This is a genomic window from Clostridium tanneri (assembly GCF_033659955.1).
In the GTDB taxonomy this organism is placed as follows: Bacteria; Bacillota; Clostridia; order Clostridiales; family Clostridiaceae; genus Clostridium_AM; species Clostridium_AM tanneri.
In genome coordinates this window covers 1-57671 of sequence record NZ_JARUJP010000019.1, presented here as the reverse complement: position 1 = coordinate 57671, position 57671 = coordinate 1, and the positions used below count along the sequence as shown (strand labels likewise).

The following is a 57671-nucleotide window of genomic DNA, read 5'->3' as shown; positions in this document are numbered from 1 at the left end:
GTAAATCAACCTTGATGAATATAATAGGCTGCTTAGATACTGCCACTTCAGGAAGATATATACTAGATGGAGAAAATACAGATTGTAGTGATAATAAACTAGCTGAAATAAGAAACAGAAAGATAGGGTTTATATTTCAGAACTACAACCTTTTACCTAAACTAAATGTTGTTGAAAATGTAGAGCTTCCCTTAATTTATCAAGGATTAAGTAGTAGAGTTATTAAAGAAAAAGTCTTAGAGTCTTTAGAAAGAGTAGGCTTATCTAGTCATATAAAGCATAAGCCACCAGAGCTTTCTGGAGGGCAGAAGCAGAGAGTTGCCATTGCGAGAGCTTTAGCCACAGAACCAGAAATACTACTTGCCGATGAACCTACAGGAGCACTTGATAGTAAAACTGGAAAAGAAGTTATGGAAATGCTTAAACAGTTAAATAGAGAAGGAAACACCATTGTGCTTATAACCCATGATCATGAAATTGCACAGCAGGCTAAGCGAATAATAACTGTTAGAGATGGAAGGATTACATCAGATAAAAAGAATACTGTTTCAAAAGATGTTGCTGTTACATTTGAAAACGAGGTGAATCCAAATGAGATTTAGTAAGTTATTAAAAATGGCAATTAGCTCTGTTCTGGCAAATAAAGTGAGATCTTTTCTTACCATGTTAGGGATAATAATTGGTATAGCATCAGTTATAGTCCTGGTAGGTATGGGAGAAGGTACGAAGCAAAATATTTCTTCTCAAATTGAAAGTTTAGGAACAAATCTTATAACTGTAAACATTATGGGAAGAAGAAATGTATCAATAACTACGGAAGAATTGGAAAAACTAAAGACAAAACCAGGAATAAAAAATATGGCACCATCTATGAGTCAAAGTGTAACTGTAAGATCGGAAAATGAATCTACATCAACTACTGTGGAGGCTAGCACTCCAAGTTATTCTACAATAAGAAAATTAAATGTAAGCAGCGGCAGATTTATAAATGAAGATGATGTAGAAAGTAGATATAGAGTTGCCGTAATAGGTGTTGATACAGCTAATAAGCTTTTTAATAATACCAATGTAGTTGGGGAAAGTGTCAATATAAATGGAGCAGCTTTTTTAATAATAGGTGTACTTGAGAAACAGGGAACTTCGATGGCAGGTTCTGGAGACGACAGATTGATAATTCCAATAACTACAGCTCAAAGATTCTTTAAAAATACACAAATAAGAACCTTTTATATAGAAGCTGAAAGTAAAGATAAAGTATCACAGGCTATGGGATATTTAACTTTGTTTATGAATAATAAATTTAATAATGATACAGATTCCTATAGAGTAATGGATCAAAGCAGTCTTCTAGCAACTGCTAGCTCAGCTAGTGACAGTATGACTGGCATGCTTTCTGGAATAGCGGCTATATCTCTTTTAGTAGGAGGTATAGGAATAATGAATATAATGCTTGTATCTGTAATTGAGAGAACTAAAGAAATAGGTATAAGGAAGGCTATAGGAGCTAAGAGAAGGGTGATTTTAATGCAATTTTTATTAGAGTCAGCAGGAATAAGCAGCTTTGGTGGTATTTTAGGCGTAGCTTCAGGATATGGCGCTGCCTATATTGCAGAAAAATTCTTTTCAACTACCGTTGTTATATCTAACAAGGTAGTGCTAGGTGCTTTCATTTTCTCAGTACTCGTTGGAGTAATTTTTGGGATGTATCCAGCAGACAAGGCTTCTAAGTTAAGTCCTATAGAGGCTTTAAGATTTGAGTAATCAATTAGGCTTGAAATTATAGGTATATAACAGTAAATGCCCCTAAAGAGTGGATGTTAAAGATCTATTATCTATAGGGGACATTTTATTTTTTATCCAGTTAACTTATTTATCCTTCATATATTTCTTTAGCTTTTCCTTTGTCTCTAAATCAGCAAAACTTGCTTCAACACTATTATGGTAAATCTCTCTATAATCTTCCATGCTAATATTAAATTCTTTAGCTACTATATTAAATTCATTGGTCATATCTGTATTTGATACCGTTCTATTATCAGTGTTAACAGTTACTCTTATTCCATCCTTATGAAAATCATATATTGGATGTTCATTAAAGCCACTTACTGCTTTTGTTTGCACGTTGCTTGTTGGACACATTTCAAGTACAACTTTTTTATCTTTAACAATCTTATATGCATCAGCACAATCCTTTATAAATACACCATGTCCAATTCTTTCAGCTCTTAAAAGTTCAACTGCTTCTAATACATTTTTACCTATTCCAGTTTCACCAGCATGAATAGTTATTCTATACCCATATTGTCTAGCTAATGCTATGGGTTCCACGAAGGCTTTACAAAATCCTTCATTTTCCGAGGCACATAGGTCTATTGCAACTACTCCTTTGCCAAGAAAATTCTTACCCTTTTCTACTATATCAAAAGCTTTATCTGGAGCCATAGTTCTCATACAGCATAGTATTAAGTTTCCTTTTATATCATATTTCTCTTCCGCATCCTTAATTCCATCTAAAACACTTTCTATTATCTCTTCTACTTCTAAGCCTTTTGATGTATGAAGCAAAGGAGCAAATCTTATCTCCATATATTTAACATTTTCACGGGAGGCATCTTCTAGAAGTTCGAAAGTAATTCTTCTTAAGCTATACTTTGACTGCATTACTAAATTAGGAAGTGAAAATGCCTTTAAATAGTCATCAAGGGACTCACATTCTAATGGAGCAGTAAGTTCTTTTTTAATTACTTCAATATCAAAAGAAGGGAGATTAATGCCCTCTTTCCTTGCTATATCAATTACCGTTTCTGCCCTAAGGCTGCCGTCTAAGTGGCAGTGAAGCTCAATTTTAGGTAAGTTTATTAAATTCATATTGACCTCCTATCATACTAAGTATTATTTAAATTATAAAAAGATAAAAACAAAAAAATTCCTGACTACAAAGAAAATACAAAAAATGTACCTTCTTCGTAATCAGGAATTATTGGTTCCTGGTAGAGACCTCCAAACCATATTATTGGAGTTATACGAAATCTTTTTTTATAGTATAATAAACTTTATTTTTTATGTCAAGCAAGTAATTAAAGATAGTTTAACTTATCAGTTTAAAGCACAAGTAGTAACTGGCTTAGAATATTTTATGGAAATGTAAGTCAGTTACTTTACAACTATTTTTCAAGTATATTCTTAAGTTCCATCAAATTAGAAATTTCATAAGTAGGTTTTATTCCTGTATTATTTACAATTCTATTAGGATTAAACCAGCAGGTATCTATACCGGAATTTATTCCGCCTTGTATATCAGAGGTTAAACTATCTCCAACTATTAATACCTTACTTTTGTCAGTATGTTTTATGTTATTTAAAGTCAGTTCAAATATTTTAGGATCTGGTTTTGATATTTGAACTTCTTCAGATACTACTATATCTTGAAAGTATTTTGCTATAATAGATTTTCTTATTCTTCCGTCCTGAACATCCTTAAGACCGTTAGTAACTATAGTGAGTTTGTAATTCTTATGAAGACTTTCTACAAGCTCTATGCTATCATCATATAAAAAGGATGCCTTAGCTAAATGTTTCATATAGGACTTAGCAAACTCAATCTCATCAAAGCTAATATTTAAGCTGTCTGATAACCTTTTAAATCTTTCTACCTTTAGCTTTTTCTGAGTAATAAGGCCTTTCTCAAATTCTTTCCAAATAGCTGAATTTATATCATGATATATTTTTAAATGGTGATTTTCATCATATTCTATATCAAATTCCAGCATAGCATTTTTAAAAGCATCTCTTTCAGATTTTTTAAAATCAAATAAAGTTTCGTCTGCATCAAATATTATAATCTCGTATTTCATGGTAATTCCCCCTAGTATAGTTGATTTTTTTATTATAACATATAAAATCTTGATTCACTGAATAATTGAAAACTGTTAAGTAATCTCACATAATTTAAGATTTTGTTGTTTATATTTATTATCAGCTTTGCTATTGATTATAAGTCCTATAAAGCAAGGCATAACACATATATAAATCCTTCCTATGTTTTACATTACCTAATAGATAAGTTACCATATTGATATGAATTTCGATAGGACATATGTCCTGTTAAGGAGGATTTATGGAAAGAACTTAGTTGAGTACATAACAGATAAAAACTATATAATTTTGAACTTATCATTCAAGGAAATTGATCAATTTTTAGGAACAACTTATAGATATTTAAAAAGAATTTTTTGCGCTTCAAGTCTATAACCAGTGAATAGTTTAGGAAGAAATATTTTGGCAATTTGAAAAATTCCCAATAATATACTAAAATAAAAACAGTTACTAAAAATAATATTTATAGACTTGAAGAGGTGTCAATATGGACTATATCTATGTAAAATTACTAGGTAACTTTACTACTAGCTTAAATGGAAAAACTATTTTATTTCCATACAACAAGGTCCAAGCATTGTTTTCTTATATAGTGACAAAAAAGCAGGCTACAAGAGAAGAATTATCGGTGCTTTTATGGCCAGATATGGAGGATAATATTGCAAGGAAAAATTTGAGAAATGCAATATACAAGTTAAAAAAGTCTTTTGCTGAACATGAGGTAATAAGCTTTGTAAACAAGTCAACGATCACATTAAGCACTAGTATAATAATTGAAACTGACATGGATAACTTTATCAATAATAAAAATGAAATAAGCTTATACCCTGGAGAATTTTTAAAAGGATTTATTTTGAAAGATGCGGATAATTTTCAACAATGGGTTTATGAAACTAGAGTAGAACTAGAAGGAATATATTTAAAAAGACTTTATGAACAAATACTAATTGAGAGTAAAAATAAGAATTATGAAAAGGTAGAGAAATATTGCAAGTTATTAATAAAAGCTGATGAGTTTAATGAAGATGCATATAGACAACTAATTCAGTGCTACAAGAATCAGGGAAAAGTAAATAATGCAATAAAGGTTTACAATGAACTTACTGATATATTGAATAAAGAATTGTCCATTACTCCTGAGATAGAAACAAAAAAGGTTTTTAAAGAAGTACTAGATTTAATAAGTGAAAGACAAGCGGTAGAAAAAAGTGGAGATTTTTTTTATGGAAGACACACTGAATTAAGAATTATGGAAAGTAACTACCATAGTTTTATGGGTAATAGAGATTCCAAGTCTATTTTAATAAGAGGTGAGATGGGCATTGGAAAGACAAGTCTTAAAAATAAGTTTTTAGAACAAGTAGATAAGGATAAGGTTTATGTTCTAGAAACAAATTGTTATCAATTTGAAAATGAATATCCATTGAAGCCTTGGAGAAACGTTGTTTTCTATTTAGCAAGGATTATTCACAATAACAAAATTAAGGTTCCTTCTATTATAGAGAATGTAATAAATGAATTAATACCTGAAGCAGGTAGTGATAGCTATGCTGAAAATGTAAAACTAGAGTCTACTATAGATATGCTGAAGTATGACGTGATAGAAAATATTTTAACGGACATGCTTAAAAGAATAACAACTAGTAAAAAAATCCTAATAGTTTTTGAAGATATTCAGTGGATGGACTCTTCTAGTATGTCATTGTTAACAAGTTGTATATTACATTGTGAACAAAATAATATAATGTTTCTAATTACTTGCAGGAACGAGTTTAATCCATACATAGATAGATTTCTAGCTTCTACAAGGAAGTATGATAAAATCCAGATTGCAGAACTTTTAAGATTTAATACTTCAGAAACTGAGTGCTTCATCAATCAAGCTCTTAAGGCGCATAAATTAACTAAAGAAATGCTAAATAAAATATATATAGAAACGGAAGGAAACACATTTTTCATTACAGAGTATCTAAATATTATAAGATCAAAAAATAATATAAACATAATGACATCTCATATGAAGGATGTTTTAAAAAGCAGATTCATGGATATATCTGATAGTGAAAAAAAGATAGTGGAAATAGCGTCATTATTTCATGATGAGGTACCTATGTTTATTATCAAAGAATTACTCCAGAAGGATGAACTTCAAATCATGGAGATAATAGAGGGACTTGAAGGGAAATTTATTCTAAAGGAGACAGTTACAAATAATAATATATGTTTTAAGTTTACTCATCAAAAGTTGAGAGAGTTTCAGTACATGAGTTTATCACAGGCTAAGAAAAAGATACTTCATAATAGGGTAGGACAAATTCTCGAAAGGACACTTAAAAATAATATAGGAGACATTAACACTTGTTATAAGTTAATATATCACTTTGAAAATGCAAATAATTATACTTCTGTTCTTAAATACAAAATTAAAGTTCTGAGCACCTATCTTAATTTTAGCCATGAATTATTTCCGGTAATTTATTTTGAGAATAAGTACTGTGACAAATTATATTTTAGCGAGAGTAAAACTATAGAAAGCATAGCAGAAATTGAAAGCCTTCTAGACAAGGTAAGGAAGGAAGAAGGAGACAGTATCCAGATATTAAGGTTTGAAATATGCCTACTTCATATAAAGGGGAGATATTTAATAAGAAAAGGTGATTATGAAGAAGGTATAAAGAATATTGAAGACATGATTATTAAAGCCAGCGAAATTAATTGTAGTGAATATATTATTGAAGGATATAAACAAATGATTTTTTACTGCATTCAAACAAATAAAACAGATGAAATGATAATGTATATAAATAGAGGGTTACAAACATCAGAAGAATATAACTATAAAAAGGAAATAGGAATTTTGTTAAGATTTAAGGGCTTGTATAAAAAAATGCTGGGAGAAAACGAGGAAGCAGAAATATTATTTGAAAACTCTATTGATACATTAAGCAGTACAAGAAACACTTCTCACCAATATGCTTTAAGCATAGCTGCTTGTTACAATTACATCGGAGATATAAGAAAGAAAACGAAAAGATTCTCAGAGGCATTAAATTTTTATAATAAGGCAATTAAAATATGTGAAGAGAAAAATGTGTGGACTAGTCTTGCTTTATTTTATGCAAATGCAGGGGAAACAGCATTTTATATTAATGATTACAAAATGGCAAAAAATTATTTTGAAAATGCTCTTAATAATTATAAGCAGTTTGATTTTACTTGGGGTAGATCTATAGCAGAGGCTTTTATGGCACTAATTTTAATTAAAGAAGGAAATTTTACAGAGGGTTTGAAGTATTTAAAAAATGCAGATATAAATTCTATGACACTAAAAAATCCAAAGGAAATAGGTACCGTCTATCGAGTAAAGGCAGAGATAAAGCTTAGTATGGAAAATGATATGAACTTAAAAAGGGTATTTGAAAGAGAATTAGATGATAACATTGATGTATACCTCAGAAGGGGAATAAAGTACTTAAAAGAAGCAGGAGAAGAACACCAGATTGATATTATAGAAAGACTATAAATTAAATACCATCCTCTCGTCTACAGGAGTTTTAAAATTTTAAGATTTTAAAACTCCTGTAGACGTTTTGGAGATGTATAAGAGATACAATATAGAAAAAGACTTACTGAGGAGGAATTGAAATGGCAAAATTAGTAGAATGCGTTCCAAACTTTAGTGAAGGAAGGAACAAAGAAATAATAGAAACTATTATAGATGAGGTTAGGAGAACTGAAGGAGTAAAGCTTCTCGACTATTCATCAGATAAAGATCATAACAGAACAGTTGTCACCTTTGTTGGCTCACCAGAAGAAACAAGAGAAGCTGCCTATAAACTTATTAAAAGAGCATCAGAGCTTATAGATATGAGCAAGCATCAAGGGGCTCATCCAAGAATGGGTGCTACAGACGTAGTTCCATTTATCCCTATTAAGGACATAACTACTGAAGAATGTGTTCAAATGGCAAGGGACTTAGGAAAAAAAGTTGGAGAAGAGCTAAATATACCTGTTTATTTATATGAAGATGCTGCTTCATCACCAGAAAGACAAAATTTAGCCAATATAAGAAAAGGACAATATGAGGGATTTTTTGAAAAAATAAAAGATCCGGAATGGAAACCGGATTTTGGACCATGTGAAATGAATAGGAAAAGCGGAGCAACTGTTATAGGAGCAAGATTTCCACTAATTGCTTACAATGTAAACTTGGGCACAGATAATTTAGAAATAGCAAATGCTATCGCTAAGAAAATAAGACATATCGGTGGAGGACTAAGATACGCTAAAGCAGTAGGTGTAATGCTAACTGAAAGAAACATAGCTCAAGTTTCTATAAATCTTGTGAACTATGAGAAAACAGCTATCTATACTGCGCAGGAGATGGTGAAAATGGAAGCTAAAAGGTATGGCGTTCCAGTGGTAGGTGCAGAGGTTATTGGATTAGTACCAATGAAGGCTTTAATAGATTGTGCAGAGTACTATCTGCAAATTGAAAACTTTGATATGAACCAAGTCTTAGAAGCAAGGCTAAGTGAATAAATTCAATACATCTAAATTAGGGGGAGTTAAGATGGTTAATAATATAGATATCAGAGAGGCTATGACAATAAAGTTAGATGAAGTACTACCTGACATGCCACCCTTTGTAGAGGGAATAAGAAGAGCTCCAAATAGAGGCTTTAATTTAACTAAAGTACAAACAGAAATTGCGTTAAAAAATGCATTAAGGTATATTCCAGATAAATATCATGAAGAAATAATTCCAGAATTTTTAGAGGAGCTTACAACAAAAGGGAGAATATATGGGTATAGATTCCGACCAGAAGGAAGAATATACGGAAAACCTATAGATGAATATAAAGGTAAATGCGTAGAAGGTAAGGCTTTTCAGGTTATGATAGAGAACAATCTAGACTTTGATGTAGCACTATATCCCTACGAGTTAGTTACCTATGGTGAAACAGGAAGTGTGTGTCAAAACTGGATGCAGTATAGGCTAATAAAAAAATATTTAGAAGTCATGACTCAAGATCAGACATTGGTAATTGAATCAGGACATCCTCTTGGACTATTTAAATCTAATCCCAATGCACCTAGAGTAATAATAACTAATGCATTAATGATTGGAATGTTTGACAATCTAAAGGATTGGGAAATAGCAGAAGAGATGGGCGTAGCAAATTACGGACAAATGACAGCAGGAGGATGGATGTATATAGGACCTCAGGGGATAGTTCATGGTACTTTCAATACGCTGCTGAATGCTGGAAGAATGAAGCTGGGTATTTCTAATGATGGTGATTTAAGCGGATACATTTTTGTAAGTTCTGGTCTTGGAGGAATGAGTGGTGCTCAGCCAAAAGCTATGGAAATAGCTAAAGGTGTAGGGATAATTGCAGAAGTAGACGAATCAAGGATAAAAACAAGACTTGAGCAAGGTTGGGTTAGTAAAGCTTCCTCTGATTTAGAGGAAATATTTAAGATTGCTAAAGAATATGTAAGCAAAAAAGAGCCAATATCCATAGGATATCATGGAAATATAGTGGACCTTCTTGAGTATGCAGTTAATAACAATATAAAAATAGATTTATTATCAGATCAAACTTCCTGTCACAATGCATATGAAGGTGGATACTGCCCAAGTGAAATTACCTTTGAAGAAAGAACAAGGCTTCTAGCAGAGGATAGAGAAACTTTTAGAAAATTAGTAGATAAGACACTTAAACGTCACTTTGAAATGATAAAGACTTTAGTTGAGAGAGGGACTTATTTCTTCGACTACGGAAACTCCTTTATGAAAGCCATATATGATGCTGGCGTTAAAGAAATATCTAAAAATGGAATTGATGAAAAGGATGGATTTATTTTTCCTTCATATGTAGAAGATATAATGGGCCCTCAGCTATTTGACTATGGTTATGGACCATTTAGATGGGTATGTTTAAGTGGAAAAAGAGAAGACTTAATTAAAACTGATAGAGCTGCTATGGATTGTATAGATCCTGATAGAAGATATCAAGATAGAGATAATTACAATTGGATAAGGGATGCAGAAAAAAATAACATGGTAGTAGGAACTCAGGCTAGAATATTATATCAAGATGCTATAGGAAGAGTTACTATAGCACTTAAGTTTAATGAGATGGTTAGAAAGGGAGAGGTTGGTCCTATAATGCTAGGACGTGACCACCATGATGTTAGTGGAACAGATTCTCCATTTAGAGAGACATCTAATATTAAGGATGGAAGTAATGTAATGGCGGATATGGCTGTTCAATGCTATGCAGGAAACGCAGCTAGAGGGATGAGTTTAGTAGCCCTTCATAATGGCGGCGGTGTTGGTATAGGCAAGTCTATAAACGGAGGCTTTGGACTAGTTTTAGATGGAAGCTGTAGAATAGATGAAATAATTAAATCTGCAATGACTTGGGATGTAATGGGTGGAGTTTCAAGACGTTCTTGGGCAAGAAATGAACACTCAATAGAAACAGTAATAGAGTTTAATAAGGCGAATAAAGGCACAGATCACGTAACAATACCTTATTTAGCAGATGAGGAGTTAGTTAAAAAGTCAGTTTCTAAGTATTTTAAATAAAAAACGGGGGGATATAATAATGCTGCAACAGTTAACTTTAAAAGGCTTTGTTGATGAATTAGGTTCTAAATCTCCAGCACCAGGTGGAGGGAGTATTGCTGCCCTTTCTGCTTCGCTAGCTAGTGCACTGGCTGCTATGGTTTTTAACTTAACAATAGGAAAGAAAGAATATATGGAATATGAAGACAAACTTAGAGAAAATATTGATGAATCCTTAGAGAAAGTACAGTTCCATAAGGAGGAATTCTTAAATCTTATGGAGAGAGATACGGATGCTTTCTTATCCTTAATGGAAGCCTTTAGAATGCCTAAAAATACAGAGGAAGAGGCTAAGGCAAGAAAGGAAAAAATAAATCAAGGAAACAAGGAATCTTTAGAGATTCCCTTAGAAGTAGCAGAAAAAGCCTATAAACTTTATGATTACATTTATACTGCAGTAAAATACGGAAATAAAAATGCAGTTTCTGACGCTGGAGTTGCTGCTTCTTTAGTGCAAACAGCGGTAGAGGGAGCTATATTAAATGTAAAAATAAATATTACAGGATTAAAGGATGAAGAACGTAAAAAAGAATTAAAGGATAGATGCAATAATTTACTGAAAGAAAGTAAAAAAGTCAAAGAAGATATTATGGGGATTATAGAAGATAAATTAGCATAGCATTTCATATAACTGGGGGGAGAGAAATTATGAATGTTGTTAACTTAACGGGGAATAGTCTTACTATAGAGGATTTAATTAATGTTGCCGCTAATGGATATAGAGTATGTCTTACTGAGGAAGCTAAGGAAAGAGTTACAAAGGCAAGAGAGATAGTAGATAACATAGTGGATAACAGTAAAATAGTATACGGTATAACTACAGGCTTTGGAAAATTTTCAGATGTAACTATATCCGGTGAGCAGTGCAAAACTCTTCAGAGGAATCTAATAATGTCACATTCCTGCGGCACAGGCAGGAGTTTTCCAAAGGAAATAACTAGAGCCATAATGCTTCTAAGGGCTAACAACTTATCTAAGGGATATTCAGGAATAAGGTTAAGTACCTTGGAAACACTTATAGATATGATTAATAAAGGAGTTCATCCTGCCATACCTGAAAAAGGATCTTTAGGGGCTTCTGGTGATTTGGCACCTCTTTCACATATGGTTTTACCTATGATTGGTGAAGGAGAAGCAGAGTTTGAAGGGGTTATGATGTCGGGAAGAGAGGCTATGGAAAAGGCAGGAATATCCTTAGTAGAGCTTGTAGCTAAAGAAGGTCTGGCCTTAATAAATGGCACTCAAGTAATGACTGCAGTAGGAGCAATATCTTTATATAAAAGTATGAATCTTTTAAAACTTAGTGATATTGCTGCTGCAATGACCTTAGAAGCTTTAAGAGGAATAAGAACTGCCTTTGATCCAAGGGTTCATCAGGTAAGGCCTCATAAGGGACAAATAGATACAGCCCAAAATATGCTTAACCTAGTAGAAGGCAGCACTTTTGTAACTAATCAAGGAGAGATAAGAACACAGGATGCCTATACTTTAAGATGTGTACCTCAAGTTCATGGAGCTAGTAAAGATGCTGTAAATTATGTTAAAGAAAAGATAGAAATAGAGATGAATTCTGTTACCGATAACCCTATTGTTTTTGAAAATGGGGATGTAATATCTGGAGGAAACTTCCATGGACAGCCTGTAGCACTAAGCTTTGATTTCTTAGGAATTGCGGTAGCTGAAATTGCAAATATTTCAGAGAGAAGACTAGAGAGATTAATAAATTATCAGCTAAACGATTTACCTCCTTTCCTAGTGAAAAATGGCGGTCTTAATTCTGGCTTTATGATAACCCAATACGCAGCAGCTTCATTAGTATCAGAAAATAAGGTTCTTGCTCATCCAGCATCTGTAGATTCTATTCCATCCTCAGCTAACCAAGAGGATCATGTAAGTATGGGGACAATCGCTGCGAGAAAGAGCTTTGATATAGTAAATAATGCGACAAGAGTAGTGGCAACAGAACTTATGGCTGCATGTCAGGCCATAGATTTTAGAGATGGACTTATGTTAGGCAAGGGGACTAGTGAAGCTTATAGAATAATAAGATCAAAGGTAAGCTTTATTAAAGAAGATACGGTTATGTATAAAGAACTAGATAAATGTGAGGAGCTTCTACTGAATGGTGAACTTTTAAAGGCAGTAGAAGGAAAAGTTAAAATAGAAATTTAGCAAGATTCCACTCCATAGTCTTTATGGAGTGGGATTTATTCTCTATGAAAAGTATATGTTATTATGTATATAATATGTTATTATGTATATAATGAAAAAATGACAATACATAGGGAAAGGTTGATATAAATTGAAGGATCCAACATATAATATTGGCTCTGTTTTAAAAAGAGTGCGATTTGAAAGGGAGTTGACTTTAGAGGAGGCATCTAATCTAACTGGGGTAAGTAAGGCAATGCTAGGCCAAATCGAAAGAGGAGAGTCAAATCCTACAATATCCATATTGTGGAAGATTTCCACAGGTTTGCGTATTTCTTTTTCAGAGTTGTTAGGAAGTCAAAATAATAAATACGAAGCAATATCAATAGAGGACATAGAACCGGTATATGAATCAGATGGAAAAATGATTCTATATGATGTATTCCCTTTTGATCCAATGACGGGATTTGAATATTTTTATATTAAGTTACTTCCAGGTGCGGAGCATGTTTCTACACCACATCAAAGCTCAGTAGAAGAGTATATTGTGGTAACAAAAGGAACCTTAAAGCTTACTTTGGAGGACCAAACTTTTGAACTTGCGGCTCCATCAGCATTAAGATTTAAGCCTAGTGGCAGTCACACCTATAGTAATCCATATGATAGTGAAGTCGTATTTCAAAATGTAATTAAGTATTAGAATTTAGTCTAGAGTGATATAGGTCTACAATGTTGTTTTTTAATATAATAAATAAATCTAGTGCATCTTAATAAAGTAGGTATAGGTATCAAAGTGTTTCTATGCCTACTTTTTACACATATGACAATTATATATAGGATAAAATAGAATTTAAAGAGGTATGGATATAAATTTTTAAAATTGAGGATGTTATAACATATAATTTATGTTATAATAAAATAAAATATTAGAGTTTTACTTTAGAGTGAATATAGGTAAATAGAACTTAAAGGAAATTTATATTAAGAATAGGTTAAGTTATACTTTAGCTTTCTACAATTATGCACTCTAAAAAATTTTAACAACTTTATATGTTATAACGCACAAAATATAATATAATACAAAAAGAAAGGAGAAAATTATGGTTACAGAAAGAATTGAATCTGCAAGACAAAATTATATCAATGCAAAGCCAGCAATTTCCTATGAAAGAGCAAGAATTTGGACAGAGTCACACAAGAAAACAGAGGGGGAAGCAGTTCCAATAAGAAGAGCTAAGGCATTTAGAGATACCTGTGAGCAGATAGATGTCACTATATTTGAAGGGGAACTGATTGTTGGGGGTATTGGCGAGTTCAGAAAATGTGGTATTTTAACCCCTGAGTTTTCATGGACATGGGTAGATAGAGAAATGGATAACTTCGATAAAAGAGTTCAAGACCCATATGTTATGACAGATGAACAAAGAGATTTTGTGAGAAAAAACATATTCCCCTATTGGAAAGGAAAATCTTTAGAAGAAGCCTTTTTAGCACAATTGCCTAAGGATACTGCAAAAATTGCCGTTGATACTGGCATAGTTGATAACGATTCCAAATGGAGACAGGCTGTTGGCGAAATAACACCAGATTACCAAGATGTATTATTTAAAAAAGGCTTTGGTGGAATTATCAAAGAAGCAAAGGAGCATGTATCAAAGCTTTCGATTACTTCTGCAGAAGATATGAAAAAGAAAGATTTTTATAATTCTATTATAATCACCTCAGAAGGAATTATTACCCTTGCAAATAGATATTCTGAAAAAGCTAGAGAAATGGCTGAAACAGAAAATAATGCTGTGAGAAAAGATGAACTTTTAAAAATAGCTGAAATATGCAGTAAGGTACCAGAAAACCCTCCTACAACCTTTTATGAAGCTATCCAATTCCTTTGGTTTACTCAAATTGGAGCAATAATATCTGAGAATCCTTTGGCACTTAATGTAGGAAGATTTGACCAGTTTATGTATCCGTATTATAAAGCTGATATGGACAAAGAAATAACCACAAAGGATCAAATTCAAGAACTTATTGAGGCACTTTGGATTAAATTATCTGAATGGGTTTGGACAATATCAGCAAATACTGCTGAGTTCTTTGCAGGATACAATCAGTTTCAAAACCTTACCCTTGGTGGGAAAACAAGAGAAGGAAGAGATGGCACAAATGATCTTTCATATATGTGCTTGAAAGCTACAGAGAGAGTAAAAACTCATCAGCCAGGATTAAGCGTTAGAGTTAGCCAAGATTGTCCAAGCAGCTTTTTAGAGGAAGTTACTCACCTAGTAAGTAAAGGTACTGGATTTCCGGCAATTCATAGTGATAACGCAGGTTATCAAATGCTTATAAATGCAGGCTATGAACCAGAGGATGCTAGAGATTGGAACAATTGCGGCTGTGTAGTACCTCATTTTCGTAAAACTGGAGAATGGACTTCAGCGGTAAATATTAACTTTACTGCAGCCTTAGAATTTGCATTAAATGGAGGCAAAAGTAGGATTACTGGTGAAAAAGTAGGTCTAAATGAAAAAGACCCAGCTAGTTTTACATCTTATGAAGAAGTTGAAGAAGCCTTCTATAAACAGTTTAATAACTTAATTAAACATTCAATTACAGCTACCTTAGTAGCACAAAAGCTCCATAAGGAGATGGTTCCAAGACCATTTTTATCATCCTGCATAGAAGAGTGTATGGTAAAAGGCAAAGACTTAGTTGATACTGGTGCTAAATATAATTTAGGACCGGTGCTTACTGGAATTGGTCTTGCTGTTACATCAAACTCATTAGCTGTAATTAAGAAGCTTGTTTTTGAAGATAAGGTTACAACAATGGAAACCTTGGTAAAGGCTCTTGATGCAGATTGGGAAGGATACGAGGAATTAAGAAAACTAGCTGAATCTGCACCAAAGTATGGAAATGACATTGACTATGTAGATGATATTGCTATTAAAATGGCAAATCATTATTACAAGGAAGGACATAAGTATAAGGATATAAACGGTAACAACTTTAACACTGCTTTTATGGGGATTTCTAACTACCTTCCAACAGGAAAAGTTGTTGGAGCTACCCCTTGTGGCAGAAAAGCTAAGGAGCCTTTATCAGAAGGGGTGTCACCTTTTGCCGGTACTGATACTTCTACACCACTTGCAGCTATGCGTTCAGCAGCAAAGCTTAACCAAGATGTGCATTCTGGTGGAACATTATTAAATTTAAGATTAAATGAAGATTTAGTAAATACAAAAAGAGGTCAGAGCAACTTAGGCTCTATGATTCAATCCTTCTTTGCACTAGGTGCATTCCATGTTCAGTTTAATACAATATCCACAGAAACATTACGTAAAGCACAGGAAAAACCTGAGGATTATAAGGATTTATTAGTTAGAGTTGCAGGATACAGCACTCAATTCGTTAACTTATCAAGATCGATGCAGGATGCAATAATTGCAAGAACAGCTCACGAAAACTATTAGAATTAAAGAAAGGCACTGTTTAATTTAACTGTGCCTTTTTTAAATATAAGACTTTAAAACAGGAGGATTTATATGAACAAAGTAACTGGATATTTTATGGAACCACAAAATTTTTCTGTAAATGACGGAAATGGAATTAGAACAATAATTTTTTTAGCTGGCTGTCCTCTTAGATGTAGGTGGTGTTCTAATCCAGAAAGTCATACAAACCTTATGAAGGTTGCCCATTATGAAAAAACATGTATAAACTGTGGAAAGTGTGCACAATTATGCCCTCAGGGAGTGGGTATAAATTTAAATACTCAATGTGAACAGAAAAAATGTAAAGCTTGTGGAATTTGCATAAAAGCATGTCCGACAAACAGTAGGAAGAATTTAATTTATCATTATAGTAGTGAAGAAATAATGAAAATCATTGAAAAACAAAAAATATTTTATAGGTATTCAGGTGGCGGGGTTACCTTTTCTGGAGGAGAGGCAACTATGCAGGTAGAAATGCTTAGAGAACTTGTATATAAACTTTATGATTCAGCCATAGATTTAGCTATTGAAACTTCTGGTTACTTTAACTTCGAAGAGGTTAAGGATATATTGGAAAAGATGAATTTAATATTTGTAGATATAAAACATATGGATAACAGTAAGCATAGGTTTTATACAGGAGTTGGTAATGAAAATATATTGAAAAATATAGCTAGACTTAATGGGTTAAAAGTACCTGTAGTAGTTCGAATACCATTAATTGATGGAGTTAACTCAGACAAAGAAAACATAAGAAAAGCAGCTAAATTTGTAAAAGACAGTATGGATATGCCTAAAATTGAATTATTACCTTATCACTCCTTTGGTGATAGTAAATACGAAGCTTTAGGTTTGGAAAAACCAGCAAGACAGTTTAAAACTCCATCTAAAGAATACATGGAAGAGTTATATGGCATAATCGAAAGCCAAGGGGTTGATGTAGTTAGTTATAAGTAAACTACCATTAAAAAGTTGAGTAAAAGTAAGAATATCATACCAAGGTTTATGCAATACATGTATGGGTAATAAGGTTAATAAAAGCTGATATAACTAAAAAATAATTAAGGGACAGACTTATAGGTTTCTGTTGACATAAAGAAGACAATAGTTTATCATATAAATGAGAACGATTATCATTCTAAGTGAAATGTTAAACTATTTAAGATAAGATTTAAAATCTTCTGAAGGGAATTGGAGAATATGGTAACAGAAAATTATTCCTTAGAGTATATTACTGAAACAGAATTAGAATCAATACGTAACTTTGCAATTAAAGAATGTTTCGAAATCATCTTGGAGGAAACAGAATATTTTTTTCAGAGTAAGGAGTATCGGATAGATATTTTTGCCGAAGGAGTAGATTTTTCAAAATTGAGCCCAAAGTGTTTTCAAGAAAGATTTGTTAAAGTACTATATTCTAAAAAGGAACTTGAATGCTTTATTTTAAGAATTGAAAAAAAGATTCAGAAAGAGCTAATGAGGTTACCAATTAAGTCTGATTTCAAGTTGCATAATAACAAAGTAACGGATTTATTAAACATTGAAGATAGTTTTTTATTTATATATGAAGCGGCTAGAACTTATGGGATTAGCTGCGTAACTTCAAAAACTATTGATAAGCTATGGAAAAAAAACATTAGTAGTTTTATGCCTAAGGGATTAGGAAAGCTCACTAATAAATTTAAGGCAGGAGATTATTTTTTATCAACAATAGGGTTAACTACTGGAGAAATAAAGTGCAGCATAAGTGAAAAAGTATCAAAAAGTGCACAGGGAATTTTAATGAACAAGAAACACGAAATAATTAAATTTCTAAAAAATGAAGTTATTACACAAGTGGCTAATTCGGAAAGTATAAATCATACTATATCTTTGAAGAGAGAGATAATAAAAACTGCTTAGTGAATTTATAATATAATATTGAAGTTTCTAGTGTGGTGTTTTAACTGTAATTTGATTGTATACCTATCAAATTACAGCTAAAACACCACACTATTTTTGTATTTAAAACATTAATATATTGAGGGCAGCTGATAAGTGTATCGTTATTTGATTATATTTTTCTTTATGTAAAAAGTATGAATTATAGGAATATTACATGAGATAGAGGAGAATAATACCAGTAAAAAGGAGGTAGTAAAATGTCTGAGAACAACAATTCAAATGGAGAGATCAAAGATAACAAAGCAGGTTATGAAGATGTAAATCGTCAAGAAAATCAATTTATTCCTAATAATACATCTGTAAATCCAGGCCCGAATACGTATTATAACGAAGGACAAATGAGAAATATTCAACTAGAAAACAGAATACCAGAGGTTAACTCAAGAAATTACAGGCCAAGGGAAAACAACCAGTACAATCCAAATAATAGGCCTGGTTTCAATGATCCAACCTACCAGGCTAATTACAATCAAAATCCAAGAAATTATTATAGAGGTGATGATAGAATGAATTATCGAAACGGTTATACAAACAATTATTCAATGAATTACCCAAACAGTTATCCAGTAAATTACATGAACAATTATCCAAACGGTTATCAAAACAATTATCGAGATGGCTACCCAAATAATTATTCAACAAATTATCGAGATGGTTATGTAAATAATTATTCAATGAATTACTCAAACAATTATCCTAATAATTATCCGAGCAACTACAGGGCAGGCAATGATTATGGCGACGGATATCCATGTCCTAACTATTATGATGATTATGACTACGATGATTGTTGTGAACCAAGAAGACCTTATTATGGAGGGCCTAGACCTTATGGAAGACCAAGAGTAGGAGCATGGTGCGCCAATATGAGAGGCTATGACCCTTACTATAACTATGGAATGATGCCAAACTCTTGGTGGAATCAGCGTATGATAACAGACTTTATTAATAGACCGAAGGTTAACAATTTCTTTAGAGGCGTTGGAATTGCTACAGTTGGATTAATATTAGCTCCATCAGTTGCTAGGACCTTAAGACCCATTGTAGTTAAAGCTGTTCAAGGAGTAATGAATACCTCTGATGAGTTTAGAAACATATTTGCTGATGCTAAAGAGGATATTGAGGATATTTTTGCAGAGTCTAAATGGGAAGGAAGCAACAACGAGAGGTATGGCTTTGGTGAAAACGAAAACCATAATAAAGAATGTTAAAGGGCAACTAATGGTTTTTGAATAACTGAAGTACATAACAAACATAATAAAATATGAATGTTTTAAAGCATTATTTTAAACAAGATCCAAGACAAAGGAGAATCATGAGGATGAGTTTTTGTAGGATGGAGGTTGTAAAGTCTTTACCTGGAAGACTGCGGGTGAGAATTAAAGGACTTAAAGGCAATAGGTACTTCGCTGAAGCTATAGAAAGCACATTGAAAAGAAATGAAAAAATTTTTGTTGTCACGGCCAATCCACAAACTGGAAAGGCCCTAATTCTCTTTGATTCGAGACAGGTTTCTGTCAATAAGCTTTACCAGGAGATAGGAAGTTCCCTAGAAACTATGATTTCAAAAGTAATTTCTTCAAGAGCTGATAAGCTGCATGAAAAAGCTTTGAACAGAAAAACAAAAGAAATAAAAGTTTTTGAGCCTGAGGATTTGCCTATTGAATCACAAATATCAAAGGTAACCTTAAGTGGAGGATTATTATTAGCCCTAACGGTAAAGAGAATCTTCTTCGGAAAATCTTCTATGGCACGGTCTTCTGGAATAAATAACCTAGCTGCTTTAACTACAATAGCTACAGGATATCCAATTTTCAGAAGCGGACTAGAGAGCCTTGTAAAAAGAAGAAAGCTGAACAACGACTTTTTAATCAGTGCAGCTACTGTAGTATCACTCCTGTTAAAGGAAAGTATTACAGGGTTGGTTGTAGTGTGGCTTGTTAATTTAAGTACTTTGTTTCAAACTATGACCCTAGATAAATCACGTAAGGCAATAAAGCAAATGCTGCAAGGTAAGGACGAAATGGCATGGTTGCTATTAGACGGAACAGAAATATCTGTTCCTATAGAATCTATAGAAAAGGGTAATATTGTTATTGTTCATATAGGTGAGAAAATACCAATTGATGGTGAAGTAACTGATGGTGAAGCTGCTGTCAGCCAGGCAATTATAACAGGTGAGGCAATTCCAGTTGCTAAGAAGCAAGGTGATAAGGTTTTTGCTGGATCTATTGTTGAACAAGGAACAATAAAGATTTTGGCAGAAAAAGTAGGAAAGGAAACCTCTATAGCCAGAATTGTTCAATTAGTTGACGAAGCCAGCAAGGTAAAAGCACCTATTGAAAATATGGCAGATCGTTATTCTGAGAAAATAGTTCCTCTATCCTTAGGACTTTCATTACTAAATTATTTGGTAACTAGAGACTTTAAAAGAAGTATGACTATGCTCATTGTAGCATGTCCATGTGCAGCTGGTTTAGCTACTCCTACGGCAATTAGCGCATCCATGGGAAATGCAGCAAAAAGAGGTATTCTCATCAGGGGAGGAAACTATTTAGAGAAGGTAGGAAAAACAGATGTAGTTTTATTTGATAAAACTGGAACATTAACGGAAGGTAACCCATCTGTAGTAACAATTGAGGCTGTGCATGAAGATTATTCCGCTGATTTAGTACTACAATTAGCGGCTTCAGTAGAAAATCATACAAACCACCCGCTAGCTAAGGCTATATTAGAAAAAGCAAATGAAATCAATGCTAGTATATTGCCTACAGATACCCAGGTAGTTATTATTGGTCAGGGTGTTAAAGGAATTGTAAATAAAAGTGTTGTTATGGTCGGAAATGAACTTTTTATGAAAAATAATGGAATAAATATTAATAAAGACAGGGTAAAAGCTGATCGAATGAAGTTGCTTGGTCAAACTGTACTTTTTATAGCCTGTGAGAATGAATTAATTGGAATGATTGGTGTAAAAGATAAAGTAAGGTATGAGAGCAATAGAGCCATTAAGGGATTAAGAGAAGAAGGAATATGCAATATTGGACTGGTAACAGGGGACTGTGCTGAAACTGGGGAAATGATAAAGGAAGAACTAGGACTTGATCAGATGTGGGCTAATACTTTACCTGAGCAAAAATTAAGTATAGTGGAAAAATACCAGGGTGAGGGTAAGATTGTGACCATGGTAGGAGAGGGAATTAATGACTCACCTGCCTTAGCCAAGGCCGATATTGGCATCGCCATGGGAACTGGCGGTACTGATGTAGCTATTGAGTCTGCAGATATTGTTCTAGCTGATGACAATCCTGAGAAGATTGTTACCTTAGTCAAATTAAGCAATCACACCATGGAGGTTGTAAAACAGAATTTTATTTTCGCTGTTGGAATTAATGCCATTGGGTTAATCCTTGGTGCGGGAAAAATTATATCTCCATTGTCAGCTGCAATCTTGCATAACCTTAGCACCTTTGGTGTTGTTGTCAATTCTTCGAGGTTAATGAATTATTCTATAGATAAAAAGAGAAGGAGGAGGACAATTGGCAGAACTAAAGGATTTAGAAAATAAGATGAGAGCTCTAATTGCTCAAGGAAAAGAGTGTGTTGATTTAAGTTTTGAACTAATTCACAGGGAACCAGAAACAAAAAAAGTAATATTAAAGCACTGGGAAAATTTTCTACTCCACTTTTTTGAATATATTAAAGGTAAAGAAAAGGAAACAGGAGAAGATATAATTAAAGGCATTTCTTTGAGAAAGTTAATAAAGTTTAGATAGATTTTCAAAAATATCTTTAATAAACTAAATCCAGTAGTGAAGCAGCTTCACTACTGGATTTTATTTTAGTTCTTTTTATTTGGTGTTTTTTACGTTAATACATAAATATAATATTAGTAGTTAAAATCTGATACGCATATTTAGGTCATATTAGGTATTTTAATGAAATTGCTATTATAAAATGTGAGTTATCATCAATTTTGAAAGGATTAAAAGGTATTATGAGAATTTTGAAAGATGTCTTTAGTAGAATGGCTAATAGCTTGACAATATCAAAGCTACGTAAGATTAAGAATTCTAATAAAAAATATCCTATAGCAGATGGATCATTTATTCAAGATGATATGGTGGAAAAGTGGAATGATTCAAAATGGCAAAGTGAATTTAATTATTTAAAAGAATGTAATATGCATTACGTTATTATAGGCACTTCTATTACTGAAGGTGATTTAACCAAAACTATTTATCCAACCAAAATTCCTGGGGGAAAAATGGAATATCCAGGTGTAGATATTGTTGATATGTGTCTCAGAAATGCAGAGAAAATAGGAATGAAGATTTTTTTAGGCATTAATTTTAATAGTGATTGGTGGAAGAAAGGACCTAGAAACCCTAAATGGCTTTATGCTCAAATGGAAAGAGGAAATGAGATAGCCGATGAATTATATACTAAATACTATTCCAAATATCCTAATGCTTTTTATGGGTGGTATTGGGTATATGAGGTAGATAACCTAAACTTTAAAACAAAGGATGATTTTTCTGTATTAGCTAAAGCAATTGATATTAATTTAAAACATTTAAAAGAAAAAGGCCATCGATTACCACTTATGTTATCACCTTTCATGAATTCTGTTTATGGAAGTGCTGAAGAATATGCAAAAAACTGGGCCTACTTATTTCAGCATACGGACTTAGGAAAAGGGGATATATTTTGCCCACAGGATTCCGTTGGCGGCGGAGGGTTAAAAATAGATGAAGTAGATCACTGGTTTGCAGAATTGAGAAAGGCTGTAGATACTAAAGCAGGGTTATTATTTTGGGCTAATACAGAAACCTTTAATCACTTAAACTGGTCTAGTGCTCCGCTCAATCGATTTATAAAACAGATGGAAATTGAAAAACCATATGTAGATAACATTATAACTTTTGCATATTGTCATTATTATAGTCCTAATAATATTGATAAAGGTTTCCATGAGACTTATTTAAAATATGTTAAAAGTGGTCAGTTAGAAAACCGTAAACCAACAGCTCCAAAGAAAGTTGAAATTATAGAAATGGGAGAAAATAAATTTTTAATTTCTTGGTATCCTGCCAGTGATAACATTGGGATATATGGTTATGAAGTGTATAGGGATAAAAAATTAATTTTTACTACTAATGTAGATAGAATATTTAAGGGAAAGAAAGGAAAAAAGGAAGACCTTGTAATGAGTTATATAGATAAGGTACCCTTGAAAGATAGATTTAAAGGTCTTAGTTATGAAGTAAAGGCAATAGATTTTGCAGGAAATATATCAAAGCCTAAAAAAGCAAAAGTATCCTCTTTGTAAATTTGGTAGACTAGGCTGTTGAAGAGGATAGAATTGCTTATGTTTTTTATTTTTCTTTATTATGCTCCCCCCACTGACACATTCCCTGTATAATGGGCCAAAGGCTTTGTCCTTTTTCAGTAAGGCTATATTCGACCTTTGGAGGAATCTGTGGATATTCCTTACGATGAATTAAGCCATCACTCTCCATTTCCTTTAATGTGCTACTGAGGGTTTTGTAGGTTATTTTACCTATCATACGCTGCAATTCGTTGTAACGCACAGTCCCGTGCTTTGATAAATAAAATATAATTAGCAATTTCCACTTTCCGTTAATAATAGAAAGTGTATAGCCAAAACAGGTGTCTTGACTGTCAGCAACAACTCCTTTGTATTCCTTCATATTTACACTATCCTCCTAGATAGTATGCGTCGAAAAAGTGCATACTTGTTTGAAAATCTATACTGATTATATAATACATTTGAAACAAAGTAAATCAGTATTCAAGCATTAATAAAAAATGCATTACAGCTCTGTATCTTAATATTTGTTTTTGATGAGCTGCTATATAAGTGAATGTCTCTAACCAATTAATGAATAACGTTAGGAGGAAAATTAAATATGTCACAGATACAACAACAATATCAAGATAACATAAACACAATAATACAAAAAATCAAAGAAGCAGACGCCATTATAGTTGGCGGTGCATCAGGTATGTCTACTGCTAATGGTCATGATTTTTATAATCATAGCAAGTATTGGATTGATAATTTCAGTGAATTTGAAAAAAATTACGGGATTCGCGGTAACTTTGAAGCCCTTTACTATAAATATAAAACAAGCGAAGAAAGATGGGCTTATTTATCTAAACACTGTACACTTATGTTTGATACTCCACCTGGACAGACTTATATGGATTTACACAAGCTGATAAAAGACAAGAATTATTTTATTATTACCACAAACCAAGATATGCAATTTTCTAAGCTCTTTTCGGAAGAAAAAATTTGTCTACCTCAAGGGGATGCTCACTGGTTACAATGTGCAAAACCCTGTCACGATAAGGTTTATCCCGCTGAGGATATTGTTAGAAACATGGCTACTAGTGCTAAGGATACGAGAGTTCCTACAGAGCTGATTCCAAGATGCCCAATGTGTGGCGGGGAAATGGAGCCTTGGATACGTTCCTTTGTCTTTTTAGAGGGGGAATTCTGGGAAGATGGACTTAATAAATATAGAACATTTTTAGCTGAGAATTCTAATAAAAAAGTTGTATTCATAGAACTAGGTGTTGGACCTATGACACCAAATATAATTAAATACCCATTTACTCAAATGGCTTATAACTGGCCAAATGCTTTTTTAGTTCGTATTAATAAAGGTGAAGATACCACTCCTGATTATTTAATAAATAAAACAATAACAATGGATGCTGATATTGCACAAGTACTGAGTGATTTAGCTTCACATATGTAGAAAATGTATAGAGCATTCCACAACACAAATTTAATAAAAATGAGGAGTTACAGATGGAAGAGAAATATAATGAAGTTTTAAAAAAAATCAAAGAAGCGGATAGCATTGTTATCGGCGCAAGTAACGGTCTTTCAATTTCGGAAGGTTATCATATTTTTGCAGAAAACTTAGCTTTTCTAAAGAATTTTGGAGACTTTCGTGAAATTCACGGTTTTCACAGCATTATACAGGGATGTTTTTATCCATTTCCTTCTCAGGAAGAGAAGTGGGCATTTTTCAGCCGTATGTTCGAATACTTTTTATATAAAAAGGAAGCAAGTCCAGTTATGAAGAACCTTTATGAACTGGTGAAAGATAAAACTATTTTGTTGTTACCTCCAATATAGATGATCATTTTACACTGGCAGGTTTTCCAAAGGAGCGTCTCTTCGAAATAGAAGGTAATTGCAGGTATCTGCAATGTTCTCATGGTTGTCATAATAAAACTTATTTAGGAGATGAAATACTAATCAAAATGGCACAAAGCCAAGAGAATGGAAAAGTTTCATCAAATCTTATTCCTAAATGTCCTGAGTGTGGCGGCAGGATGCAAGTTCATATTGAACTAGATGGGGATTTTCTAAGGGACAAGTCTTGGCAAACTAGCTGTGATGCTTATCAGGATTTTATTAAGAAAGCTCATGGCAAAAAAATAGTTTTTCTGGAATTAGGTGTAGGTGCTAGAAATCAGATGATTAAAGCACCATTTATGAAGTTAACTAATATGGAGAAAAATGCTACTTACATTACCCTTAATAAAGGTGGCGATCTTTATATTCCAGAGGCAATTGCGGCTAAATCCATAGGTATTGACGGTGATATTGCAGAAGTGTTACAGCAATTGGTACAGATGAGATAAGTAAAATATGCAAGTGTTAGAATAAAGGAGAAAAAAATGCTTTTAAAACAGGTTATGAAAGATCCTATATGCCAGCCAGTGGAAAGGCGCTATAAAAAATGGTATGAATTTATGGAGCAAAATATCCAGTTTTGGTTAAAGGATAGTGTAAAGCACACCAAAGAGCATTGTGCCCGGGTGCTGCTGTTGTCACTTGTCATAGCATATCAAATTGGACTAAGTTATGAAGAAATGGATGCACTTAGCATGGCGGCTATTTTTCATGATTCCCGGCGCCTCGATGATTGGCTGGATAAGGGACATGGCAAACGAGCAGCAGAATATTATGCAGATTATTGCTGTGAGCATGATATGCCTTTTGATGAGCAGACTTATTACATCATGTATTACCATGACCAAGATGATACCATTGGATTGTCAGAGATTGCAAAAGCGCCTATTGTAAGCGAAAGATGCATGCTGTTATATAAGATTTTCAAGGATGCTGATGGATTGGATCGCTTTCGCCTAGGTCCAGGTGGTTTGGATGTAAATATGCTTCGCACAGAAGAAGCACATAAACTTGTTGACTTTGCAAAATATTTTTTGCAGAAAAGTAATGAGTGATAACTATTAAAGAAACATGCAAGCATAGCTTAAAGTAAATTAAATCCTCTTATAGAGGCCATTCTGACACATATAGCAGTAAGGAGGGATTAAGGAATGAAAGTTTTAGTGGTAATTGATATGCAGAATGATTTTATTAATGGATCACTTGGTACTAAGGAAGCTGTAGAAATTGTTGATTCTGCGAAGGCTAAGATTGACAGTTATCTAGTAACAGGTGACACAGTCATTTATACACAAGATACCCATACTAAGACTTACCTTCAGACACAAGAAGGGAAGAAGCTTCCTGTTCCGCATTGCATAAAAGGGACGCCTGGCTGGGGAATTTTCCAAAGGGTGTATGTGAGCGGATGTCAGGTGATTGAAAAGCCGTCTTTCGGTTCAATAGAGCTTGCTGAATTGATTGCAGTGATCGGAGGGGAAGATGATGACACAGTTTGATAAGCGCAATATCAGTATGATGATGGATTTATATGAAATGACTATGGCAAATGGATATTTTGCTGGGCAAAATGAGATGAAGAAAGTGGCATTTGATGTATTCTACCGTAAAAATCCGGATAATGGAGGTTTTGCAATCTTTGCAGGACTAGAGCAGATAATAGAGTATGTAGAAAATCTGTACTTTGATCCAGATGACATAGAATATTTCCGCTCACTGAATCTCTTTAGCGAAAACTTCTTGGACTATCTGAGTAATTTCCGATTCAAAGGAGATATTTACGCCTTCCAGGAAGGAACTATCATGTACCCTAATGAACCGATTATTACCGTAATAGCCCCCCTCATAGATGCACAGTTAGTAGAAACGGCCATTCTGACACAAATCAACCATCAGTCTTTGATTGCCACGAAAACAAGGCGCATCCTGTGCGCTGCAGAGTGGCGAGCTGTATCCGATTTCGGTGCAAGGCGCGCTCATAATATAGATGCGGCTGTTTACGGGGCAAGAGCTGCTTATATCGGTGGAGCCAGTAGTACATCTAACGTAATGGCAGGAAAACAATTTGGAATACCTGTCAGCGGAACCATGGCACATAGTTGGGTAATGTTCTACAAAGATGAATATGAGGCCTTTAAACATTACGCAAAAAACTACCCAGATGCAGCAGTGCTTCTCGTGGACACCTATGATGTTATACATTCTGGCATTCCAAATGCTATTCGTGTGGCAAAGGAAGTTTTGGAGCCAATGGGGAAACGACTAAAGGGTATACGTCTAGATTCTGGAGACCTTGCATACCTTTCAAAAAAGGTACGCAGGATGCTGGATGACGCTGGACTTAATGACTGTAAGATTTTTGTATCGAACAGTCTGGACGAATATACCATTACTTCACTCCTAGGTCAAGACAGCAAAATAGATGGCTTTGGTGTTGGGGAACGTCTGATTACGGCGAAAAGCGATCCTGTATTTGGTGCAGTTTATAAAATTGCTGCTGTAGAAGAAAATGAAACATTTGTACCAAGGATAAAGGTATCAGAAACCGTTGAGAAAATCACAAATCCCGGCCTTAAAAAGATATATCGCGTCTACTGTGAGGAAGGAAACGCCATAGCAGACCTGATTACTAGGTTGGACGAACTGGTGGATATGGACAAACCATATCGATATGTTGATCCAGAAAAACCTTGGAAAAACCGCTACTTCACAAACTGCACCGTGAAAGAATTGCAGCAGCTTGTGATGAAAGATGGAAAACGGGTGTATCAGGCACCTAGCCTAGATGAGATTCGTAACTTTGTGGAGCAGCAGTTAAAAAAGGAAATTTGGAAAGAAGAGCAGCGATTTGAAAATCCACATAAGCATTATTTGGATATGAGTCCCTATTATTATGAATTAAAGATGAGCCTGCTGCACGAAGCACAGAATGAATAATAAGGGGGAATTCCAATTGAGCAAACAAATGGAAATCATCCAAGCGTTGAATGTGAAACCAGAGATCAACGCCAAGAAGGAGATTCAGAGCAGGATTGATTTTCTCAAAGCATATTGTATGAAAGCAGGAGCAAAAGGTTTTGTCTTTGGTATCGTCAAGGTTTATACTAATGCGACAGGGGAGCCGATATCCTTCCTTTAGCCGGCCTTACAAAAGGACAGGGCCGTGAACTTTTGAAGGAGCTTAATGCTCCCGAACAACTTTATCTTAAGACTCCAACGGCAGACTTGCTCGATAACAAACCTCAGCAAGCAGATGAGACGGAACTCGGCATTGAATACAATGTTCTTGACCAATATTTATTGGGTAAAGAAGTTGCACCTAGTGTTAAGACGAGTATTGAAAATCGATTTGAAGTAACAAAGCATAAACGAGAATTGCTTGTAACTCCATTTGATACTTGGTGGAAGTAAGCATTTGTTTGAAGGAAAATAGTATAGGCTTTATTTACAAAGACTATAGTAAGGAATATAATATGAATATATGAGTAATTATTCATGGATTTATATATTAAGATAAGGGTGTAAGTTTAAGAAAAATAGAGAATTTTTTAGGCTTCAATCCAATATTAAACGAATGCAACGAAAGGATAACGCAATGAATACCACCGGAAAATTTCAGTTTTTGAACCAGGTATCCAAGGTTGTTCAACAAAGTAAAGATGGTTTTCACACATTATATAAGCTGGACTGCCTGGATGGTCAAGGAGATATGACAGTTTATCAGGTTTTTCCCGGTATTGAACTCTTTTTAGCTAATTTTGATTCCACCAGCTGTACCTTTCAACATAAGCCCTATGGTAATACAATGCAAATTAATTATTGCCAGGAAGGACGCGTTGGTTGGCAACTAGAGAGTGGTGCTTGTATGTATCTTGGGGAAGGAGATCTTTCTATTCATATGATGGACAACTGTGTTTCTTCTACTATGAGTTTTCCAGTAAAGCTTTATCGCGGCATTGGAGTTGTTGTTGATTTAGATAAAGTAGCCGATTATCCACCTGAAATTTTGTGCAATACAGCCATTAATATCAATGAATTTAAAAGGAAGTTCTGCGAAGATGACCATTACTTAGTTATGCCTGCCCGCGATGAAATTGAACATATTTTTTCTAAACTTTATTCATTACCAAATTGTGTGCAGCGTCCCTATTTCAAACTGAAGGTGCAGGAACTGCTGCTATTCCTATGGATGATTGATGTGAATAAAGAAAAGCAGCGGGAGCAATATCTATCTCCACAGGTTGAAATTATTAAAAGAGTTCACAAACAACTTATATCCAATCTTCGAGAAAGACCAACAATTGAAGAATTATCTAAAGAATACTTAATTAATACAGCAACCTTAAAGTCAACCTTCAAAGGTGTTTATGGACAGCCAATTGCCACCTACATGAAAGAATATCGCATTCACCAGGCTGCTAATTTGCTACGCCGAGGCAATGATATGATAGCTGACATCGCTAAGCAGGTAGGCTACGAAAATCAGGGTAAATTTGCAACGGCTTTCAAGAAAATTATGAAGGTTTCTCCAACGGAATATCGATTGCAACATCAAATAGAGTCCTACGATGTTATTAATTGCTTATAACCCAGTAAAAAAGCTATCTTGCTCTGTTACTGGGTTTATTTTTTTATATAACTCGTCTCTATATGGCTAATTTTTCGATGATATCCTTAAGAGCATTTTTTACAGGAGAGCTTTCAGGTAATTTCACCATTGGCTTTCCAGCGCAATCGTATTGATAAACCATATCATCTTGAGGAACAATACCGAGAAGTTTAAGACCTTGTTTTTCTATCTCTTCTAGCGTTCCAGGATTTAATTTACCTTCTGGTGCTCTATTTACAATTAAGCCCATATACTTTGGGTGCATATTAGACTCACTTACCAACTCTGCAATTCTTCCTGCTGCCTGAACTCCTCTCCTGGAACAATCACTAACTAGAATCATAGTATCAACATTAGGAAGAATTCCTCTGCTAATATGCTCCATTCCAGCTTCATTATCTACTACAATGTATGGATAATTCCCCTGAAGTTTCTGAATCTGCCTTTCTAGAAGACCATTTACAAAGCAGTAACAACCCTGCCCCTGGGAACGTCCCATAATCATCAAATCAAAATCATCCTCTTCCGTTATTGCATTATTCATGCGCATTTCTAGATAATCTGCCTTAGTCATACCGGCAGGGATCTTACTTTGTAAATCCATTCCTGCTCGTTCTAATTCTTCCCTAACCTGTCCAAGTGTCATGCTCGTTTCAACACCTAATACTTCATTTAGATTGGAGTTTGCATCTGCGTCTACCGCTAAGATTGGTTTTTTCCCGGTTTGCACTAAATATTCAATCAATAAACCTGTCAGCGTTGTTTTACCAACACCACCTTTTCCTGCAACTGCAATTACGTGTGCCATCTTATCTCCCCATTCTTTCTTTAATTTTTTTATTTCTTCAATCACAGTTTCAATGTAATCATATAGTGAAGCTATATTTCTGTCACTACCAACTTCTGCTGAAGTTCCATCCCCAGCTTACGATGAAATCTGAAGTTTGATTACATTATTTAACCATTCACAGGTTCAGTATATAAATGATAAGTTTAAGGGTCAATGGAGTTGACAAAGTTCATACCATTTGGAGCAAAAATACTCCAAAATGGAGCGAACAGAATAAGCTATCGATGGTTTTTTAGGACAAAGGTATATAAGATTTTAAGGTAATATCAATTATAATTTTCAGTGTGAATCAAAAATGAAGGGGAAGATTTTATATACTCACTCCATTTAGAAGGATTTATAATCCAAATAGAAGAAAACCTGCTGAGCTCATTGACCAGCGGGTTTGTTGTACATATACTAAACCTATAAACATATGGGTTATTGTCCATATTTTCAAGAAAAATTAAGATACTATTTGTCACGGAGGAATATGGACAAGGTAGTTAAAAACTAAACAAAAGTGACTTGAACTTATATTTTGAGGCAAAAGTTTCTGGTATATTGTTAAAAAGAGTAAAGAGTATTTATTAATATTAAATTAAGGGGAGTGTGGATAATAATGAGTGCTTTTGAAAAAGTGAGTATTGAGGAATTGGAAAAAAGGCTTATAAGACTTAAGGAATATCTTGAAGATATAGAAGAGGAAAGAGGATTTGTACTAGGCCAAAGGGGGATTCATCTCTCTAGTTCTGTAGCAGAAAAATATCAAATTGAAATAAATGATCTAAAGGAATGTATCAATGAGTTAGAAGAGTTATTACGAAAAAAACGTGCTAATTAACCTAAATGATAGTAAGCTACAGGAAGGAGAATAATAAAAACAATATTATTCTTCTCTTTCCGTTGATAATAGAAAGTGCATAGCAAAAACAAGTGTCTTGGTTGTCAGCAACAGAGCCTTTGTATTCCTTCATATTTACACTATCTTCCTAGATAGTATGCGTCAAAAAAGTGCATACTTGTTTGAGAATATATTCCAGTTGTACAATATACTTAAATCAAAGTAAGTAAATGTTCAAACATGATAAAGATATATTAGGATATTTGGTTACTACTTAAGTAACAAATTGATAAACTAACCTTTTGACCCCAACTCTTGTCATCAGCTCGACTTTTTTTGGGATGCAGGTACCGAAGTGCTAGTACTATGACAAAAGGAATATTCATTAGTAAACTTTATTAATTAATTTCACTTGTTAGGAGGATGAAAATAATGTTTCCTTATATGATAGGCGAGGATAAAGATGGTTATAAACCAGCACTAGAATATGCTGTTAAATGCTTTGCAGAAAAAGCTCCGCTTAAGATGTCGGAAAAAAGTGGAGCAACTTTTGATTCAAAACAATCTACTATGCGGATAAAAAGTCTTGGACAAATGCTTGATGTAAAATATCCAGAGGGTGAGATAGTTTTCAGCAATTCAAAACATATGCCTCCATGGAATTGGAGATGGCTTATTCTTCATTATCTTTCCCGAGCAGATAACACTCCCATTACAAATAAATTAATCTCATATCGTGAGCTAGAAAATGGATCTGTTAATTATCCAGCTATTTTGAGTAAAATCATTAATCCCCTAGTAAAAAAGTTTTCACAAGAACCAGTAGAGCAAATAAAAGCGGCATGTCTTAAACTGGGTGCTTCCATTGAAGAAGGGGGCGACGTCTGTGCTAAAATACACCTTTTTCCTAAGTTTCCGTTAACAATTAAACTGTGGTTAGGTGATGAGGAATTCAAAGGTTCTGCTAATATCCTATTTGATATAAGTGCTAATCAGTATCTAGATACAGAAGCTATTAATGAAGCGGGAATTATGGTTTCATATTTCTTAATTAAGCAATATGAATTAATGCAAACGAGGAATTGTTAGGTTTTAACAGCAAAATATTATGCAACATCAAGGGCAGAAATGTTCCTGTAATTTTTTCAATTTGCTATTTAGAAAAAGTTAATAATTGAAAAATAGAGCATTTCTGTTTCCTATCATTGCAAGTATTTACTCATTTATTTGGCTAGCAGCGAGCAGTCTTTAAAGTCATATCCTCTTTTGTCATCCTCTCTTTTCCCCAATTAAAAATAGCTTCTAATGCAGGCACAAGCTGTAAGCCGTTATCTGTTAATGAATACTCCACTCGAGGCGGAATCTGATTAAATTCCTTTCTGCTCACAAGCCCATTTTCCTCCAAACTTTTCAGTGATCTTGTAAGCATAATATTCGTAATACCTACTAGATTTCTTTTAAGATCATTATAACGCATAGTTTTATTTTGATATAATTTCCATAGTATTGGTACTCTCCATTTTCCACCGATAATTTCCATAGAATATATCATCACGCAGTTTTTCTCGTTAATAACTCCTTGTTCTTTATTTTGTGACATAAAATTCTCCTTTTTAGGGCACAAAAATGTGCGTACTTGTATACTTGTTTCTGGGCATTTATACTAATTGTAACAGAAAAAGTTAGTTTGCAATATTAATTTTATTATTTGTGATTGCTATCTGTTTACGCAATCCACTTTGAACTATCGAGTATGTGCAACAAAATTAAGTATAATATAATAAAAGGGGGAAAAATCATGCTAAATCTCCATAATTTTAAGATGCCAAAATTAAAAGAAGGGGCATATAACAGAGACAGTATAAAAAAGGACTACTTAAGACAAAAAGGCACAGTTGCAGTAAAGAATCTCAAAAAGAACAATTTTGAAGCCTATTATTGTGATTCAATTGAGGAAGCAAGAATACTTGTTTTAAGTTTGATTCCTAATAATGGCATCATAGGGTGTGGGGATTCACATACAATATTTGCTCTTGAACTGGATGAGGAGCTGGAAAAGAAAAATTGTGTTGCAATTCCTCATACTTGTGCAGTAAATAACTATGCTATGGAGCATAATAGCCCAGGGTTTAATGTTGTAGGAACTAAGGAAGAAATGCGAGATATACTTATGCAATATCTTGTTGCTAATGTATTTATGTTGGGAGCAAATGCAATAACAATGGATGGTCAAATTGTCAACACTGATGGAACAGGCAACAGGATTGCAGGAAGTCTTTACGGTTCAGACAGAATAATAGTTATAGCAGGTGCTAACAAAGTTGTTAAAGACCTAAATGCAGGATTAGAGAGGATTCGTTTTGTTGCAGCACAGATGAATAATGTAAAGTACTGCAATAATTTGGCATGCAATCTTAGTGGCACATGTATGGACTGTAGTTCTAAACAGAGAAACTGTAATATAACAAATATTATGCATAAAAAGCCTGTAGATTCGGATTTTCATGTAATCATAATAGGTGAGGAACTAGGATTTTAATCATACTTATTTCTAAAACTTAATAAAGAAGGGGTTCATTTTGGGATAATCTCTATTCATTATTAATATTTCTATAATCTCTTGCTAAATATAACAGGTGTGTAGATAAAATTTTTATTAGTCCTTTATGCAGACTAATATGTTAGACGATTCATGTGTAAAGCTCTTTGATAACTGAAACCTTAGGCAAATTGCCTTGATAAACTTTTTTGTTCGGATAACTATGAATTTAGTTATATATAGAGGAATTTAGACTAGGTTGTTGAACTTGTATTATATGGATTATTTTTCACACATTGTGTCTATAATTGGAAGTTTGGAAATTTAAAAAAGAAAACTTTAGAATTGGCATAAAGGAATATTTTATCAATACTAATGCTGATTGTAGGTATGCAATAGAATAAAAACCCGGCGTTGATATCAATAACTTATTGTTATACGACATAAGTGCAAATAAATTTTAATTAAAGTATAGGGAGTATGGGAATAAAGCATATATTAATAATCCAGTTATTAATTAGGGAGGCTTTTACCATGGCTAAAAGAGGGAGTAAGTACAAACTCCAAGATATTATACCATTACAAACTATCATAGATACTGTTAATTCCAGTACAAATAATGTTCTTTTGGAAATCGGTAGAGCAGTTGCTCCAGGGGAATATGCAGTTAGATTTTATAATGATAGGGAACAACCCCGATTTTATAAGAATGAAGAACGGCTTCGATATACAGTACAAAAGGCAATCCTTATAAGTTCATTCAACCATTGGAGAGAAGTAATTGATATTCTTTGCAAGAACAATGAACTAGAGTTAGATGAGGATCAATGCAGTTGTCTTAATGAAAGATTAAATGGTAGTATTTCTGGGAGATAGTTATTGACTCATATTTACACCGAATGAGCTTGTTATCTTTTTAAGATAGCATATTAGTCCACTTTAAGGATTTGTGAAAGGAGAAATCATGGAAGAGAATAAAACCACTTGCAAAACAATTGATGAATATATTTTACAATTCTCTCCTGAAGTTCAAGAGATACTTAAAACATTAAGAAAAGTTATAAAAGAAGCTGCACCTAAGGCAGAAGAGAAGATAAGTTGGCAAATGCCTACTTTTATACTACATGGGAATTTGGTACATTTTGCAGCTTATAAAAATCATATAGGATTTTATCCAGCTCCTAGTGGAATTGATGCATTTAAAGATGAATTATTAGAATATAAAGGAGCAAAAGGATCAGTACAATTTCCTATAAAAAGGCCATTACCTTATGAATTAGTAAGTAAAATAGTTGCATTTAGAGTTGCTGAAAATATAAAAAATGCAGAAGAAAAATTAAAGAAGAAAAAATAATTCAATCTCATATCAAACTAGCTATTAGGTTAAATAAACCTTAGATATAGCTGGCAAGGGATATTATAATAAAATCAAGTTATACATAAGAGTATAGATATGGAAAGGAGTATTCAAAATGGAAAAGGTAATACCATTCTTAATGTTTCAAGATGGCAATGCGGAAGAAGCAATGAATTTTTATACCTCCCTGGTTGAGGATTCAGAAATTATAAACATAGTTCGCTATGGTGCTAATGAAAGTGGAGTTGAAGGGTCTATTATGCAGGCTACTTTTACCTTAAAAGGACAAGAATTTATGTGTATTGATAGTAATATGAAACATGAGTTTTCCTTTACACCATCTTTCTCAATTTATATTATTTGCGATACGGAAGATGAGATTCGAGACTTTTATCAGAGCCTAAGTGAAGGCGGACAGGTACTTATGCCTTTAGATAATTATGGTTTTAGTAAAAAGTTTGGTTGGGTAAATGACCGCTTTGGAGTTTCGTGGCAACTAAATCTTCTAAGGTAATAAAATAAATTGTAATTGGAAAATTTTAAAAAGCAGATTGTTTTTTATTTTAAAGCATTGTGTGATTATTTCAGATAAAGGCTAATTGAAAAAAGTGCTAATCTTTGTTAGATGGAGCACTTTTTTCTTTGTTTTTAACTTCTAAATCAAGACCAATCAATTTAATCTTAATTTTTAATCGGTGTATAAAAAGATTATGCTTTAAAATTAATGGAATTACATAAATAACTGGTCAGCTCTAATATCTGGAATTCATTGTTTATAGCATTACGTATATATGTCATAATGTTATGTTAAAATATTGCAGAGGTGAGTATATGCAGATAAATAGACTTTTTGAAATCGTATATCTATTGCTTTATAAGAAAAGAACAACAGCTAAAGAGTTAGCAGAACATTTTGAGGTTTCAGTGAGAACAATATTGCGTGATATAGAGACGTTGTCAGCAGCAGGGATTCCTATATATTCTCAGCAGGGTAAGGGTGGAGGTATATCTATCCTTGATAATTTTGTTTTGAATAAGACTGCAATTTCAGAGGAAGAACAAAATCAAATTTTATTAGCTCTGCAAAGCCTGTCGTCCACAAACCATTTTGATGTTAGCAATATACTTTCAAGGTTGACTGTCCTCTTTGATAAAACAAGTGATAGTTGGATTGAAGTTGATTTTTCGCCCTGGACCAATTGTGAAACAGACAAAGAAAAATTTGAAGCATTGAAAGAAACTATTATCGGGAAGCAAGCAGTATCTTTTACCTATCTAAATTCCTATGGAGATATTACTCACAGAACAGCTTATCCGCTAAAGCTTGCATTCAAAGCGAAATCTTGGTATTTACAAGGATATTGTCTTTTAAAACAGGACTACAGAACTTTTAAAATTAGCAGAATTCAAGATGTTGAAATTTTACCAATAAGCTTTGCTGATAAAGAGTTTCATATTCCGTCAATTGAAATACCTCGTACTAATTCACATGACCTTATTAATATGAAGATGCGTTTTGCTCCTCAAGTAGCATACAGGGTTTATGATGAGTTCAATCAAAAATACATAGTAAAAAATGAAGATGGTTCACTTCTCGTATCCATAAGGCTGCCAGAGGATGATTGGTTATATGGATTTCTTCTGTCCTTTGGTACTTCCATTCAAATTTTAGAGCCTCTATATATAAAAAGAAATCTACTTCTTAAGATTGATGAAATAAAAAGATTTCATATCCAAAGTATAACATGACGTGCTGTTGTCATGTTATGAGTATTATGATAATGAAGTAATTGAGAAATTTTATAGGAGTGAGCTAAAATGATAGATAAAGAGAATGGTATAAAAGAAGTATTCGTCCATAGTAAAGTTATTGTCAAAGAGATACCTATCCATGTTGTAGAGGCTGGTCCAACATCAAAGTCAGCTGTGTTTTTTATTCATGGATGGCCTACATGTTGGCTGGAATTTAAAACTGTGATGACACTTCTTTCTAATAGTTATCATGTAGTTGCCATTGACTTACCCGGCATAGGTGATTCGGAAATCCCATTACGGTCATACAGAAAGCGAAATATAGCAGAGTATGTTCACAATGTTATGAACACCTTGAATTTATCCGATGTTACTTTAGTCGGGTGCGATGTTGGAGGACAGGTAACTTATGCTTTCTTGAAGAACTTTCCAGATAGAATTTCACGTGCTGTCATTATGAATGTTGCCATTCCTGGAGTTGAGCCATGGGAGGCGGTAAAAAGCAATCCATATATTTGGCATTTTGCTTTTCATTCCATACCCCAGTTACCTGAATTGCTTGTTAGAGGCAATGAACTGGAGTACTTTTCTTATTTCTATGATGCTCTTGCTGGAAAGGGTAAAAAAATGAGTGACACTCAAAGGAAATTATATGCTGAAGCATATAGTCGTCCAAGTGCCTTAAAAGCAGGATTTGATTGTTATAGATGTCTTGCTCTAGATGAAAAAGATAATATGACATCAAAAGATGATATTGTTACGATGCCGATTCTCTATTTGCGAGGAGAAGATGAACATATAAATGTTGAAGTATACATGAAGGGGTTTGCTGAAAATGGCCTGCAAAATGTGGTCCTAAAAGTAATCGAAAACTGCGGACATTTTTCATCAGAAGAACAGCCTGAAAAGGTTGCATCAGCCATTAGTGAATTTATAAGTAATATAGGAAATGACATTTAAGTATCTGGTTTAGTTCTTTGAAAATGCTATATCATCAGATTTGAATAAAATATTGAAAGGAGCGAATATATATGTCTAAAGAACTAGTTGTAAATAAGGAAGTTCAAATTAATGCTGATGTATCTAAGGTTTGGAATGCGTTGATAAATCCTAAATTGATAAAACAGTATTTATTTGGTACTGAAGCAGTTTCTGATTGGAACATGGGAAGTTCTATAATTTTTAGAGGAAAGTGGGAAGGGAAGATCTATGAGGATAAAGGTTTAATTTTGAAATTAATAACAAATAAGATTTTCCAATATGCTTTCTGGTCTCCATTTTCTGGTTTGGAAGATAAACCAGAAAACTATGCCAATATAACTTATGAACTAATTGAGAAAGGTGGAGATACTTTACTTGCAGTCACTCAAGATAACATCAAAACCGATGAAATGTTTAATCGAATTTATGAAAATTGGGAGATCATTCTCAAAGGATTAAAAGAAACAGTTGAAAAAAATGTTACTAGCCATTAGGTATACAGTAGTTTTTAATTAATGAAGGATTAAATACAAAGACGTATAAAACCGAGGTGAACTTGCTTGATTATGGTAAGTTAAGCACTAATAAAGTCCATTCTAAATACTTTTTAGGAACATTGAAAATCTTCTGCTTCATAACCCTATATGTTTGAAAAACATATAGCGTTGTAATCAGTCTAAGAACACTTCATTTGTCCGTTATAGTTAACATATGGTATAAAGTTACTATAATTCTATACTAACTTTATATTCTTTTAACCACTCATTAACCTGAATCAAATAAGCCAGCAGTTGAGGTCCCCTCATAAGCTGTCCATACCAAGGTTCTTTAAAGGAAGAGCCACCAGTTTGTATTAATAGTCTTATAGCTTCCTTATCAACCAAATTTAAAATAGGTGATGTCCTATCTTCTAATATATCAGTCATCCACTGCTGAACAATTTTAGTGTATTTAGGGTTGTGAGTTTTTGGGTAAGGGCTCTTTTTTCTATCAATAATATCATCAGGAAGAATGCCTCTTAAAGCCTTTCTTAAAATCCCTTTTTCTCTGTTATCACACAATTTAATATTAGATGGAATATTAAAGGCGTATTCAACAAGTCTATAATCTGCAAAAGGAACTCTTACCTCAAGAAATAGTGTTAATTCAATAATACTATTTTGAGTGTTTAATGGTATTTAACTAGAAATATGAATAATAAAACTAGTGACATCGAAACATAAAGTTTTAATGTCACTAGTTTAACGTTTGATATATATATTATAGTTATTAATTTTCCTACTGAGCACTTTTAGGTCTAATAGCGCCACAAGAATCTCTAATTATTAATGGAGTATCAAACAAAATAGAAGTAGAATTCTCAACATTATGATCAATTAGACCAGAAATAATTTTAATACAAGAAGTAGCCATCTCTTCCATAGGAATATTAACTACGGTAAGTGGTGGATTACTAAATTCCGTATTTTCAACACTACTCATACCAACTGCAATTATCTCCACATCTTCGGGAACCTTAATTCCTTCCTTATTAAAAACATGAAGAGCACCTAAGGCTATAGTATCAGAATTACAGAATAAGGCTTTTGGAGGATTGTCTAAGTTAATAAATTTCTTGGCTGCCTCCACACCACCCTCTATGGTGTTATCGGAAATTATAATGTTCTCTGGTAATATTTCAATTCCATTATTTTTGCAGGTTTCCACAAAACCTCTGTTTCTAATATCCATTGCAAGATAAGCTGACTTAGCCAGCATGATTGCTGCATCCTTATGTCCCATCTTAGAAAATAACAATGCAGATTCTACGCCCATTTTGTAGTTATCAACATGGACTGCACAGTATTTATCAGAGAAACGATTAAATAAAACCACTGGTATTTCTGGAGTTATACTTTCAAGATATTCCATATCAGAAACAGAGGTATTTGCAATAATTGCAGCATTATATATGTTACGATGCTTAAGTCCATTTTCTAAATGAAGAAAATCATTTTTATAAGGACAGATTACAATGTCAAAGTTACGACCTAATTGACTAGTTGCGTTTTGCAGTCCTCTTAAGAATCTGGCCATTAAGTTAACGCGGACGTCTGATGCCCAGTACAATGCAATTGTTGGATTATTAGACACATCTTGACTGCGTAACTTTCTCGCAGAAATATTTGGACGATAATCAAGCTCTTTGACAGCAGCCATGACTTTCTCCTGTGTTTCTATAGATATTTTTCTTTCAGATGCTTTACCGTTTAAGATTATTGATACAGTACCAGCAGAGACTCCTGCTAGGTTTGCGACATCTTTAATAGTAGCCATTTTAATCACTCATTTACAAATTAAATTTATGTTTAGAAATCCACACTAAATTATAAAAAAAATGAGTAATTTTGTCAAGTAAAATTAATATGTTCATCACTACACTTTTTACTAATAGTTATATTACTATAGACTGTGTAAACGGTTCAAATAAAAAATAAAACATATTGACTTTAGTATAACGTTATACTATAATAAGTACAACGTTATACTAAAGAAAAGCATCATGTTAGTATAACGTTAAATTTTGCTAAGTACAACGTTATACTAACATGATCACTATAGAATTGGGAGGATTTATCTATGCCTAAAGTTATGAAAACAATGGATGGAAATGAAGCTGCTGCTTATATATCATATGCTTTTACAGAAGTTGCAACAATCTATCCAATTACACCATCATCACCTATGGCTGAACATGTTGATGAATGGTCAGCAAAAGGAAAGAAAAATATTTTCGGACAAACAGTAAGATTAGTAGAAATGCAATCTGAGGCAGGGGCTATAGGTGCAGTTCATGGCTCACTAGAAGCAGGAGCTTTAACAACATCATATACAGCTTCACAGGGTTTACTTCTGATGATTCCTACTATGTATAGAATAGCAGGTCAGTTACAGCCAGGAGTTTTACATGTAACTGCTCGTACTGTAGGTACCCATGCGCTTTCAATCTTTGGTGACCATTCAGACGTAATGGCTTGTCGCCAAACAGGTTTTGCTATGTTATCAACCTCAAGTGTACAAGAAGTTATGGATTTATCAGGAGTTGCACATCTTAGTGCAGTCGAAGGACGTGTTCCATTCTTACACTTCTTTGATGGATTTAGAACTTCACACGAAATCCAAAAAATTGAATGCCTTGAATATGATGATTTAAGTAGACTTGTAGATAAAGAGGCTCTTAAAGCATTTAGAAAAAATTCTTTAAATCCTGAAAGACCTGTACAACGTAGTACAGTACAAAATCCAGATATATTCTTCCAAGCACGTGAAGCAAGCAATGGATTCTATAATGCTATTCCAGGTATTGTGGAAGATTACATGAATGAGATTAATAAGCTTACAGGAAGAAACTATAAATTGTTTAATTATTATGGTGCACCAGATGCGGAACGTATAGTTATTGCAATGGGCTCTGTATGTGGTCCTATAGAAGAAACAATAGATTATTTAAATGCAAAAGGTGAAAAGGTTGGACTTGTTCAAGTACATCTTTATAGACCATTCTCAGTTGAACACTTTTTAAAAGCAGTTCCTGCCACAGCTAAGAGAATTGCTATTTTAGATAGAACAAAAGAACCAGGAGCAGCTGCTGAACCTTTATATGAAGATATTTGTACAGCTTATGCTAATAAATCTGAAAGACCTGAATTATATGCAGGTCGTTATGGACTTTCTTCAAAGGATACAACACCAGCACAAATAGTTGCAGTATTTGATAACCTTAAACAAAATACTCCTAAAAACCATTTTACAGTTGGTATAGTTGATGATGTAACGTATCTTTCATTAGAAGTAGGAGAAGAATTAGACGTTGCACCAAAGGGAACAATAAGCTGTAAATTCTGGGGACTTGGTTCAGATGGTACAGTAGGAGCTAATAAAAACTCAATTAAAATCATAGGTGACCATACAGAGATGTATGCACAAGCATATTTTTCATACGATTCAAAGAAATCTGGTGGAGTAACACAATCACACTTGCGTTTTGGAAAAGAACCTATACGTTCAAGTTATTTTGTAAAAAAGGCAGATTTTGTTGCTTGTCACAATGCTTCATATGTAGATAAGTATGACATAATTTCTGATTTAAAAGATGGAAAGACATTTTTATTAAACTGCAGCTGGAATAGTGAAGAGTTAGAACAACATCTTCCAGCTAAGATGAAAAAATACATTGCAGAGCATGGTATCAAATTTTACACAATAAATGCTACAGGCATAGCTAAAGAATTAGGACTTGGAAATCGCACGAATACTGTTCTTCAGGCTGCTTTCTTTAAACTTGCTAATATTATACCTATAGAAGAAGCTATAGAGTATATGAAGAAAATGATTTATAAGAGCTATAGTAAAAAGGGTGATAAAATCGTTAACATGAACTATGCCGCCGTAGATAAAGGTGTTGAAGGTCTAGTAGAAATTAAGGTTCCAGCAGCCTGGGCTGATGCAACAGAAGTAGAAGCAGCAGCAATAGTAGATGTTCCAGATTACGTTAAAAATATTCTTATGCCTGTAAATGCACAAGAAGGAGATAAGTTGCCTGTAAGTGTCTTTGTAGGAAGAGAAGACGGTACAGTGCCTCTTGGTACATCTGCTTATGAAAAGAGAGGTATAGCTGTAGATGTTCCAGTTTGGAATATAGACAAATGTATACAGTGTAACCAATGCTCATTTGTCTGTCCTCATGCTGCTATAAGACCTTTCTTAGCAAATGAAGAAGAAACAAATAAGGCGCCAGAAGGGTTTAAGCTTAAAAAGGCTATAGGCAAAGGTTTTGAAAATTATAATTACAGAATACAAGTTGATGTATTAGATTGTACAGGCTGTGGAGTTTGTGCTCAAGTTTGTCCAGCTAAAGAAAAAGCTCTTACCATGGAGCCAGCTGAAACTCAACAAAATGAAATGGATAACTGGTACTATGCATTATCAATTTCTAAAAAAGAAAATCCTGCTGATATTAATACAGTAAAAGGAAGTCAATTTGAAAAGCCTCTTCTTGAGTTCTCTGGTGCTTGTGCAGGATGTGGAGAAACTCCTTATGCCAAAATAATAACACAACTATTTGGAGATAGAATGTATCTTGCTAGTGCTACAGGTTGTTTACAGGCTTGGGGTGCAGCGGCTCCATGTGTACCATATACAACAAATTTTGAAGGACATGGTCCAGCTTGGTCAAACTCACTATTTGAGAACAATGCAGAGTTTAGTCTTGGTATGTGCTTAGCAGTTAAGCAACAAAGGGATAACTTGAAATCTAAAATTCAAGACATTCTTAATTTAACTGAAGATGCAAATGTGAAATCCACATTACAAGAGTGGATTGATAACTATAACAACAGTAAAACTTCAAAAGCTTTAAGTAGAAATGTTGTAAATGTATTAGAAAGTTCAAGCTTTGATGGACAGCTGAAAGAATTAGTGGATGAAATACTAGATAACAAGGAACATCTTGTAAAGAAATCAATGTGGATGTATGGTGGAGACGGATGGGCATATGACATTGGATTTGGAGGATTAGATCACGTTCTTGCTTCTGGTGAAGATGTCAATGTAATTGTGCTTGATACAGAAGTTTACTCAAACACTGGTGGACAATCTTCTAAAGCTACACCTGTAGGAGCAGTTGCTCAGTTTGCTGCATCTGGTAAGAAGATTCAGAAAAAAGACTTAGGAATGATGGCCATGAGCTATGGTTATGTGTATGTAGCACAAGTTGCAATGGGAGCAAGCCAAAGTCAATTTTTGAAAGCTGTTGCAGAAGCTGAAAGCTATCCTGGACCATCAATTATAGTAGCTTATGCTCCATGTATAAGCCACGGTTTAAAAGGTGGTATGAGTACTTCTCAATTAGAACAAAAGCGTGCAGTTGAAGCAGGATATTGGCACTTATATAGATATAATCCACTTGTAAAAGAAGAAGGGAAAAATCCATTTGTATTGGATTCAAAAGAGCCAAAGAGCAGCTTTAAAGAGTTCTTATTAGGTGAAGTTCGTTACTCATCACTTCAAAGAACATTCCCTGAAGCTGCAGAAGAATTATTTGAAGTTGCAGAGAAATCTGCAAAAGAAAAATACGAAAAATATAAAAAACTTGCAGATAACTAATATGCAATGATGTAAAACAAGACTGGAATCAGCAACATTTTCCATTGGGACTACTGCTGATTCTTAGTTAAACTAATAGAGAGTTTATAATCTAATAACTAAAGTTTAACAGATAGTAATAAAAACTTAGCAAATTTAGTATCGACAAGTGGAGGATAAAATGGAATTTAATATAGCACTAATATCTGGGGATGGAATTGGTCCTGAGGTAATTAAAGAAGCTACTAAAATATTAGATAAAATAGGAAAATTGTTTTCACATAAGTTTAAGTATACAGAAATAGAAGCTGGTGGTGCATCTATTGAGAAATATGGTGAACCTTTGACAAAAGATAACTTAGAGGTTTGTAAAAAAAGTAATGCAATAATTTTGGGAGCTATTGGCGGAGCAAAATGGGATAGCCAACCTCTAGATAAAAAACCAGAAAAGGCTATATTACAACTTAGAAAAGAACTCAGTTTAGGAGATAATCTGAGACCAATATTTGTAAATAGCGCCTTAACAAGCTTTTCTCCTTTGAAGGAAAGTATTCTTAGAAAAGGCCTTGATATTCTTGTAGTAAGGGATATTGTAGGTGGTATGATTTGCTCAGAAAAGAAAACTGGTGTAGGTAAGTTTGGAAGAGAAGCAAGTGATTTAGAATATTATAATGAAGAAATCATTAGAAAAACTGTAATTATGGGCTTTGAAGCCGCTATGAAAAGGCGAAAAAAGCTTGCAAGTCTTGATAAGGCCAATGTTCTAGAAAGTTCAATGCTTTGGAGAACTGTTGTGAATGAGATTTCAAAAGACTATCCAGAGGTGGAAGTAAAACATTATTTAATTGATAATGCATCTATGGAGGTACTAAAAGATCCAAGTAAATTCGATGTCATTATCGCTTCAAATATTTTTGGTGATATTATAGCAGATGAACTAAGTCAAATTACTGGAACTGCAGGCATATTGGCTTCTGCTGAGCTTGGTATAAAAGGACCTGGAATTTTTACACCTAATCAGTTGCATAACACTGATGAAAGCATTGTTGGTAAAGATGTTGCAAACCCTATAGGGGTGATTTTAGCATCTGCCCTTTTGCTTAGATATTCATTAGGATTGAGTGAGGAAGCTTTAAAGGTGGAAAATGCTGTAGATAGAGTGCTTAAGGAGAATTTTGTTACAAGAGATTTATTTTGTGAGGGTAAAAAGCTAATAGGTACAAAGGAAATGGGTTCTCGTATTGCAGATAATATTTAATGAGGAGGAAAAATGATGCTAGGTAATAAGATATTATCAAAGGCGGCATATTTGAAGGAAATTACCGCTGGCGAAAACATTAAGATAGCCGTTAGTTACTGCTTAATTGATGATGCAGAGTCTAATACTTCTGTTGATTTCCTAAAAAGTGAGGATACGTTATTTGACAACAAAAAAGTTATTGTTGCTATTGACCACGATACTCCTGCTGGTTCAATAGAAGCAGCTGAAATTCAAAAGAAATTGATAGAATTTGCAAAGAAGTACAATACTCTCCTTCATAACGGAGAAGGTATTGGATATCAGTTAGCTTTAGAAAAATATATTAAAAATGGAGATATAGTTGTTGGATGTGGAAATCATACAGCGATTTTTGGTGCAAAAAGTGCCATGGGCTTTAAGGTTAAACCAGAGAAGTTAACAGAGATAATAAAAACTGGATTTATAGAAATAACAGCTCCCGAAATAATAATGGTTGAGCTTACTGGAAAATTGAATCCAGGAGTTTATTCAAAAGATGTTACCTTAGAAATTATTAGACAGGTTGGATGTAAAGCTTTAGAAGGGAAAATTATTGAGTTTGTTGGTGATGGATTATCAAACTTAACTGAGGAAGATTTGACTACCATATGTAGTCTTGCAGGAAAAACTGGAGCTATCAGCGCAATTGTAAATTTTGATAACGATTTGGATAAGGATTCTTATTGTGGTAGTTATAAATATGATTTAGGAAAAATTAAACCGCTAGTTGTTAAGCCGGATAGCTACAGTGAAATTGTAGAGGCAGATACTTTAAAAGAAGTTTTAGTTAATGAGGTTTTTATCGGTGGTAATGCTGGAGGTAAAATTGAGGATTTAAGAAGTGCAGCTAAGGTACTAAAGGGTAAAAAGATTGCTTATAGATTAAGAATGTTAGTTGCACCTGCTACAAGCGCTGTTTACATTAAGGCACTTCAAGAAGGATTAATTGAAATATTCATTGATGCAGGATGTTTAGTAATGAATCAAGGATGTAGTGCAGATTGGGGCAAATCTCAGGGAATTATCGATACTGATGAAGTTTTAGTTTCTGCTGGAACATACAATGAGAAGGGACATGCTGGTTCAGATACAGCTAAGATTTATATTTCTTCTCCGGCTACAGCAGCTATGACTGCACTTACTGGATATATTTGCCCTGAATTATCTTAACTTAGGAGGCGATATTATGATTCAAGAATTTGAAGGAAGAGTATGGAAACTAAGAGATGATATTGATACTGATATCATAATTCCTACACAATATTTAGCTATACCTACTATTGAAGAAATGAAGCAATATGCATTTGAACCTTTAAGACCAGAGCTGCCAGGTTTGATAGCATCTGGAGACATTATAGTTGGTGGTAAAAATTTTGGATGTGGTTCTTCAAGGGAACAGGCGGCAGAGGTAATAGTTGCACTTGGAATTAAGTGCGTCATTGCCAAATCCTTTGCTAAAATATTTTTCAGAAATGCAATTAACAACGGACTTTTACTAATAGAAAGCAAGGATTTACCGGATCATTGTAATGAGGGTGATATTGTAAAAGTTGAAATAAATAAAAAAATATCTTGTAATGGTAAAGAATTTCAAATTCCTCAAATGCCAGAAAACCTTTTTAAAATTATTGAGGATGGAGGCTTAATCAAAAGCATGCAGAAAAGAAACAGAGCAAAAAGGGGGGATAGATAATGGGAAATACATTAGCTGAAAAACTTCTTATGCATAACACTGGAGTAGAAAATATTAAACCAGGGGATATAGTCATAACTAAACCAGATACTGTAATGTTTCATGACATATATACTCCATTTGTTTATAACAAATTTAAAGAAATGGAATTTAAAGAAGTTTGGGATAAAGATAAAATAGCTATAATGTTTGATCATCTAAATCTTACGTGCTTAAAGGATGATCCTAGGCATTTACGATATGGATATAAATTTGCAGAAGAATTTGGTATTAAAAATCTTCATGTATCAGAAGGTATATCACATCAACTGATGCCTGAAATGGGATATGCAAAGCCAGGACAGGTGGTTTATGTTACGGATTCACATACTACAACTTACGGAGCTGTAGGCTGTTTTGCCACAGGTATAGGGCATACTGAAATGGCATCAATACTTGGAACAGGAGAAATGTGGGTAAGAGTACCTAGTGCTATAAAAATTCAGATAGATGGTGTTTTGCCAGAGTTTGTAAGCTCAAAGGATATAATACTTAAAGTATTAGGAGATATAAAATCCGATGGCGGAACATACAAATCCCTAGAATTTTGTGGTACAGCCATTGATGAACTAAGTGTAGACTCTAGGCTTACAATTTCAAATATGGTTGTGGAATGTGGAGGAAAAGTTGGTTTATTTGCTCCCGATGAAAAAACTTGTGACTATAGTGGAGTTAATTATGAAGATGTAAAGTGGCTGTGCTTTGATGAGGATGCTAACTATGAAAGAGCACTTTACTACAAAGCAGAAGAACTAGTTCCTCAGATTTCATGTCCACAATATGTTGATAATGTTCATCCAATTACTGAGGTAGAAGGTTTAAAGATTAACCAGGTATTTTTAGGTTCTTGCACTAATGGAAAACTGGAGGATTTAGAGATTGCGGCTAAAATTTTAAAGGGCAAAAAAATCAATCCTTTTGTAAAATTTATTGTTTCACCAGCATCTAATAAAATATTTAAGGAAGCAATTAAATTAGGATATATTGAAACACTAGTAGAAGCTGGAGCTATGGTTACTCATTCTTATTGTTCACTTTGCCAGGGAAGAAGTGGAGGCTTAGTTAGTGACGGAGAGGTTATTTTAGGAACAAATAATAGAAACTTTTTAGGTAGGATGGGTAGTGCTAAGTCATTGATTTATCTATCTTCACCAGCTGTTGCAGCAGCATCTGCAATTACTGGAGTAATAACTGACCCAAGAAAAATTTAATTTTAATAAGATATAACATACTGTAAGGAAGAGAAAAAAACTTCAGTATTTATATAAATCAGATCAGTTAAATAAAAGGTCTTTAAAAATGAAAGGAGAATAAAAATGACGATTATAACAAAATTGTGGAAAAAGATACCGGCAGCTATCATGATTGTTCCAATGTTTCTTAGTGCGATCATAAATTCAATTTTCCCAGATATAGTACAAATAGGGGGGATTACAACTGCTATCTTTTCTAAGTCAGCGGCAGTGCCACTAACTGGAGCAGTACTTTTCTTTGTAGGAACACAATTAAAATGGACTGAAGCCCCAAAAGCTATGTTAAGAGGGGGAGTTTTGCTAGCTGCAAAGTTTATGGCAGGATTTATACCAGGTTTCATAATAATTAAAATGTTTGGAGTTCAAGGTGTACTTGGTGTTTCAGTATTAGCTCTGTTTAATTGTCTTTTAACTTCTAATGGAGCAATTTATCTTGCACTTACAGGTGAGAATGGAGATGAATTGGATTTAGGAGCATATAGTGTTCTTTGTCTTAAAGATAGCCCATTGCTAACTATATTAGCTATTGGTGCATCAGGTGCAGCAGCAGTATCACCTAAAGCAATACTTGCTACTATTTTACCTATGTTAGTTGGTCTTGTATTAGGAAGTTTGTTTGAAGGTGTACGTAAATATTTTAAACCAGGTCTTCATGTATGTATTCCTTTGATTGCAATTGCTATAGGAGCATCGTTAGATCTTAAAAAATTATTTACAGCAGGACTTGGCGGTATTGTATTAGGTATTGTTGTTGTTGCTATCGGCGGACTAATTCTAATTTGCGCAGATAAATTTATTCTAAGACGCCCAGGATATGCAGGAGCAGCTTTGGCAACAGTTTCTGGAAGTGCGGTAGCTTACCCTGCTATTGTAGCTACAGCAGTTCCAAGCATGCAGCCATTTGTAGCAAGTGCGTCCATTCAAACTGCAGCAGCAGTTATAGTAACTGCAATTTTAGGACCTATATTAACTTCATGGGCTGTTAAAAAGTGGGGCGGTGGAGATAAAAAAGAAATAGAAAACGGACAACCAGCTTAGTATGTTAGATATTTTACACATGAATGAAGAAAGGGATTAAAAAACTTTGTTTTATATAACATACTAAAAGTTTTTATATAGAAAGAATGTAAAGGTTTTGAAGCTGTTTATATAGTTTGATGAAAAAGTTTATAAAAGTTTCCAATGTACTTCCTTGTTTTCAATAAAGACAAGGAAGTATTATTTTACTAGATGTATTGAAAAATTACAAAATAGCAAAGGTGAGGTAGTGATAATGATTAAGAGTTTTGAAGAGGTTATACAAAAGGTGAAAAATCAAAGTATAAAAAAAGTAGCAGTAGCTGTTGCACAGGATAAGCATGTTCTTGAAGCCATAAAAGATGCTAAAGACAAAGGCGTAGCAGAGACTATACTAGTTGGAGATAAAACTAAAATCGAAGCTATAGCATCAGAAATAGATATGAATTTAAGTAAGTTTGAATTAATTGATGAAACAAACCCTAACAAAGTTTCCCTAAAAGCCGTTGAATTAGTTGCAACTGGTAAGGTAGATATATCACTTATGCCAAACATATAATCAGGAAATATAATGTATAAAACTTTAACTTATACAACAGATTGTAAAAATGGTGGACTATTAGTCGGAATAGCAGCACCAGTTATTTTAACTTCAAGAAGTGATAGTCATGAAACAAAAATGTATTTAATAGCTTTAGCAGATTTAGTTACCAACGAAATTAAAAGATATGCTAAATAAATCAATAAATCCTATGATGAATTTAACCTAATAGTTACACATATGGGAGGTGGAGTAACTGTTGGCGCACACAGAAACAGATTATTATTTCTGTCACAAGGGCAATTAATTAAGCCCGGTGCAACTTTCAGTTATCTATATTAAAGGTGGAATTATTTGTTATAATAATTTCATTAAGACTCACGCTTTCATTTATATATCTTGCCTTGCTTTTTTCTCCCTTATAGCGTATAGCATTTTTAGGACAATTAAGAGTACAAGCACCGCATCGAATACATGTATCTTCAATAAAAAATTTCCAGAATAATTTACTTTATTGTTATGAGGCAATCCAATTAGTTTTCCCCCAAGTTTTCTCCCGATATTTATATCATAGATTTTATTTGACTGCTTTTATCGTTCAGTCCCCTCGTGCAAGCATGTTATTTCTCAGGAATATGAGACGAACCGTGATTATATTGCAGTTTTCACTGCTGGAGGATTAACCAGTATTGCAAAAAACTATGTTACAAAAGGTCCCTTTGACGATTCAGGTCTCATTGAAAAGTTAACTTATTCATTATTCAGTGGGACGTTTTTTCATTGGTAAGAGATATTTTAAATCATTTTGTAGTAAGTTAAGGAATAATAAAATCTATTCTAAATACTTTTTAGGAACATTGAAAATCTTCTGCTTCATAGCCCTATATGTTTGAAAAACATATAGGGCTGTAATCAGTCTAAGAACACTTCATTTGTCCGTTATAGTTAACATATGGTATAAAGTTACTATAATTCTATACTAACTTTATATTCTTTTAACCACTCATTAACCTGAATCAAATAAGCCAGCAGTTGAGGTCCCCTCATAAGCTGTCCATACCAAGGTTCTTTAAAGGAAGAGCCACCAGTTTGTATTAATAGTCTTATAGCTTCCTTATCAACCAAATTTAAAATAGGTGATGTCCTATCTTCTAATATATCAGTCATCCACTGCTGAACAATCTTAGTGTATTTAGGGTTGTGAGTTTTTGGGTAAGGGCTCTTTTTTCTATCAATAATATCATCAGGGAGAATGCCTCTTAAAGCCTTTCTTAGAATGCCTTTTTCTCTGTTATCACACAATTTAATATTAGATGGAATATTGAAGGCATATTCAACAAGTCTATAATCTGCAAAAGGAACTCTTACTTCAAGACTGTTAGACATGCTCATACGGTCTTTTCTGTTTAATAGCGTAATCATGAACCATTTAATGTTTAGATAGAATAATTCACGCATACGCTTTTCAAATTTAGATTCTCCATCTAGATAAGGAACCTGTTTTAAGGTTTGATTATACTGATCACTTAAATATTCTTCTAAGTCTAGGGATTTCAGTTCTTTTGATAGTAATTGTTTTCTTGTGGCAACAGATTTAGACCAAGGGAAAGTATTGGCATTTATATCTTCTGGTCTAGTGTACCAAGGATAGCCACCGAAAATTTCATCTGCACACTCACCTGATTGTGCTAGTCCAATGATACAATGTTCAGAATCTGAGCATCAAATATAAATTTCTATATTACTCATGCTATTTATGTTACGGAATTAAAATAAATGTTTATCTCATTTATTATAGGCTTAACAGTTTTATGATTTTACTCTCTATAACTGTATTGTAAGTACAGTTTTTAGTTGATAATTTGGTACTATAAGAACACTAATTAGTATTTTAAATATATTGTATAATGTTAACAAATTGTTAAGTAGACAATTTATTTAGAAAGGCTCCAATTCTAGCTAACATCATATACCAATATATAATCTTTATCAAAACTTATTATGTCTGCAGAGGTATTTGATGAGGCCTATCAGTTACTTAGAGTTAAGGGGGGAGTTAGTTTATTTAAGAATGAAGTATTTGTCTGTAGAAATTCATATTTATTTAATTTACACAGGAGGAATAACTGTATGAATAAAAGAATAAAAAGGGGATTAGCGAGTATAGCACTTACATCTTTAGTTTTAGCAATGGCTTTAATATCGGGTACAGTTTATGCCGAACAAGGAAAAGCTATAAGAATAGGCGAAACTGACAGGTATGCAACCGCAGCTAAGATTGCTACAACAAACTGGGCAACTAGTGATAACGTAGTATTAGTTTCTGGTGAAGGATATGCAGATGCAATAAGTGCCACGGTATTAGCTAAAAAATTAAATTCACCTATACTTTTAACAGCATCGGGAACATTAAACGCAGATACTAAAGCAGCGTTAACAAATTTAAAAACTAAAAATGTATACGTTGTAGGTGGGAATGCTTCAATAAACCAATCGATAAGAGATGAACTAAAGAGTAATAACTATAATTTAATAGAATTGCAAGGATCTAATAGATATGAGACTAACATAGCAGTTGCAAAAAAACTAGTAGACCTTGGAGTAAAAGCAGATAACATAATGTTAGTAGGTGGAGAAGGATTTTCAGATGCTTTATCTGTAGCACCAATAGCATCGTCTAAAGAACAAATATTATTGCTAGGAAGTAACGATGATGACTCAATGAAATCAGCGATTGAGTTTATAAAATATAATAACTCGAAAGTAACAGTGTTAGGAACAAAAAATGTTATAAACGAACATATCTACAATTCATTAGGCGCAATAGAAAGAATAGATGGTGGTGCAGATAGATTCGAGACAAACATGAATGTGTTAACAAAGTTCGGATTGGATTTAAAAGATGGACAAGTTTTCGTTGCTAATGCTAGTGGGCAGGGATATGCAGATGCTCTAGTAGCAGCAGCATTAGCTGGAAAGTCAGCAGCACCTCTAGTATTAATTGATACTCCTTCCTCAAAAGCAACAACAAAAGCCCTAGACTATATTAAAGGAAAAGCATCTAAGGTAACAGGTATAAATATTGTCGGAGGTGTGGGCGTTATTTCCAAGGACATAGAAGATGCTATAAATTTATCAATAGGCAATGAAGAACAAGTACAAGCTGTTGAACAACCTGCAGTTAAATCAATATACCCAATTAACCTTAATCAAATAGGTATTGAATTTAACGCTATGACTGAGTTGTATTCAACCACAGATGTAACAAACTATGAAATAAATGGAAGTAAGTTGGTTCCGTGTACAGGCGGCGTTGCAAAAGAGTCTAATGCAGCAACTATTTTTTATGAAGATCCATACCACGCTTTTATAACACTTGCTCAACCAAGAAAACAATATGATAAATTGACAGTTAAAGTTAAAACGGGTATTTTAACTTTTGATGAAACCAAGACGATCGAGGGGCTTAGCAAAGATATAACTGTATCAGATACTGAAGCTCCTAAGTTAACAAAAGTAGCTGTTGAAGGAAATAATCGACTAAGAGTAGAGTTTTCAGAAGCTGTTAACATTAAAACTCTAAATGAAATAAAGAGTAAATTTAAGATTGATGGAGAAAGTCTATCAAACTATGGAGTAAACTCAGCTTACACTCAAACTATTGATATGATGACAGTAGATGATTCTTTATATGGACCTGTTGGAACCTGGGCAGATAAAATATTATTCTATCTCGATAGACCGATATCAACGGGAACTCATACATTAAAGGTTTTAGATGGAGATAACAATGGTGCGTTAAGAGATGTTGCTGGGTTTATCTTCAAAGAATCAAGTTCAGACTTCAAAGTGGAAAGCAGTAGTACTGCACCAGTGATTAAATCAATAGTACATACTGAAGGTGGAAGAATCTATATTACGTTTGATAAATCAATGGATGTGAAATCAGGTACAGACCTATCAAATTATGAGTTGAATGGGAAAAAATTAAGTGAGATGCCAGGAGCAGTTTATTGTTATCTTGATGAGCCAGTTCATGATGTTCTAAAAGTATTCAATATACCTGAAAATATGTTTCATATTGGAGTAAATATAGTTAATATAAGTGATAAGATTAAAGATGCTTATGGAAATAAAGTTGCTTCTAATACTAGCACAACTTTTAATAATGCTAAAGACAATACTAAGCCTACAGTTAACAGTGTAAAGATATTGGATAGAGAGACTATCCGTGTGGAATATAGCAAAGTTGTAGATTTTAGCTATGCTACTAATATTTCAAACTACAAACTACTAGATAACGAAGGTATAAATATAACCAACCATATTAAAACTATAGTTAGTAGTTCTGATCCAGGAAACAATAACTGTTTTGATATTAAATTAAATAAATATAATCCAGATGACGCAAAAGATGACTGGAGATTAAATTCCTCTAAGTATACTCTAACAATAAAGAATATGGTTGATACAGCAACTAAACCTAATAGAATGGATGATTATACAACTACTTTAGACTGTAATGATGATATATCACCAAAGGTAACAGGAGTATATGCAAATCTTAGCAATGCTTTAGATAAAGAAGATAAGGTTGTTATATATTTCAGCGAAGCTATGGACTTAAATACAATTACTAATAAAGATAACTACAAATTTATAAATGGAGAGGGGGAAACTGAGGATTTACCAGAAAGTGTTACTATATCATCTGGTGGAGATGATAAGAGTGCTATAATAGAATTTCCATCAAACTACGATGTAAAAACAACTGGTACTACTATAATTGATGAAACCACTGATATAACTGAGGTAATAGTCCTTAATGTTAAAGACAAAAAAGGAAATACATTAGATGGTGAAGTATATAGAGGATCAATTAATAAATCAGAAGTTGGAGCGCAAGTAAAAGCTAATACACTTAGAGTCTATTATGATGGAGATGATCTAAAAGCTGATTTTCAATTTGACAAGGCAATAGATGAAATCGAAGTAAACGATTTTACTTTGGGAGGAGTAAAACCAAGTAGTGTAGATTTTTCAGGAAATAAAGTAACACTTATATTTAATGATGAGGATGAAGCTACTGATGCAGAAAAGGCAGATCACCCAGTAGGTTATGCTAATGGATTATCAAACGATACTCCAACTAAGGTAGAAGTTATAAAAGCCCAAGGACAAGAAGCATATCTTGGAATAAAAGTAAATGCTGCAACAACTGATGAAACTGGGGCAGCTATAGCTAGCCTAGATGATAAGTCAGAGAATAAAGAAAATACTATTTATTATTATCAAGCTGAACCAAGAACTACATGTTCTGATGATAATGGCGTAGACTTTTGGACAGCAACGAAGGGAGTAGATGGTGGAAAGGTTTATGTAACATTTGATACAATAATTGATCTAGACAGTGCGATTGACCCAGATGACTTTACATTCAATAGTATAGATGGAACAGATATTAAGGCTGATTCAGTAAAAATTAAAGGGAATACTATTGTATTCAATTTTAATAACACTAACGAGAATTATTCAGCATTTACAAACTCACTTGATGTAAGAATCAAGAATTCAATATCTTTAAGAACTGACAAGGATGCTGATGGCAACTATGTCAAATACACACCATCAAAGGATGACTTAAAAAGTAGAACTGTAATTATAACTGATAAATAACCTCTGAATTATGTGAAAATTAATTTACAACCTATCCTCGAAGAACTCAGTACTTTTTTAACAGTACTCATACTGCTGGCAAATATAATTGCCAGCAATTTTTATGAGAGCAGGTAAATCACTTGATAATCAATTTGAAAGTTTTCATCAAGTTTTACAATAAACAATACCGAAAAAATTGCGAATTAATTAGTGAGCTGACTTTCATATTTTTAAACTTTGTATTTCTATATTAATATTGTATTCAACGACATGGTTAACATTATATACTATATTGAAAGGAGTAATTACTACTCTTATAATAGTAAATCATTAGCAATATACTATATGCTTAGTACAGTTGAGGGGGAGATAAAAATGATAACATTGTCCTATATAGCATCTAAGTTAGAAAATGAGGGATATTCCGTAGGGTTCCAAGGTAATAATGAAACAGATTTGAAGGGTGTGCTTCTTTTAGGAAGAAATGAGCAACAATATCTAGAAAATTACTTATATTTATTGAATAAAAATGAAATAATGCAGCTAAGAACAATGCCAATGTTTTGCGTAATATTAAGCAATAAGCAAGAGGTCTCATTCATAGGTAATGTACCAAATTTCATTTGTATTTCAAATAACGTTTCTGTAACGGAAGTATTTAAAAAGATACAAAAAATATTTGAAGAATATTCTGAATGGAGAGGTGAGCTTTTAGAGTCTATTGTACATAATAGATCATTGCAGACTGTCCTGGATATCAGTTATAAAATATTTAAAAATCCAATGTACATACTGGATTCCTCTCAGACAACTTTAGCTTATAGCAGAAACATTGAAACAAAGGCAAATGATATTCTGTGGAATAGTATTAGTGAAAAAGGATATGTTGATTTTGAAGTTATGAAATTAATTATTTATACAAAATATCTCAATTACTTGGATAACCTTCATGAACCAATATTTTTTACACACAAGAGATTTAGTTATCGTTGCATAGTAGTAAACATACGAATAAATGATTATAAAGTTGGCAGTCTTGGTATAATAGAAGTAGATGCTACTATGAATGATGCATATCTTAATCTTGCTAATGAACTAGTAGATTGTATTAGTAGTATCATTAAAATGGAATCCTTGTTCCATATGACACAGGGGACCGTTTACGAGTCGTGGATTTTAGATATACTAGAAAACAAAGAACTTGAGGATGAGGTTTTAGAATATAAACTATCTTTGTTAGGATGGAAACAACATGAACGGTTTGGTATTGGAGTGATGAAATGCAACGAAGATGTTGAGACTACAATAAGTATTCCATTTTATTGTAAAAGTGTGATGAGACTTATTCCTGGAAGTAAAGCATTTATTTATAAAAATAACCTTGTGGTAGTATTTAACGGAGACTCTAATAGAAATATGGTAGATGAAAAAAAGTTAAGTAACTTTCTTATACGAGGCAATATACTGTGTGGCTTCTCAAATTGGTTCGATGATTTTTTAGAGCTTGGAATCAGATATAAGCAGGCTTGTCAGGCACTTAAGTGTGCCTCTAAAGATGTACCTTTACAGTACTACCGGAGGTGTATGGTGCAGCATATCTGTAATGAGTTCTCATCTAAATATGATTTGAATTACTATATCCAGCCGGAAGTTAAGGTGTTGTGGGAATATGACAAGACACATAATTCAGATTTAGTGAAAACCTTATACTATTATTTAATATATAATCGAAGTTTAAACAAATGCGCAAAAAAATTACTTATTCACAGAAGTACATTCGTTTATAGATTAAATAGAATATCGCTCTTAAGTGGTATT

Annotated in this window: 47 protein-coding genes, 5 pseudogenes and 1 riboswitch (1 of these 53 running past the window's edge); of the genes and pseudogenes, 43 read left to right on the top strand and 9 right to left on the bottom strand. The window is 33.4% G+C overall.

What is annotated here, in order from left to right:
* Positions 1-602: the 3' portion of an ABC transporter ATP-binding protein gene (locus P8V03_RS14665; RefSeq protein WP_261671491.1), read on the top strand. Its footprint begins 118 nt before the window's first position; the window shows 602 of its 720 coding nt (coding positions 119-720); its start codon lies beyond the left edge, outside the window; it ends in the stop codon at positions 600-602.
* Entirely contained in the window at positions 592-1761 is a 1170-nt protein-coding gene (locus P8V03_RS14660; protein WP_261671472.1) for an ABC transporter permease, read from the top strand. The genes P8V03_RS14665 and P8V03_RS14660 overlap by 11 nt, the downstream gene beginning before the upstream one ends.
* 105 nt (positions 1762-1866) lie before the next feature.
* On the opposite strand, the gene add is transcribed toward P8V03_RS14660, so the two are convergent.
* Together add and P8V03_RS14650 are read right to left on the bottom strand one after the other, a co-directional pair.
* Positions 1867-2868, bottom strand: a complete 1002-nt coding sequence (gene add, locus P8V03_RS14655) for an adenosine deaminase (protein ID WP_318798735.1) — start codon at positions 2866-2868, stop codon at positions 1867-1869.
* Positions 2869-2947: 79 nt separating this feature from the next.
* A riboswitch (purine riboswitch) is annotated at positions 2948-3047 on the bottom strand.
* Positions 3048-3164: 117 nt separating this feature from the next.
* The gene (locus tag P8V03_RS14650; RefSeq protein ID WP_261671470.1) at positions 3165-3854 is read right to left on the bottom strand and encodes a YjjG family noncanonical pyrimidine nucleotidase; all 690 of its coding nucleotides are present in this window, start codon (positions 3852-3854) and stop codon (positions 3165-3167) included.
* Between the two features lie 509 nt (positions 3855-4363).
* Here P8V03_RS14650 and P8V03_RS14645 point away from each other — a divergent pair.
* From P8V03_RS14645 to P8V03_RS14585, 13 genes are all read left to right on the top strand, one after another.
* Complete coding sequence (locus P8V03_RS14645; protein ID WP_318798734.1) at positions 4364-7399, top strand: ATP-binding protein; 3036 nt, start codon at positions 4364-4366, stop codon at positions 7397-7399.
* A 122-nt stretch (positions 7400-7521) separates the two neighbouring features.
* Positions 7522-8418 (top strand): glutamate formimidoyltransferase, encoded by an 897-nt coding sequence (gene ftcD / locus P8V03_RS14640; protein WP_318798733.1) that lies wholly within the window; start codon positions 7522-7524, stop codon positions 8416-8418.
* Positions 8419-8449: 31 nt separating this feature from the next.
* Positions 8450-10474: a urocanate hydratase gene (gene hutU, locus P8V03_RS14635; protein ID WP_318798732.1), complete on the top strand. Its 2025-nt coding sequence runs from the start codon at positions 8450-8452 to the stop codon at positions 10472-10474.
* A gap of 19 nt (positions 10475-10493) precedes the next feature.
* A complete protein-coding gene (locus tag P8V03_RS14630; protein WP_318798731.1) occupies positions 10494-11132 on the top strand; it encodes a cyclodeaminase/cyclohydrolase family protein in 639 nt (212 codons plus the stop codon).
* Between the two features lie 29 nt (positions 11133-11161).
* A complete protein-coding gene (gene hutH / locus P8V03_RS14625) occupies positions 11162-12685 on the top strand; it encodes a histidine ammonia-lyase (protein WP_318798730.1) in 1524 nt (507 codons plus the stop codon).
* 130 nt (positions 12686-12815) lie between these two features.
* On the top strand, positions 12816-13364 hold the full coding sequence (locus P8V03_RS14620) for a helix-turn-helix domain-containing protein (protein WP_318798729.1): 549 nt from the start codon (positions 12816-12818) through the stop codon (positions 13362-13364).
* Positions 13365-13764: 400 nt separating this feature from the next.
* Positions 13765-16134 carry a glycyl radical protein gene (locus P8V03_RS14615; RefSeq protein ID WP_318798728.1) on the top strand — a complete coding sequence of 790 codons (2370 nt, stop codon included), beginning with the start codon at positions 13765-13767 and terminating at the stop codon, positions 16132-16134.
* 72 nt (positions 16135-16206) lie between these two features.
* On the top strand, positions 16207-17112 hold the full coding sequence (locus P8V03_RS14610; protein WP_318798727.1) for a glycyl-radical enzyme activating protein: 906 nt from the start codon (positions 16207-16209) through the stop codon (positions 17110-17112).
* 243 nt (positions 17113-17355) lie between these two features.
* Positions 17356-18057 carry a hypothetical protein gene (locus P8V03_RS14605; protein ID WP_318798726.1) on the top strand — a complete coding sequence of 234 codons (702 nt, stop codon included), beginning with the start codon at positions 17356-17358 and terminating at the stop codon, positions 18055-18057.
* Between the two features lie 239 nt (positions 18058-18296).
* The gene (locus P8V03_RS14600) at positions 18297-19310 is read left to right on the top strand and encodes a hypothetical protein (protein WP_318798725.1); all 1014 of its coding nucleotides are present in this window, start codon (positions 18297-18299) and stop codon (positions 19308-19310) included.
* A 110-nt stretch (positions 19311-19420) separates the two neighbouring features.
* Positions 19421-21667 (top strand): heavy metal translocating P-type ATPase, encoded by a 2247-nt coding sequence (locus P8V03_RS14595; RefSeq protein WP_318798724.1) that lies wholly within the window; start codon positions 19421-19423, stop codon positions 21665-21667.
* Positions 21639-21875, top strand: coding sequence for a hypothetical protein (locus tag P8V03_RS14590; protein ID WP_318798723.1), 237 nt, complete (start codon positions 21639-21641; stop codon positions 21873-21875). Before P8V03_RS14595 ends, P8V03_RS14590 begins: the two co-directional genes overlap by 29 nt.
* Before the next feature lie 221 nt (positions 21876-22096).
* Positions 22097-23431: a DUF4434 domain-containing protein gene (locus P8V03_RS14585; protein WP_261671457.1), complete on the top strand. Its 1335-nt coding sequence runs from the start codon at positions 22097-22099 to the stop codon at positions 23429-23431.
* 46 nt (positions 23432-23477) lie between these two features.
* Here the strand turns inward: P8V03_RS14585 and P8V03_RS14580 are convergent, their stop codons facing one another.
* On the bottom strand, positions 23478-23813 hold the full coding sequence (locus P8V03_RS14580; RefSeq protein WP_261671456.1) for a winged helix-turn-helix transcriptional regulator: 336 nt from the start codon (positions 23811-23813) through the stop codon (positions 23478-23480).
* A gap of 219 nt (positions 23814-24032) precedes the next feature.
* Here P8V03_RS14580 and P8V03_RS14575 point away from each other — a divergent pair, with 219 nt between their 5' ends.
* The 9 genes from P8V03_RS14575 to P8V03_RS14535 all read left to right on the top strand — a co-directional run bounded on the left by P8V03_RS14575 (position 24033) and on the right by P8V03_RS14535 (position 29927).
* Entirely contained in the window at positions 24033-24890 is an 858-nt protein-coding gene (locus P8V03_RS14575) for an SIR2 family NAD-dependent protein deacylase (RefSeq protein WP_261671455.1), read from the top strand.
* A gap of 53 nt (positions 24891-24943) precedes the next feature.
* Entirely contained in the window at positions 24944-25276 is a 333-nt protein-coding gene (locus tag P8V03_RS14570) for a hypothetical protein (protein ID WP_318798722.1), read from the top strand.
* A gap of 128 nt (positions 25277-25404) precedes the next feature.
* Positions 25405-25788, top strand: coding sequence for an SIR2 family NAD-dependent protein deacylase (locus P8V03_RS14565; protein ID WP_318798721.1), 384 nt, complete (start codon positions 25405-25407; stop codon positions 25786-25788).
* Between the two features lie 36 nt (positions 25789-25824).
* The gene (locus P8V03_RS14560; RefSeq protein WP_318798720.1) at positions 25825-26394 is read left to right on the top strand and encodes an HD domain-containing protein; all 570 of its coding nucleotides are present in this window, start codon (positions 25825-25827) and stop codon (positions 26392-26394) included.
* 96 nt (positions 26395-26490) lie between these two features.
* The gene (locus P8V03_RS14555; protein ID WP_261671452.1) at positions 26491-26838 is read left to right on the top strand and encodes a cysteine hydrolase family protein; all 348 of its coding nucleotides are present in this window, start codon (positions 26491-26493) and stop codon (positions 26836-26838) included.
* Complete coding sequence (locus P8V03_RS14550; RefSeq protein ID WP_318798719.1) at positions 26825-28276, top strand: nicotinate phosphoribosyltransferase; 1452 nt, start codon at positions 26825-26827, stop codon at positions 28274-28276. The genes P8V03_RS14555 and P8V03_RS14550 overlap by 14 nt, the downstream gene beginning before the upstream one ends.
* Before the next feature lie 16 nt (positions 28277-28292).
* The gene (locus tag P8V03_RS14545) at positions 28293-28478 is read left to right on the top strand and encodes a hypothetical protein (protein WP_318798718.1); all 186 of its coding nucleotides are present in this window, start codon (positions 28293-28295) and stop codon (positions 28476-28478) included.
* A 32-nt stretch (positions 28479-28510) separates the two neighbouring features.
* Positions 28511-28750 (top strand): adenine nucleotide alpha hydrolase family protein, encoded by a 240-nt coding sequence (locus P8V03_RS14540; protein ID WP_318798717.1) that lies wholly within the window; start codon positions 28511-28513, stop codon positions 28748-28750.
* A gap of 184 nt (positions 28751-28934) precedes the next feature.
* The gene (locus P8V03_RS14535; RefSeq protein ID WP_318798716.1) at positions 28935-29927 is read left to right on the top strand and encodes a helix-turn-helix domain-containing protein; all 993 of its coding nucleotides are present in this window, start codon (positions 28935-28937) and stop codon (positions 29925-29927) included.
* A 58-nt stretch (positions 29928-29985) separates the two neighbouring features.
* On the opposite strand, the gene P8V03_RS14530 is transcribed toward P8V03_RS14535, so the two are convergent.
* Complete coding sequence (locus tag P8V03_RS14530) at positions 29986-30756, bottom strand: ATP-binding protein (protein WP_318798715.1); 771 nt, start codon at positions 30754-30756, stop codon at positions 29986-29988.
* 643 nt (positions 30757-31399) lie between these two features.
* On the opposite strand from P8V03_RS14530, the gene P8V03_RS14525 reads away from it, so the two are divergent.
* Positions 31400-31621, top strand: coding sequence for a hypothetical protein (locus P8V03_RS14525; protein WP_318798714.1), 222 nt, complete (start codon positions 31400-31402; stop codon positions 31619-31621).
* A 432-nt stretch (positions 31622-32053) separates the two neighbouring features.
* The gene (locus tag P8V03_RS14520) at positions 32054-32710 is read left to right on the top strand and encodes a DUF3786 domain-containing protein (protein ID WP_261671447.1); all 657 of its coding nucleotides are present in this window, start codon (positions 32054-32056) and stop codon (positions 32708-32710) included.
* A 142-nt stretch (positions 32711-32852) separates the two neighbouring features.
* On the opposite strand, the gene P8V03_RS14515 is transcribed toward P8V03_RS14520, so the two are convergent.
* Positions 32853-33221 (bottom strand): winged helix-turn-helix transcriptional regulator, encoded by a 369-nt coding sequence (locus P8V03_RS14515; protein WP_261671446.1) that lies wholly within the window; start codon positions 33219-33221, stop codon positions 32853-32855.
* 198 nt (positions 33222-33419) lie between these two features.
* Between P8V03_RS14515 and P8V03_RS14510 the strand changes: the two genes are divergently transcribed.
* The 7 genes from P8V03_RS14510 to P8V03_RS14480 all read left to right on the top strand — a co-directional run bounded on the left by P8V03_RS14510 (position 33420) and on the right by P8V03_RS14480 (position 38744).
* On the top strand, positions 33420-34160 hold the full coding sequence (locus P8V03_RS14510) for a lactate utilization protein (protein WP_318798713.1): 741 nt from the start codon (positions 33420-33422) through the stop codon (positions 34158-34160).
* Between the two features lie 534 nt (positions 34161-34694).
* Positions 34695-35036 (top strand): hypothetical protein, encoded by a 342-nt coding sequence (locus P8V03_RS14505; RefSeq protein ID WP_261671444.1) that lies wholly within the window; start codon positions 34695-34697, stop codon positions 35034-35036.
* A gap of 88 nt (positions 35037-35124) precedes the next feature.
* Positions 35125-35514 carry an iron chaperone gene (locus P8V03_RS14500; RefSeq protein ID WP_261671443.1) on the top strand — a complete coding sequence of 130 codons (390 nt, stop codon included), beginning with the start codon at positions 35125-35127 and terminating at the stop codon, positions 35512-35514.
* A gap of 118 nt (positions 35515-35632) precedes the next feature.
* Positions 35633-36031: a VOC family protein gene (locus P8V03_RS14495; protein WP_261671442.1), complete on the top strand. Its 399-nt coding sequence runs from the start codon at positions 35633-35635 to the stop codon at positions 36029-36031.
* Positions 36032-36348: 317 nt separating this feature from the next.
* The gene (locus P8V03_RS14490; protein WP_261671441.1) at positions 36349-37266 is read left to right on the top strand and encodes a helix-turn-helix transcriptional regulator; all 918 of its coding nucleotides are present in this window, start codon (positions 36349-36351) and stop codon (positions 37264-37266) included.
* Between the two features lie 69 nt (positions 37267-37335).
* A complete protein-coding gene (locus P8V03_RS14485; protein ID WP_318798712.1) occupies positions 37336-38229 on the top strand; it encodes an alpha/beta fold hydrolase in 894 nt (297 codons plus the stop codon).
* Positions 38230-38300: 71 nt separating this feature from the next.
* Complete coding sequence (locus P8V03_RS14480; protein ID WP_318798711.1) at positions 38301-38744, top strand: SRPBCC family protein; 444 nt, start codon at positions 38301-38303, stop codon at positions 38742-38744.
* A gap of 231 nt (positions 38745-38975) precedes the next feature.
* Here the strand turns inward: P8V03_RS14480 and P8V03_RS14475 are convergent.
* Together P8V03_RS14475 and P8V03_RS14470 are read right to left on the bottom strand one after the other, a co-directional pair.
* A pseudogene (locus P8V03_RS14475) lies at positions 38976-39386 on the bottom strand (asparagine synthase-related protein); the annotation flags it as partial.
* 142 nt (positions 39387-39528) lie between these two features.
* Positions 39529-40566 carry a LacI family DNA-binding transcriptional regulator gene (locus P8V03_RS14470; RefSeq protein ID WP_318798710.1) on the bottom strand — a complete coding sequence of 346 codons (1038 nt, stop codon included), beginning with the start codon at positions 40564-40566 and terminating at the stop codon, positions 39529-39531.
* 303 nt (positions 40567-40869) lie between these two features.
* Between P8V03_RS14470 and nifJ the strand changes: the two genes are divergently transcribed.
* The 8 genes and pseudogenes from nifJ to P8V03_RS19215 all read left to right on the top strand — a co-directional run.
* Positions 40870-44394 (top strand): pyruvate:ferredoxin (flavodoxin) oxidoreductase, encoded by a 3525-nt coding sequence (nifJ, locus tag P8V03_RS14465; RefSeq protein ID WP_318798709.1) that lies wholly within the window; start codon positions 40870-40872, stop codon positions 44392-44394.
* Between the two features lie 160 nt (positions 44395-44554).
* A complete protein-coding gene (gene leuB / locus P8V03_RS14460; protein ID WP_318798708.1) occupies positions 44555-45631 on the top strand; it encodes a 3-isopropylmalate dehydrogenase in 1077 nt (358 codons plus the stop codon).
* A gap of 15 nt (positions 45632-45646) precedes the next feature.
* Complete coding sequence (locus tag P8V03_RS14455) at positions 45647-46822, top strand: aconitase family protein (RefSeq protein ID WP_318798707.1); 1176 nt, start codon at positions 45647-45649, stop codon at positions 46820-46822.
* A 16-nt stretch (positions 46823-46838) separates the two neighbouring features.
* Positions 46839-47345: a LeuD/DmdB family oxidoreductase small subunit gene (locus tag P8V03_RS14450; protein ID WP_346432512.1), complete on the top strand. Its 507-nt coding sequence runs from the start codon at positions 46839-46841 to the stop codon at positions 47343-47345.
* Positions 47345-48595: an aconitase/3-isopropylmalate dehydratase large subunit family protein gene (locus P8V03_RS14445; RefSeq protein WP_318798706.1), complete on the top strand. Its 1251-nt coding sequence runs from the start codon at positions 47345-47347 to the stop codon at positions 48593-48595. Before P8V03_RS14450 ends, P8V03_RS14445 begins: the two co-directional genes overlap by 1 nt.
* A gap of 105 nt (positions 48596-48700) precedes the next feature.
* Entirely contained in the window at positions 48701-49675 is a 975-nt protein-coding gene (locus P8V03_RS14440) for a 2-keto-3-deoxygluconate permease (RefSeq protein WP_318798705.1), read from the top strand.
* A gap of 235 nt (positions 49676-49910) precedes the next feature.
* Positions 49911-50159: pseudogene (locus P8V03_RS19220) on the top strand (phosphate acyltransferase); the annotation flags it as partial.
* A gap of 18 nt (positions 50160-50177) precedes the next feature.
* Positions 50178-50393, top strand: a pseudogene (locus P8V03_RS19215) (phosphate acyltransferase); the annotation flags it as partial.
* A gap of 127 nt (positions 50394-50520) precedes the next feature.
* Here the strand turns inward: P8V03_RS19215 and P8V03_RS14430 are convergent.
* Both P8V03_RS14430 and P8V03_RS14425 read right to left on the bottom strand, forming a co-directional pair.
* Positions 50521-50688 (bottom strand): annotated as a pseudogene (locus tag P8V03_RS14430) (4Fe-4S binding protein); the annotation flags it as partial.
* Between the two features lie 473 nt (positions 50689-51161).
* Positions 51162-51887, bottom strand: a pseudogene (locus P8V03_RS14425) (asparagine synthetase B family protein); the annotation flags it as partial.
* A gap of 438 nt (positions 51888-52325) precedes the next feature.
* Between P8V03_RS14425 and P8V03_RS14420 the strand changes: the two are divergent.
* Together P8V03_RS14420 and P8V03_RS14415 are read left to right on the top strand one after the other, a co-directional pair.
* On the top strand, positions 52326-55871 hold the full coding sequence (locus P8V03_RS14420) for a cell wall-binding repeat-containing protein (protein ID WP_318798704.1): 3546 nt from the start codon (positions 52326-52328) through the stop codon (positions 55869-55871).
* Between the two features lie 357 nt (positions 55872-56228).
* Positions 56229-57671 (top strand): PucR family transcriptional regulator (locus P8V03_RS14415; RefSeq protein WP_318798703.1); only part of this gene is annotated, 1443 nt, incomplete at its 3' end.

Bases quoted from the DNA above. Each gene is read 5' to 3' on its own strand.
- P8V03_RS14570 (WP_318798722.1), top strand. From the start codon at position 24,944: ATGGAAGAGAAATATAATGAAGTTTTAAAAAAAATCAAAGAAGCGGAT.
- P8V03_RS14580 (WP_261671456.1), bottom strand. From the start codon at position 23,813: ATGAAGGAATACAAAGGAGTTGTTGCTGACAGTCAAGACACCTGTTTT.
- P8V03_RS14480 (WP_318798711.1), top strand. From the start codon at position 38,301: ATGTCTAAAGAACTAGTTGTAAATAAGGAAGTTCAAATTAATGCTGAT.
- leuB (WP_318798708.1), top strand. From the start codon at position 44,555: ATGGAATTTAATATAGCACTAATATCTGGGGATGGAATTGGTCCTGAG.
- P8V03_RS14455 (WP_318798707.1), top strand. From the start codon at position 45,647: ATGCTAGGTAATAAGATATTATCAAAGGCGGCATATTTGAAGGAAATT.
- P8V03_RS14485 (WP_318798712.1), top strand. From the start codon at position 37,336: ATGATAGATAAAGAGAATGGTATAAAAGAAGTATTCGTCCATAGTAAA.
- P8V03_RS14445 (WP_318798706.1), top strand. From the start codon at position 47,345: ATGGGAAATACATTAGCTGAAAAACTTCTTATGCATAACACTGGAGTA.
- P8V03_RS14520 (WP_261671447.1), top strand. From the start codon at position 32,054: ATGTTTCCTTATATGATAGGCGAGGATAAAGATGGTTATAAACCAGCA.
- P8V03_RS14440 (WP_318798705.1), top strand. From the start codon at position 48,701: ATGACGATTATAACAAAATTGTGGAAAAAGATACCGGCAGCTATCATG.
- P8V03_RS14565 (WP_318798721.1), top strand. From the start codon at position 25,405: ATGGCACAAAGCCAAGAGAATGGAAAAGTTTCATCAAATCTTATTCCT.
- P8V03_RS14575 (WP_261671455.1), top strand. From the start codon at position 24,033: ATGTCACAGATACAACAACAATATCAAGATAACATAAACACAATAATA.
- P8V03_RS14650 (WP_261671470.1), bottom strand. From the start codon at position 3,854: ATGAAATACGAGATTATAATATTTGATGCAGACGAAACTTTATTTGAT.
- P8V03_RS14615 (WP_318798728.1), top strand. From the start codon at position 13,765: ATGGTTACAGAAAGAATTGAATCTGCAAGACAAAATTATATCAATGCA.
- P8V03_RS14645 (WP_318798734.1), top strand. From the start codon at position 4,364: ATGGACTATATCTATGTAAAATTACTAGGTAACTTTACTACTAGCTTA.
- P8V03_RS14515 (WP_261671446.1), bottom strand. From the start codon at position 33,221: ATGTCACAAAATAAAGAACAAGGAGTTATTAACGAGAAAAACTGCGTG.
- P8V03_RS14660 (WP_261671472.1), top strand. From the start codon at position 592: ATGAGATTTAGTAAGTTATTAAAAATGGCAATTAGCTCTGTTCTGGCA.
- P8V03_RS14530 (WP_318798715.1), bottom strand. From the start codon at position 30,756: ATGGCACACGTAATTGCAGTTGCAGGAAAAGGTGGTGTTGGTAAAACA.
- P8V03_RS14495 (WP_261671442.1), top strand. From the start codon at position 35,633: ATGGAAAAGGTAATACCATTCTTAATGTTTCAAGATGGCAATGCGGAA.
- P8V03_RS14490 (WP_261671441.1), top strand. From the start codon at position 36,349: ATGCAGATAAATAGACTTTTTGAAATCGTATATCTATTGCTTTATAAG.
- P8V03_RS14595 (WP_318798724.1), top strand. From the start codon at position 19,421: ATGAGTTTTTGTAGGATGGAGGTTGTAAAGTCTTTACCTGGAAGACTG.
- P8V03_RS14470 (WP_318798710.1), bottom strand. From the start codon at position 40,566: ATGGCTACTATTAAAGATGTCGCAAACCTAGCAGGAGTCTCTGCTGGT.
- P8V03_RS14600 (WP_318798725.1), top strand. From the start codon at position 18,297: ATGTCTGAGAACAACAATTCAAATGGAGAGATCAAAGATAACAAAGCA.
- ftcD (WP_318798733.1), top strand. From the start codon at position 7,522: ATGGCAAAATTAGTAGAATGCGTTCCAAACTTTAGTGAAGGAAGGAAC.
- hutU (WP_318798732.1), top strand. From the start codon at position 8,450: ATGGTTAATAATATAGATATCAGAGAGGCTATGACAATAAAGTTAGAT.
- P8V03_RS14555 (WP_261671452.1), top strand. From the start codon at position 26,491: ATGAAAGTTTTAGTGGTAATTGATATGCAGAATGATTTTATTAATGGA.
- P8V03_RS14420 (WP_318798704.1), top strand. From the start codon at position 52,326: ATGAATAAAAGAATAAAAAGGGGATTAGCGAGTATAGCACTTACATCT.
- P8V03_RS14505 (WP_261671444.1), top strand. From the start codon at position 34,695: ATGGCTAAAAGAGGGAGTAAGTACAAACTCCAAGATATTATACCATTA.
- add (WP_318798735.1), bottom strand. From the start codon at position 2,868: ATGAATTTAATAAACTTACCTAAAATTGAGCTTCACTGCCACTTAGAC.
- nifJ (WP_318798709.1), top strand. From the start codon at position 40,870: ATGCCTAAAGTTATGAAAACAATGGATGGAAATGAAGCTGCTGCTTAT.
- P8V03_RS14605 (WP_318798726.1), top strand. From the start codon at position 17,356: ATGGTAACAGAAAATTATTCCTTAGAGTATATTACTGAAACAGAATTA.
- P8V03_RS14550 (WP_318798719.1), top strand. From the start codon at position 26,825: ATGACACAGTTTGATAAGCGCAATATCAGTATGATGATGGATTTATAT.
- hutH (WP_318798730.1), top strand. From the start codon at position 11,162: ATGAATGTTGTTAACTTAACGGGGAATAGTCTTACTATAGAGGATTTA.
- P8V03_RS14500 (WP_261671443.1), top strand. From the start codon at position 35,125: ATGGAAGAGAATAAAACCACTTGCAAAACAATTGATGAATATATTTTA.
- P8V03_RS14525 (WP_318798714.1), top strand. From the start codon at position 31,400: ATGAGTGCTTTTGAAAAAGTGAGTATTGAGGAATTGGAAAAAAGGCTT.
- P8V03_RS14450 (WP_346432512.1), top strand. From the start codon at position 46,839: ATGATTCAAGAATTTGAAGGAAGAGTATGGAAACTAAGAGATGATATT.
- P8V03_RS14535 (WP_318798716.1), top strand. From the start codon at position 28,935: ATGAATACCACCGGAAAATTTCAGTTTTTGAACCAGGTATCCAAGGTT.
- P8V03_RS14630 (WP_318798731.1), top strand. From the start codon at position 10,494: ATGCTGCAACAGTTAACTTTAAAAGGCTTTGTTGATGAATTAGGTTCT.
- P8V03_RS14585 (WP_261671457.1), top strand. From the start codon at position 22,097: ATGAGAATTTTGAAAGATGTCTTTAGTAGAATGGCTAATAGCTTGACA.
- P8V03_RS14510 (WP_318798713.1), top strand. From the start codon at position 33,420: ATGCTAAATCTCCATAATTTTAAGATGCCAAAATTAAAAGAAGGGGCA.
- P8V03_RS14610 (WP_318798727.1), top strand. From the start codon at position 16,207: ATGAACAAAGTAACTGGATATTTTATGGAACCACAAAATTTTTCTGTA.
- P8V03_RS14560 (WP_318798720.1), top strand. From the start codon at position 25,825: ATGCTTTTAAAACAGGTTATGAAAGATCCTATATGCCAGCCAGTGGAA.